The organism is Escherichia sp. MOD1-EC6842, assembly GCF_002965705.1.
GTDB classification, from domain to species: Bacteria; Pseudomonadota; Gammaproteobacteria; order Enterobacterales; family Enterobacteriaceae; genus Escherichia; species Escherichia ruysiae.
Map to the genome: position 1 here is coordinate 1 of NZ_PTRF01000012.1, position 57671 is coordinate 57671.

Genomic DNA, 57671 nt, shown 5'->3' on the forward strand with positions numbered 1-57671 from the left:
GATACAGTGACTAACCTTGGTGCCGACGCGCTGGCATGGGATGACGCCTCAGGTGCATTCACCGCCGCACACGGCACCGAAGCCACCAGCAAAATCACTAACGTTACGGCGGGTGAGCTGACGGAGACCAGTACCGATGCCGTTAACGGTTCTCAGTTAAAAACCACTAACGACAATGTGGCAACCAACACCACTAACATCGCTACTAACACCACCAACATCACCAATCTGACTGATACGGTGAACAACCTCGGTGAAGATGCGCTGAAATGGGATGACGCCGCAAGCGCATTCACCGCTGCACACGGCACCGAAACCACCAGCAAAATCACTAACGTCACCGCTGGAACAATCTCATCTACCAGCACCGATGCCGTTAACGGTGGGCAACTGTTTAGCTTAAGTGATTCACTGGCAGACTATTTTGGCGGTAACGCCTCGGTTGATGAAAACGGTGTATTTACTGGCCCGTCCTACACCATCGGTAGCAACAGCTACGATAACGTAGGTGATGCGCTGGCGGCGATTAACACCTCCTTTAGCACTTCACTGGGCGACGCTCTGCTGTGGGATGAAACGGCAAGTGCATTCAGCGCCGGCCACGGTGGCAATGCCAGCAAAATTACCAATGTCGCAAATGGTGCCGTTTCTGAAACCAGCACCGATGCCATCAATGGTGGGCAACTCTACGGTGTGAGCAACTCTGTTGTTGATGCCCTGGGCGGTGGCGCCGCAGTAAATGCTGACGGTAGCATCAGTGCGCCGACGTACTCCATTGCTGATACCGATTACAATAACGTCGGTGATGCTCTGGACGCGATCGACTCAACCCTGGATGATGCGCTGCTCTGGGACGCAACCGCCGGTGAAAATGGTGCGTTCAGCGCCAGCCGCGATGGCAAAGCCAGCGTAATCACTAATGTTGCTAATGGTGATATTTCTGAAACCAGTACTGATGCAATTAATGGTTCACAGTTGTTCGCCACCAACACGTTGATCAATCAGCAAAATGAGATCATCAACCAGATTGCCGGTAATACCAGCATAGACTACATCGAAGAGAACGGTGCGGGTCTGAACTATGCGCGTACTAATGACACCGGCTTAACCTTTATTGATGCGAGCGCATCAGGTACTGGCGCTACAGCGGTGGGTTATAACGCTGTCGCTTCCGGCGAAAGCAGTGTCGCAATTGGTCAGAATAGCAGCAGCAGCGTTGATACTGGTATCGCGCTGGGTAGCGAATCCGTCTCCAGCCGTGTGATTGTTAAAGGTTCTCGTAACACCAGCGTAACCGAAGAAGGCGTTGTGATTGGTTACGACACCACTGACGGCGAACTGCTTGGCGCATTGTCGATTGGCGATGATGGTAAGTACCGTCAGATCATCAACGTTGCCGATGGTACTGAATCCCATGACGCCGTGACTGTACGCCAGTTGCAAAACGCCATTGGTGCTGTCGCCACCACTCCGACCAAGTACTACCATGCCAACTCAACGGAAGAAGATTCACTGGCGGTAGGTACTGACTCGCTGGCGATGGGCGCGAAAACTATCGTTAATGGTAATGCGGGTATTGGTATCGGCCTGAATACTCTGGTTCTGGCAGATGCCATCAACGGTATTGCTATCGGTTCTAACGCACGCGCCAACCATGCAAACAGTATTGCAATGGGTAATGGTTCTCAGACCACTCGCGGCGCTCAGACTGGCTACACCGCCTACAACATGGACGCGCCGCAGAACTCTGTCGGTGAGTTCTCTGTCGGCAGTGAAGACGGTCAACGTCAGATCACTAATGTCGCGGCGGGTTCGGCAGATACCGATGCCGTTAACGTTGGTCAGTTGAAAGTGACGGACGCACAGGTTTCCCAGAACACCCAGAGCATTACTAACCTGAATACTCAGGTAACGAATCTGGATACCCGCGTCACCAATATCGAAAACGGTATTGGCGATATCGTAAGCACCGGTAGCACCAAGTACTTCAAGACCAACACCGATGGCGTAGATGCTAACGCGCAGGGTAAAGACAGTGTTGCGATTGGCTCTGGCTCTATTGCTGCCGCTGATAACAGCGTTGCGCTGGGTACTGGCTCTGTGGCAAACGAAGAAAATACGATCTCCGTAGGTTCTTCCACTAACCAACGCCGTATCACCAACGTTGCCGCTGGTAAAAATGCTACTGACGCGGTTAACGTTGCGCAGTTGAAGTCTTCCGAAGCAGGCGGCGTGCGCTATGACACCAAAGCTGACGGTTCTGTTGATTACAGCAATATCACTCTCGGCGGTGGTAATGGCGGAACGACTCGCATCAGCAACGTTTCCGCTGGCGTTAACAACAACGACGCGGTGAACTACGCGCAGTTGAAGCAAAGCGTGCAGGAAACTAAGCAATACACCGATCAGCGCATGGTTGAGATGGATAACAAACTGTCCAAAACCGAAAGCAAGTTGAGCGGTGGTATCGCTTCTGCAATGGCGATGACCGGTCTGCCGCAGGCTTACACGCCAGGTGCCAGCATGGCCTCCATTGGTGGCGGTACATACAACGGTGAATCGGCTGTTGCTTTAGGTGTGTCGATGGTGAGCGCCAACGGTCGTTGGGTCTACAAATTACAAGGTAGTACCAATAGCCAGGGTGAATACTCCGCCGCACTTGGTGCCGGTATTCAGTGGTAATGACCCATTAAGTTAGTGTGACTAAGGGCAATTCTCTGAGGAGGGTTGCCCTTTTTTTGTTTGAAAATTGCACAAATTGTGACTTCGGCTTTTTGACATTAGCTTGAGGCTACATGCGCGCTGATCCCCTCACCCCGACCCTCTCCCCAAAGGGGCGAGGGGGAAAACGTGCTGCATCTGATACCGTGCATAATGGTTTTCTTGCATCGCCGGGCTGATGTGGGGTCTCGTGCGCGCTGCCCCCTCACCCCGACCCTCTCCCCAAAGGGGCGAGGGGGAAAAACGTACTGCATCTGATACCGTGCATAATGGTTTTCTTGCATCTCCGGGCTGGTGTGGGGTCTCGTGCGCGCTGCCCCCCTCACCCCGACCCTCTCCCCAAAGGGGCGAGGGGAAAAACGTGCTGCATCTGATACCGTGCATAATGGTTTTCTTGCATTGCCGGGCTGATGTGGGGTCTCGTGCGCGCTGATCCCCTCACCCCGCCCCTCTCCCCAAAGGGGCGAGGGGGAAAACGTGCTGCACCTGATACCGTGCATAATGGTTTTCTTGCATTGCTGAAGGACGCGCTCCATCTAACACCGAGCACAATCAGTCCCCTCGCCCCTCCGGGGAGAGGGTTAGGGTGAGGGGCACAAGCCAGCTCCGCAGCAAATTTTTCTCCCCCACAATAATTGGCCCTACCAATTCTTCGCTTATCTGACCTCTGGTTCACAGTTCCCCAATTAAAACTCACATTAACGTTGCCAATGCATAACATTTAGTTAACCATTCATTGTCATTATCCCTACACAACAAAATTGGCAGTGCCACTTTTACACAACGTGTGACAAGGAGATGAGCAACAGACTCATTACACGATGTGCGTGGCCTCCAGGAGACCTGCAATGAATCTCTGGCAACAAAACTACGATCCCGCCGGGAATATCTGGCTTTCCAGCCTGATAGCATCGCTTCCCATCCTGTTTTTTTTCTTTGCGCTTATTAAGCTCAAACTAAAAGGCTATGTCGCCGCCACATGGACAGTCGTTATCGCTCTGACCGTCGCGCTATTGTTCTACAAAATGCCGGTCGCCAACGCGCTGGCCTCGGTCGTTTATGGATTCTTCTACGGCTTGTGGCCCATCGCGTGGATCATTATTGCGGCGGTGTTCGTCTATAAGATCTCGGTGAAAACCGGACAGTTTGACATCATCCGCTCGTCTATTCTTTCAATAACCCCTGACCAGCGCCTGCAAATGCTGATCGTCGGTTTCTGTTTCGGCGCATTTCTCGAAGGTGCCGCAGGCTTTGGCGCACCGGTAGCAATTACCGCCGCATTGCTGGTCGGGCTGGGCTTTAAACCGCTGTACGCCGCCGGGCTGTGCCTGATTGTTAACACCGCGCCGGTGGCATTTGGCGCGATGGGTATTCCGATTCTGGTTGCCGGACAGGTAACAGGCATCGACAGCTTTGAGATTGGCCAGATGGTGGGACGTCAGCTACCGTTTATGACCATTATCGTCCTGTTCTGGATCATGGCGATTATGGATGGCTGGCGCGGTATCAAAGAAACCTGGCCTGCGGTCGTGGTTGCGGGCGGCTCGTTTGCCATCGCACAGTACCTTAGCTCTAACTTTATTGGGCCGGAACTGCCGGACATTATCTCTTCGCTGGTATCGCTGCTCTGCCTGACGCTGTTCCTCAAACGTTGGCAGCCGGTGCGCGTCTTCCGCTTCGGCGATCTGGGTGCATCCCAGGTTGATATGACGCTGGCTCACACCGGTTACACCGCAGGTCAGGTGTTACGTGCCTGGACACCGTTCCTGTTCCTGACCGCCACCGTAACGCTGTGGAGTATTCCGCCGTTTAAAGCCCTGTTCGCTTCGGGTGGTGTGCTGTATGAGTGGGTGATCAACATTCCGGTGCCGTATCTCGACAAACTGGTTGCCCGTATGCCGCCAGTTGTCAGCGAAGCCACTGCCTATGCCGCCGTGTTTAAGTTTGACTGGTTCTCTGCCACCGGTACTGCCATTCTGTTTGCTGCGCTGCTCTCTATCGTCTGGCTGAAGATGAAACCCTCTGACGCCATCAGCACTTTCGGCAGCACACTGAAAGAACTGGCGCTCCCCATCTACTCCATCGGTATGGTGCTGGCTTTCGCCTTTATCTCGAACTATTCAGGGCTGTCGTCAACGCTGGCGCTGGCACTGGCGCATACCGGTCATGCATTCACCTTCTTCTCGCCGTTCCTCGGCTGGCTGGGGGTATTCCTGACCGGGTCGGATACGTCATCTAACGCCCTGTTTGCCGCGCTGCAAGCCACCGCAGCACAACAAATTGGCGTCTCTGATCTGTTGCTGGTTGCTGCCAACACCACCGGCGGCGTCACCGGCAAGATGATCTCTCCGCAGTCCATCGCCATTGCCTGTGCGGCGGTAGGCCTGGTGGGCAAAGAGTCAGATCTGTTCCGCTTTACTGTCAAACACAGCCTGATATTCACCTGTATGGTGGGCGTGATGACCACGCTTCAGGCCTACGTCTTAACGTGGATGATTCCGTAATGATGGTTATACCCAGACGCCTGTCAGACGAGGTAGCTTCCCGTGTGCGGGCGCTGATTGATGAACAAAATCTGGAACCGGGCATGAAGTTGCCCGCTGAACGCCAACTGGCGATGCAGCTCGGCGTGTCGCGCAATTCCCTGCGCGAGGCGCTGGCAAAACTGGTCAGTGAAGGTGTGCTGCTTAGTCGTCGCGGTGGCGGGACGTTTATCCGCTGGCGCCATGACGCGTGGTCGGAGCAAAACATCGTCCAGCCGCTGAAAACGCTGATGGCTGATGATCCGGATTACAGCTTCGATATTCTGGAAGCCCGCTACGCCATTGAGGCCAGCACCGCCTGGCACGCAGCAATGCGTGCCACACAAGCCGATAAAGAAAAGATTCAGCTTTGCTTTGAAGCAACGCTCAGCGAAGACCCGGATCTCGCCTCGCAAGCGGACGTTCGTTTTCACCTGGCAATTGCCGAAGCCTCACATAACATCGTGCTGCTGCAAACCATGCGCGGTTTCTTTGATGTCCTGCAATCTTCAGTGATGCAAAGTCGTCAGCGGATGTATCTGGTGCCGCCCGTTTTTTCGCAACTGACTGAACAGCATCAGGCGGTCATTAACGCCATTTTTGCCGGTGATGCCGACGGTGCGCGTAAAGCAATGATGTCGCACCTCAGCTTTGTCCACACCACCATGAAACGATTCGATGAAGATCAGGCTCGCCGTGCACGCATTACCCGCCTGCCCGGTGAGCATAATGAGCATTCGAGGGAGAAAAACGCATGATTATTTCCGCAGCCAGCGATTATCGCGCCGCAGCGCAACGCATTCTACCGCCGTTCCTGTTCCACTACATGGATGGCGGTGCATATTCTGAATACACGCTGCGCCGCAACGTGGAGGATTTGTCAGAAGTGGCGCTGCGCCAGCGTATTCTGAAAAACATGTCCGACTTAAGCCTGGAAACGACGCTGTTTAATGAGAAATTGTCGATGCCAGTGGCGCTGGCTCCGGTGGGTTTGTGCGGCATGTATGCGCGTCGCGGCGAAGTTCAGGCAGCCAAAGCGGCTGATGCGCATGGCATTCCGTTTACTCTCTCGACGGTTTCAGTTTGCCCGATTGAAGAAGTCGCTCCAGCTATCAAACGTCCGATGTGGTTCCAGCTTTATGTGCTGCGCGATCGCGGCTTTATGCGTAACGCACTGGAACGGGCAAAAGCGGCGGGCTGTTCGACACTGGTTTTCACCGTGGATATGCCGACGCCAGGCGCACGTTATCGTGACGCACACTCCGGTATGAGCGGCCCGAATGCCGCAATGCGCCGCTACTTGCAGGCGGTGACGCATCCGCAATGGGCGTGGGATGTCGGCCTGAACGGTCGTCCACATGATTTAGGTAATATTTCGGCTTACCTCGGCAAACCGACCGGACTGGAAGATTACATCGGCTGGCTGGGGAATAACTTCGATCCGTCCATCTCATGGAAAGACCTTGAGTGGATCCGCGATTTCTGGGATGGCCCGATGGTGATCAAAGGGATCCTCGACCCGGAAGATGCGCGTGATGCAGTACGTTTTGGTGCTGATGGGATTGTGGTTTCTAACCACGGTGGCCGCCAGCTGGACGGTGTACTCTCTTCCGCTCGTGCGCTGCCTGCTATCGCGGATGCGGTGAAAGGTGATATCGCCATTCTGGCAGATAGCGGGATTCGTAACGGACTTGATGTCGTGCGTATGATCGCGCTCGGTGCCGATACCGTACTGCTGGGTCGTGCGTTCCTGTATGCGCTGGCAACAGCGGGTCAGGCGGGCGTGGCGAACTTGCTGAATCTGATCGAGAAAGAGATGAAAGTGGCGATGACGCTGACTGGCGCGAAATCCATCAGTGAGATTACGGAAGATTCGCTGGTTCAGGGGCTGGGTAAAGAGTTGCCTGCGGCACTGGCTCCGATGGCGAAAGGGAATGCAGCATAGTCGTTTGCGCCCCCTCACCCTAACCCTCTCCCTCAGGGAGAGGGAACCGATCGGCGCTGTCTGTACTCCCTCAGGCTAAAAACAATTCCTCGCCCTATTTTCCTCCTGGCTTCTTTAAGGTGAGGAGAAAATACCTTACCTGCCCGACACTACATTGTCTCCCTCACCTTTTCTCCCTCGCCCCTCCGGGGAGAGGGGACCGTTCGGCGCTGTCTGTACTCCCTCAGGCTAAAAACAATTCCTCGCCCTATTTTCCTCCTGGCTTCTTTAAGGTGAGGAGAAAATACCTTACCTGCCCGACACTACATTGTCTCCCTCACCTTTTCTCCCTCGCCCCTCCGGGGAGAGGGGACCGTTCGGCGCTGTCTGTACTCCCTCAGGCTAAAAACAATTCCTCGCCCTATTTTCCTCCTGGCTTCTTTAAGGTGAGGAGAAAATACCTTACCTGCCCGACACTACATTGTCTCCCTCACCTTTTCTCCCTCGCCCCTCCGGGGAGAGGGGACCGTTCGGCGCTGTCTGTACTCCCTCAGGCTAAAAACAATTCCTCGCCCTATTTTCCTCCTGGCTTCTTTAAGGTGAGGAGAAAAGACCTTACCTGCCCGACACTACATTGTCTCCCTCACCTTTTCTCCCTCACCCCTCCGGGGAGAGGGAACCGATCGGCGCTGTCTGTACTCCCTCAGGCTGAAAACAATTCCTCGCCCTATTTTCCTCCTGGCTTCTTTAAGGTGAGGAGAAAAGACCTTACCTGCCCGACACTACATTGTCTCCCTCACCTTTTCTCCCTCACCCCTCCGGGGAGAGGGAACCGATCGGCGCTGTCTGTACTCCCTCAGGCTGAAAACAATTCCTCGCCCTATTTTCCTCCTGGCTTCTTTAAGGTGAGGAGAAAAGACCTTACCTGCCCGACACTACATTGTCTCCCTCACTCTGAAACGACACCGCACTCTTTTTTTCTCCCTCGCCCCTCCGGGGAGAGGGCCGGGGTGAGGGGAAAAGGCCGCACTAATCCCCGATTTTCTGCTATCCTGCCCCCGCACTAAGGGGGCAGTATGCTAAACATCGTACTTTACGAACCAGAAATTCCGCCAAACACTGGCAACATCATCCGTCTTTGCGCTAATACCGGCTTTCGTCTGCATATCATCGAACCGATGGGATTTGCCTGGGACGATAAGCGCCTGCGCCGCGCGGGGCTGGACTATCACGAGTTTACTGCCGTTACGCGTCATCATGACTATAGCGCGTTCCTTAGAGCAGAAAATCCCCAGCGTCTGTTTGCCCTCACCACTAAAGGCACACCCGCCCATAGCGCCGTAAGCTATCAGGATGGCGACTATCTGATGTTCGGCCCGGAAACACGCGGCCTGCCAGCAAGCATTCTTGATGTCCTGCCCGCTGAACAAAAAATTCGGATTCCGATGGTGCCGGACAGCCGCAGCATGAACCTGTCCAATGCAGTGTCGGTCGTGGTGTATGAAGCCTGGCGGCAGTTGGGATATCCGGGAGCGGTGTTGAGAGATTAGTTACGCCAGGCCGGATAAGATGCGGTTAGCATCGCATCCGGCACGAGCACAGGACGTCAGATCCCATCCCCATACTCAAACGTATGGTGAATGCCGTTGAAATGCTGATCCATATCCATTGACGGTTTATCGCTGTCTGGTTTACCGACGATACGCGCCGGAACGCCAGCAGCGGTGGTATGCGGCGGCACTGGTTGCAGCACGACAGAACCCGCGCCAATCTTCGCGCCGCGCCCAACTTCAATATTGCCGAGAATTTTCGCGCCCGCGCCAATCATCACGCCTTCACGAATTTTTGGGTGACGGTCGCCGCTGGTTTTGCCCGTACCGCCAAGGGTGACGGATTGCAGAATCGACACGTCGTTTTCAATCACCGCTGTTTCACCAACGACGATGCCTGTCGCGTGGTCGAGCATGATACCGCGACCAATTTTTGCCGCCGGGTGAATATCGACCTGAAAAGTCACCGACACCTGATTTTGCAGGAAAATAGCCAGTGCGCGACGCCCCTGATTCCACAACCAGTGACCGATGCGATACGCCTGCAAGGCATGAAAACCTTTCAGGTATAACAATGGGGTTGAGTATTTATCAACTGCCGGGTCACGGGTACGCACCGCCTGAATATCGCAGGCCGCAGAAGCGATCATTTCCGGGTCAGCGGCGTAGGCTTCTTCCACCACTTCACGGATAGCAATAGCAGGCATAATCGGCGATGACAGCTTGTTCGCCAGCATGTAGCTCAGTGCACTGCCAAGGTTTTCATGCTTGAGTAACGTTGCGTGGTAAAAACTGGCCAGCATTGGCTCACAGTCCGCCAGCGTTCTGGCTTCCGCTTTAATATTGTTCCAGACAATTTCCAGTTCTTCACACGACATTGCTTACTCCACACGATGAGATAATGACCGGCTCGTTCTGCGCGAGCCGGGTCATAGCGGTAACAAAGGTTCCCTGGGTTTAGTGGCTGCTTCGCTCGTCCTTGCGTGCACGACCTAATAAAGTCAATGCTGCCTCGCGCGCGTTTTTTCCGCAATATAATACTTGATAAATTTCCTCGGTTATTGGCATTTCAACGCCGAAGCGGTGCGCCAGTTCGCGGACTTCTTTCGTATTGCGGTAGCCTTCCACCACCTGACCAATCTTCTCTTGCGCGCTTTGTACATCCATGCCCTGACCGAGCATCATGCCAAAACGGCGGTTCCGCGACTGGTTGTCGGTGCAGGTAAGCACCAGATCGCCCAGACCGGCCATGCCCATAAAGGTGGCAGGATCGGCGCCCAGCGCCGTGCCCAGACGCGACATTTCAGCCAGACCACGGGTGATCAGCGCCGTTCGCGCATTCGCCCCGAAACCGATACCGTCGGACATGCCGGCACCGATCGCAATGACGTTTTTCACCGCGCCGCCAAGCTGCACGCCAATGAAATCCGGGTTGCTGTAAACGCGGAAACTTTTGCCGCAGTGCAGCAGTTGCTGGAGGTCATCAGCAAAGGTTTGATCGGTAGAGGCCAGCGAAATGGCCGTTGGTAAACCCGCCGCCAGTTCTTTCGCAAAAGTCGGGCCAGAGATAACCGCCAGTGGAATTTGATCGCCTAACGCCTCGCGCGCTACGTCCTGTAACAGACGCCCTGTTTCCGCTTCCAGTCCTTTTGTCGCCCACACCAGACGCGCATCAGGGCGCAGCAGCGGTTTAATCTGGCGCAGCACTTCACCAAAGACATGGCTGGGTACGACGACGAGAATATTGCGGCTGGCTGCCAGTGCGGTGGCGAGATCGCTTTCAAGGTGAAGCGTATCGGGAAAAGGCACATCGGGGAGAAACGCGGCGTTACAGCGGTCGCGTTCAAGCGTCGCGATATGTTCAGGGTCATGGCCCCAGAGGACAACCTCGTGGCCATTTCTTGCCAGGGTGATGGCAAGAGCGGTGCCGTACGAGCCGGCACCGATCACAGTCATTGAAGCATTACGTTGGTTCATCAGGCATCCTGATGTTCTTCAGTACCTTCGCCAGCCTGCTGCTGCAAATAGTTCATGAACAGCGCATCGAAGTTAACCGGCGCAAGGTTCAGTTGCGGGAACGTACCGCGAGATACCATGCTGGTGATGCATTCACGAGCATACGGGAACAGAATGTTCGGGCAGTATGCGCCCAGGCAATGTGCCATCTGGGTGCCTTCGATACCCGCGATGGAGAAAATACCGCCCTGCTGAACTTCGCACAGGAACGCGGTTTCTTCGCCCAGGGATGCCGTTACGGTAACACGCAGTACCACTTCGTAAACGTCATCTGCCAGTTGAGAAGATGCCGTATCCAGATCAAGTTTAACTTCTGGCTGCCAATCTTTCTGGAAAACGTGCGGCGCGTTCGGCGCTTCGAAAGAAATATCCTTGGTATAAATACGCTGGATCTGGAAGGTCATTTCGGTGTTGTTTTGTTCTGACATGTGTAGAAAACCCTTAAGTGTTGTCCTTAAATACTGCGCAGTGTAATGCCAACGTTAATACGTTATTTCAGCAGGGGATCCAGTCCACCACGTGCATCCAATGCATACAAGTCGTCACAGCCGCCAATGTGCTGTGCGTCAATAAAAATTTGCGGAACCGTGGTGCGACCACTGCGTTTGATCATCTCTTCACGCTTAGCGGCGTTGCCATCAATCGGTAGCTCCTGGAAACTTACGCCCTTGCTGCTCAGCAGTGCTTTTGCACGATGGCAATACGGGCAGGTTTCTTTGGTATAGATTTCAACATTGGCCATAACTTAGCTCCTGTTTTTTTACCCTGAAATTTCATATTGCAGGGCGGCTGCAAAATGGAGTGTCCCCAGAAGCTTATATCAATAAGTCGCTGGGGGTCTAATTGCAGCTAACGGCCTGCTGCATGAAAGATGGCGGGTAAATTATTTGCCGCGCACCAGAGGCAAGTTTTCGCCAGCCCAGCCAGCGACGCCTTCTTTCAGCACGAATACTTGCGCAAAACCCGCTTTCGTCAGCGCGTTTGCAGGCTCCTGGCACTGCATACCAGAACCGTCTACCACGATAACCGGTTTGTCTTTGTGCTTCTCAAGTTCACCAACATTGTTGGCTTTGATTTCGCTCGGCAACAAATTGATAGAACCTGCGATATGGCCTTTACGGAAGTCATCACGCTGGCGTAAATCCACAACCACTGCGTCTTCTTTGTTGATCAGACGCGTAGCTTCACCACGAGTAATTACCTTCACTTTTGAGGTCAAGCTCTTAAACGTAGTAACAAGAACCGCCACCAGTAACGCGATCCAGGCGATACTCAGTATGGGATGACGGCCAACAAATTGCATAATTTCTTGCATGGGGGGTAATAACTCCCGACGTAGTGATTAAAAACCAGGGAAGGAGTATACCTGCGCGTTGCGGCAAATACAGCCAGCGCGTGCACCGGAATGCAATTTTGCGGCACGCTACGAAAAAAAATCGCAAATCTGGCATCGGCTTGCCGCGAGCGGTCGTATATTTTGATCTTCAGAGGCTATTTTATCGATTCAGCTGTAGTAAAATTACGCAAATTTTGACTCTTGAGTATGAGGTTGTCGCAATGTCGGTTTCTAAAAAACCTATGGTACTGGTGATTCTGGATGGCTATGGCTATCGTGAAGAACAACAGGATAACGCCATTTTTAGTGCTAAAACCCCGGTAATGGATGCACTGTGGGCCAATCGTCCGCATACCCTGATCGACGCTTCCGGTCTGGAAGTCGGTCTGCCTGACCGTCAGATGGGTAACTCCGAAGTAGGCCACGTTAACCTGGGTGCCGGCCGCATCGTGTATCAGGACCTGACTCGTCTGGACGTTGAAATCAAAGATCGCGCTTTCTTCGCTAACCCGGTGCTGACTGGTGCGGTAGATAAAGCGAAAAATGCGGGCAAAGCGGTACACATTATGGGTCTGCTCTCCGCAGGCGGCGTACACAGCCACGAAGATCACATCATGGCGATGGTAGAGCTGGCGGCTGAACGTGGCGCAGAGAAAATCTACCTGCACGCATTCCTTGACGGTCGCGACACCCCGCCGCGCAGTGCTGAATCCTCACTGAAAAAATTCGAAGAGAAATTTGCCGCGCTGGGTAAAGGCCGCGTAGCGTCCATCATTGGTCGTTACTACGCGATGGATCGCGATAACCGTTGGGATCGCGTTGAAAAAGCTTATGACCTGCTGACTCTGGCGCAAGGTGAGTTCCAGGCTGATACCGCCGTTGCTGGTTTGCAGGCCGCTTATGCTCGCGACGAAAACGACGAGTTTGTGAAAGCGACCGTTATCCGTGCTGAAGGCCAGCCAGATGCAGCGATGGAAGACGGCGATGCGCTGATTTTCATGAACTTCCGCGCTGACCGCGCACGTGAAATCACTCGTGCATTCGTGAACGCTGATTTCGACGGCTTCGCGCGTAAGAAAGTGGTTAACATCGATTTCGTGATGCTGACCGAATACGCCGCTGACATCAAAACTGCCGTTGCTTACCCACCAGCCTCTCTGGTTAACACCTTCGGCGAGTGGATGGCGAAAAACGATAAAACTCAGCTGCGTATTTCCGAAACCGAAAAATATGCCCACGTCACTTTCTTCTTCAACGGTGGCGTAGAAGAGTCGTTCAAAGGCGAAGATCGCATTCTGATCAACTCGCCGAAAGTGGCTACCTACGATCTGCAGCCGGAAATGAGCTCCGCAGAGCTGACCGAAAAACTGGTTGCTGCCATCAAGAGCGGCAAATACGACACCATTATCTGTAACTATCCGAACGGCGACATGGTAGGTCACACCGGGGTGATGGAAGCAGCAGTTAAAGCAGTTGAAGCACTGGATCACTGCGTGGCAGAAGTGACCAAAGCTGTTGAGTCTGTGGGTGGACAACTGCTGATCACCGCTGACCACGGTAACGCTGAACAGATGCGCGATCCGGCTACGGGTCAGGCTCACACGGCGCATACCAACCTGCCAGTTCCGCTGATTTATGTTGGCGATAAGAACGTGAAAGCGGTTGAAGGCGGCAAACTTTCTGACATCGCGCCGACCATGCTCTCTTTAATGGGTATGGAAATCCCGCAAGAGATGACTGGTAAGCCGCTGTTCATCGTGGAATAATCCCTCCCCATGAGGGGAAAGGCGATTAATACCATGACACGGGCCACGAAACCGCGCAGGTTTGCAGTCAGGCCCATCATTTACGCCAGCGTTCTTTGCGCTGGCGTATTGTTGTGCACTTTTTCTGCCCACGCGGATGACCGCGACCAACTCAAGTCTATTCAGGCTGATATCGCTGCCAAAGAGCGTGCGGTACGCCAACAACAGCAACAACGCTCAAGCCTGCTGGCACAATTGAAAAAGCAGGAAGAGGCGATCTCCGAAGCCACTCGTAAACTGCGCGAAACGCAAAATACGCTCAATCAACTGAATAAACAGATTGATGAGATGAACGCCTCGATTGCCAAACTGGAACAGCAAAAAGCGGCTCAGGAACGCAGTCTCGCCGCGCAACTGGACGCCGCATTTCGCCAGGGTGAGCATACGGGTATACAGCTGATTCTCAGCGGTGAAGAAAGCCAGCGCGGTCAGCGTTTACAGGCTTATTTCGGCTATCTCAACCAGGCGCGACAAGAAACCATCGCCGAACTGAAGCAAACACGTGCAGAAGTCGCCATGCAGCGCGCCGAACTGGAAGAGAAACAGAGCGAGCAACAAACGCTGTTATACGAACAACGCGCCCAGCAGGCGAAGCTGACCCAGGCGCTGAACGAGCGTAAGAAGACGCTGGCAGGGCTGGAATCTTCCATTCAACAAGGTCAGCAGCAGCTAAGTGAACTGCGCGCTAACGAATCTCGTCTGCGCAATAGCATTGCTCGTGCAGAAGCGGCAGCGAAAGCGCGTGCTGAACGAGAAGCGCGTGAGGCTCAGGCTGTTCGCGACAGGCAAAAAGAAGCGACGCGCAAAGGCACCACCTACAAACCGACTGAAAGCGAAAAATCGCTGATGTCCCGAACCGGTGGTCTGGGTGCGCCGCGTGGTCAGGCATTCTGGCCGGTTCGCGGGCCGACGCTGCATCGCTATGGCGAGCAGCTACAGGGTGAATTACGCTGGAAAGGAATGGTTATCGGTGCCTCAGAAGGTACTGAAGTTAAAGCGATTGCCGACGGTCGGGTGATTCTGGCTGACTGGCTGCAAGGCTACGGTCTGGTGGTGGTGGTTGAGCACGGTAAAGGCGACATGAGCCTTTATGGCTATAATCAGAGCGCACTGGTGAGCGTTGGTTCGCAGGTTCGCGCGGGTCAGCCAATTGCACTGGTGGGCAGCAGTGGCGGTCAGGGTCGGCCCTCACTCTATTTCGAAATTCGCCGCCAGGGTCAGGCGGTCAATCCACAACCGTGGTTGGGAAGATAAGTTTTGTTTCCATTTCGTCGTAACGTTCTTGCATTTGCCGCTCTGTTGGCTCTCTCCTCCCCTGTATTTGCTGGCAAACTTGCCATCGTCATTGATGATTTTGGTTATCGCCCGCACAACGAAAACCAGGTGCTGGCGATGCCCTCCGCTATCTCTGTCGCCGTGTTACCTGACTCGCCACACGCCAGAGAGATGGCAACCAAAGCGCATAACAGCGGTCACGAAGTATTGATTCATCTACCGATGGCACCGTTGAGTAAGCAGCCGCTGGAGAAAAATACGCTGCGCCCGGAGATGAGCAGCGACGAGATTGAGCGCATTATTCGCAGTGCGGTCAATAACGTGCCCTATGCCGTGGGGATCAACAACCACATGGGCAGCAAGATGACCTCTAACCTTTTTGGTATGCAGAAAGTGATGCAGGCGCTGGCGCGTTACAATCTTTATTTCCTCGACAGTGTGACTATCGGTAATACCCAGGCGATGCGCGCCGCACAAGGTACTGGCGTAAAAGTCATCAAACGGAAAGTGTTTCTCGATGATTCCCAGAACGAAGCGGACATCCGTATGCAGTTCAATCGCGCAATTGACCTGGCGCGTCGCAACGGTTCAACCATCGCCATTGGTCATCCTCACCCTTCAACAGTTCGCGTATTGCAACAGATGGTTTATAACCTGCCGCCAGACATTACGCTGGTGAAAGCCAGCAGCTTGCTGAATGAACCGCAGGTCGATACGTCTACACCGCCGAAGAACACTGTGCCCGACGCACCGCGTAATCCGTTCCGTGGAGTGAAGCTGTGTAAACCGAAGAAACCGCTGGAACCGGTTTATGCTAATCGCTTCTTTGAAGTATTAAGCGAAAGCATCAGCCAGAGCACGCTGATCGTTTACTTCCAGCATCAGTGGCAGGGCTGGGGCAAACAGCCCGAAGCGGCGAAGTTTAACGCTAGCGCAAATTAAAGGCGCTGCGCGTAATGCGATGGTGCGACCGTGTTTTGTCGCGCCATTGCCATAAGCGGAAAGACCACAGTAATGCCTGATAACCCACCTTTACGCTGCGGACATTAGTAATCAGACGCTTATACATGCCGGAAGTAAATATCTCGGCAATCATCCGCTGGCGGGTAATAATATCCGGTTCTTTGCGCACCGCATGGCAAACGCGCAATGCTTCGTAAGTTATTTGTTGATGAAATTCCGGATAAATCATAATTTTGTCGGCATAATTTCTATTTAATTTCTCCAGCAGGCGGGTAATTTTAATATAGTGCCGTTGATAATTAAGATTTTTATTTCCTTGTCGATTCAACCGACTCACTGACGTATTATGCAGATAATATTTATATAACGATTGTTCGGTATATCGCGCACGCAGCGCGTTAAACATAAATTCTGTTGTCCAGACAATATCCTGATGATGCAATCCAGCAATAAATTTAATGTTATTTTTTACAATAACATCTCGGCGATAAACACCCATCCAGACAACGTGAGTCCAGCGGCGAGAAGAAAGTCCCATCCGCAGCCAGTCCGGGCCGGTTAATACGCCGGTTGAGCGAAGGCGATCGGTGGGGATGGATTGCCAGGTTTCCCCCGTTTCACGAAAACACCAGTCAGCATTGCACTGCGCCACATCGAGATCGTCCTCTAACGCCATTGTCATCAGCGTTTCGTACATGGTGGGATAGACTTCATCATCTGCATCGACAAAAGCAACATATTTGCCCGTCGCTGCCTCGATCCCGCGATTACGCGCCACCGATGCGCCAGCATTCGCCTGATGCAACAAACGAACGTGAGGAAAGTTTTCTGCGTAATGCTTTGCTATTTCAACAGAATTATCCGTTGAACCATCGTTAATAATAATGATTTCCAGAGCAGTCCAGGTTTGCGCAATTAAAGATTCCATACAAGTGCGGAAATCATCGCCCGCATTATATAACGGGATAATAACACTAAGTTTATTGGTGCTGTTCATCATAAATTACCGACGGCCTCTGAAGTTACCCTAACGTTGTACAGACTTTGTATTAAGAAACCATTAAGCCTGTGAGATATTATTTTTACAGGTGAGAGAGTCACTTCAGGCTAGAGAGATAATGAGAACAGCTATATAAGAGATCAGCGCAATTACGATATTTTTATTACACTGACAGGATTTTACATATTTAACAGATTATCCTCAGATAAAAGGGCTGGAATACCAGCCCTTATTCGTGTTAATCCCAGCTCAGGATAACTTTCCCGGACTGGCCTGAACGCATAGCGTCGAAGCCCTTCTGGAAATCATCGATGGAGAAACGATGGGTAATGATTGGCGAGAGATCGAGGCCAGACTGAATCAGCGCCGCCATCTTGTACCAGGTTTCAAACATCTCACGACCGTAAATGCCTTTAATGAACAAGCCTTTAAAGATCACTTTTGTCCAGTCGATCGACATGTCAGAAGGTGGAATACCTAGCATCGCAATACGGCCACCGTGGTTCATGGTGTCGAGCATGGTACGAAACGCTGGCGGCGCACCGGACATTTCCAGACCGACATCAAAACCTTCGGTCATGCCTAGCTCCGCCATCACGTCATTGAGATTTTCTTTCGCGACGTTAACTGCACGCGTAATACCCATTTTGCGCGCCAGTTCGAGACGATATTCATTAACGTCGGTGATAACCACATTACGCGCGCCGACATGTTTCGCCACCGCCGCCGCCATAATACCAATCGGGCCTGCACCAGAAACCAGAACATCTTCGCCCACTAAATCAAACGACAGTGCCGTGTGTACAGCATTTCCGAACGGATCGAAAATTGCGGCTAAGTCGTCGGAGATATTGTCGGGGATTTTGAAGGCGTTGAACGCCGGAATCACCAGATATTCGGCGAAGCAGCCCGGACGGTTAACGCCGACGCCGATCGTGTTGCGGCACAGATGGGTACGACCACCACGGCAGTTACGGCAATGACCGCAGGTGATATGACCTTCGCCAGACACGCGATCGCCAATCTGGAAGCCTTTCACTTCCTGACCAATGCCCACCACTTCACCAACATACTCATGGCCCACGACCATCGGCACCGGGATGGTTTTTTGCGACCACTCATCCCAGTTATAGATGTGAACGTCAGTCCCGCAGATGGCTGTTTTACGGATTTTAATCAGCAGATCGTTATGCCCGAGTTCCGGTACAGGAACGTCAGTCATCCAGATGCCCTCTTCCGCTTTCAGTTTGGATAACGCTTTCATCTCACATCCTCACTCAGGCAATTACGCCCAGTTGTTTACCAATACGCGTGAACGCTTCTACCGCACGCGTAATTTGCTCAGGAGTATGCGCCGCAGACATCTGGGTACGAATACGCGCCTGACCTTTCGGTACGACCGGATAGAAGAACCCGGTGACGTAAATACCCTCTTTTTGCAGCTCGCGGGCAAATTTCTGCGCCACTACTGCATCACCAAGCATGACCGGAATAATGGCGTGATCGGCACCCGCCAGGGTAAAGCCCGCCGCCGACATTTGCTCACGGAACTGACGCGCGTTAGCCCACAGGCGGTCACGCAGTTCGCTGCCCGCTTCGACCATCTCCAGCACTTTAATGGAAGCGGCGACAATCGCTGGTGCCAGCGAGTTGGAGAACAGGTACGGACGAGAACGCTGGCGCAGCCACTCAACCACTTCTTTGCGCGCAGCAGTGTAACCACCAGAAGCACCGCCTAAGGCTTTACCCAACGTGCCGGTGATAATATCGACACGCCCCATCACATCGCAGTATTCATGGGAACCACGACCGTTTTCACCGACAAAACCAACCGCATGGGAGTCATCCACCATCACCAGCGCATCGTAAATATCTGCCAAATCGCAAACGCCTTTCAGGTTGGCAATCACGCCGTCCATCGAGAACACGCCGTCGGTGGCAATCAGCACATGTCGCGCTCCGGCTTCACGCGCTTCTTTTAAACGCGCTTCCAGCTCCTGCATATTGTTGTTGGCATAGCGATAACGTTTGGCTTTGCACAGACGCACACCATCAATAATAGACGCGTGGTTCAGTGCGTCGGAGATAATGGCGTCTTCCGCGCCCAGCAGCGTTTCAAACAGGCCGCCGTTGGCATCAAAACAGGAAGAGTAGAGAATCGCATCTTCCATACCCAGGAATGCCGCCAGTTTCTGCTCAAGCTCTTTATGGCTATCCTGAGTGCCGCAGATAAAACGTACTGAAGCCATGCCGAAACCATGAGAATCCATTCCCGCTTTTGCCGCCGCAATCAGCTCTGGATGGTTCGCCAGCCCAAGATAGTTGTTGGCACAAAAGTTGATGACGTGGCTTCCATCAGCCACAGTGATGTCTGCTTGCTGCGCAGACGTGATAATGCGCTCTTCTTTAAACAACCCTTCCGCCCGTGCGGTTTCCAGGTCGTTGGTTAACTGCTGATAAAATTCTCCACGCATTGCGATTCTCCAGACAGGGCAAATTCCAGCACATATTACCCAAACTTATAGGTCGCGACGAGATGACGCGTTAACACTTCTGCAAAATTTAGAATAAATAACGCCCATTACTCTCACTTTCGGCGAATGGCTGAAGCCAACGTCGTGTAGTGATATGATAGAAGTATTCGTGTCTGAGATTGTCTCTGACTCCATAATTCGAAGGTTACAGTTATGATCATCGTTACCGGCGGCGCGGGCTTTATCGGCAGCAACATCGTTAAGGCCCTGAATGATAAAGGCATCACCGATATTCTGGTGGTGGACAACCTGAAAGACGGCACCAAGTTTGTGAACCTGGTGGATCTGAATATCGCGGACTATATGGATAAGGAAGACTTCCTGATCCAGATTATGGCTGGCGAAGAGTTCGGCGATGTCGAAGCGATTTTCCACGAAGGCGCGTGCTCATCCACCACCGAGTGGGATGGCAAGTATATGATGGATAACAACTATCAATACTCCAAAGAGCTGCTGCACTACTGCCTGGAGCGCGAAATTCCGTTCCTGTATGCATCTTCCGCAGCGACCTATGGCGGACGCACCTCCGACTTTATTGAATCCCGCGAATACGAAAAACCACTTAACGTCTACGGTTACTCAAAATTCCTGTTTGATGAATATGTTCGTCAGATTCTGCCAGAAGCGAACTCGCAGATTGTTGGCTTCCGTTATTTCAACGTTTATGGGCCGCGTGAAGGTCATAAAGGCAGCATGGCGAGCGTCGCTTTCCATCTCAACACTCAACTTAACAACGGTGAATCACCGAAGCTGTTCGAAGGTAGCGAGAACTTCAAACGCGACTTCGTCTACGTGGGCGACGTGGCAGATGTGAATCTGTGGTTCCTGGAAAATGGCGTTTCCGGCATCTTCAACCTCGGCACTGGTCGTGCTGAATCCTTCCAGGCAGTAGCAGATGCAACACTGGCTTATCACAAGAAGGGTCAGATCGAATACATTCCGTTCCCGGATAAACTGAAAGGCCGCTATCAAGCGTTTACTCAGGCGGATCTGACTAATCTGCGCGCGGCGGGTTACGACAAACCGTTCAAAACCGTTGCTGAAGGTGTAACGGAATATATGGCCTGGCTGAATCGCGACGCGTAACTATGAAGATTTTGGTGATAGGCCCGTCTTGGGTTGGCGACATGATGATGTCGCAAAGTCTCTATCGCACGCTCCAGGCGCGCTATCCCCAGGCGATAATCGACGTGATGGCACCGGCATGGTGCCGTCCGTTATTATCGCGGATGCCGGAAGTTAACGAAGCTATCCCTATGCCTCTCGGTCACGGTTCGCTGGAAATCGGCGAACGCCGCAAGCTGGGACATAGCCTGCGCGATAAACGTTACGACCGCGCCTACGTCTTACCCAACTCCTTTAAATCCGCATTAGTGCCTTTCTTCGCGGGAATTCCTCATCGCACCGGCTGGCGTGGTGAAATGCGCTACGGTTTGCTCAACGATGTGCGCGTGCTTGATAAAGAAGACTGGCCGCTAATGGTGGAACGCTATGTCGCGCTGGCCTATGACAAAGGCGTAATGCGTACCGCACAAGATCTACCAAAACCGTTGTTATGGCCGCAATTGCAGGTGAGCGAAGGTGAAAAATCGTATACCTGTAACCAATTTTCCCTCTCATCAGAACGTCCGATGATTGGCTTTTGCCCAGGAGCGGAGTTTGGCCCAGCAAAACGCTGGCCGCACTACCACTACGCAGAGCTGGCAAAGCAGCTAATTGATGAAGGTTATCAGGTGGTTCTGTTTGGTTCGGCGAAAGATCATGAGGCGGGCAATGAGATACTCGCCGCACTGAATACTGAGCAGCAGGCATGGTGTCGTAATCTGGCGGGAGAAACGCAGCTTGATCAAGCCGTTATTCTGATTGCGGCCTGTAAAGCCATTGTCACCAACGATTCTGGTCTGATGCACGTCGCAGCGGCACTGAATCGTCCGCTGGTCGCACTGTATGGGCCAAGCAGCCCGGACTTTACGCCGCCGCTTTCTCATAAAGCGCGAGTCATTCGTCTGATTACTGGCTACCACAAAGTGCGTAAAGGCGATGCCGCAGAAGGGTATCACCAGAGTCTGATCGACATTACTCCCCAGCGCGTACTGGAAGAACTCAACGCACTGTTGTTACAAGAGGAAGCCTGACGGATGCGGGTTCTTATCGTCAAAACATCGTCGATGGGCGATGTCCTCCATACGCTGCCCGCGCTAACCGATGCGCAGCAGGCAATCCCTGGAATAACGTTTGATTGGGTGGTGGAAGAAGGTTTTGCGCAGATCCCTTCCTGGCACGCCGCCGTTGAACGGGTTATTCCGGTAGCGATACGCCGCTGGCGTAAAGCGTGGTTTTCTGCCCCTATTAAAGCGGAGCGGAAAGCGTTTCGTGAAACGCTACAGGCAGAAAACTATGATGCGATTATTGATGCGCAAGGGCTGGTAAAAAGCGCAGCACTGGTGACGCGTCTGGCGCATGGCATTAAGCATGGAATGGACTGGCAAACCGCTCGCGAACCACTGGCAAGCCTGTTTTACAATCGCAAACATCATATTGCCAAACAGCAGCACGCCGTAGAGCGCACCCGTGAGCTGTTCGCCAAAAGCCTGGGTTACAGCAAACCACAGACTCAGGGCGACTATGCCATTGCGCAGCATTTCCTGGCTAACCCGCCGGCGGATGCAGGCGAATACGCCGTATTTCTTCATGCGACGACCCGTGATGATAAACACTGGCCGGAAGAACACTGGCGAGAATTAATTGGCTTACTGGCAGGTTCAGGGATTCGCATTAAACTTCCCTGGGGCGCACCACATGAAGAAGCGCGAGCGAAAAGGCTGGCGGAAGGATTTGATTATGTCGACGTATTGCCGAAGATGAGTCTGGAAGGTGTTGCCAGCGTGCTGGCTGGGGCGAAATTCGTGGTTTCGGTGGATACGGGATTAAGCCATTTAACTGCGGCTCTGGATAAACCTAATATCACTGTATATGGACCGACCGATCCGGGATTAATTGGCGGGTATGGGAAGAATCAGGTGGTTTGTAGGGCGCCGGGGAAAAGTTTAATTAATCTCAACGGTCAAGCAGTTTTGGAAAAATTATCATCATTATAAAGGTAAAACATGCCAACCTTCATTAAACTCCAATCATGGAAACCTTACGCTCTAAAATCATCTATAATTTTAGAGATTATGACTTATGTTTTATGTTTTTTCTTATTAATTATCGCTCTCGTCAATAATACTCTTAGTATAAAATTATTTAACGTTACAGCTATGGTAGGTTTATTGGCCCTCATTCTTAGAGGTAAACAACTAAGTATCAACCGAAACGTCCTTATTCTCCCATTATCTATATTTATTATAGGATTAGTTGATTTAGTTTGGTATTCATTATTTAAATTCGATAATTCACTTTTTCGAGCAACTTATCATAATTATTTAAACACAGCTAAAATATTTCTATTTGGTACGATTTTAGTTTTCTTAGCTCTGAATACTAGAATAAAACTAAAAAAAGACAGTGTATTATATATTTTTTATACTTTATCATTTATTATAGCTACTTATGCAGTTTATATAAAAATGAAAACAAACTGGGAGAGAATATATTTTGAAATCGGAACGCCTACTGGTGCATCGTATTCTATAATGTTTATTGGAATACTAAGTTCAGTCGCGGTATTCTATACAAGAAACAAAAATCCTTATTTGTTCATTTTAAATAGCTTAGCTATCTTCTATGCCTTATTGCTAACGCAGACAAGAGTAACATTAGTAGTTTATCCACTCATTTGTGTAATAACATTTGTTTTGTTTTATATTAAATATCCCAAAAAGATATTAACATCTGCAATAGTATTCATTGTACTTCTAACAGGCCTGATATATTCATTTTCTCAAACATTACAAAATAGATACGCAGAGGGTGTGAATGATTTAGTACAGTATACTAATAATAGTAATTCATCACTTGGTGCCAGAATAGCAATGTATGAAATGGGTATAGACATTTTCAAAGAATCTACACTTACATTGAGATCAGCAGAAGCGCGTGCGCAAAAGATGCATTTATTTGTTTCTGAGCAAAGTCGCTTAGCTGGGGCATTAGAATTTACTAATATACATTTACATAATGAAATAATCGAGGCCGCGTCGTTAAAAGGGATTTTAGGAATAGTCTCTGTGTTATTCTTTTATATTGCATTGTGCTTCACCGCTTATACTGAGAGAAATATAGGTCTTTTTGCATTAACATTAGGTATTATTGGCGTCGGTGTTAGTGATGTAATCATTTGGGCTAGAAGTATCCCAATTATAATAATTTCAGCATTGACGCTATTAGTTATGATTAGAAAAGTAAAAGCCAACAGCATTAGATAATAGAATAAGTAAAAAGTGGGAATCCCCACTTTTTATTTATCGGTGATTAACTTATTCAAGGATAAGAATAATATCTTTGAATCGATATCTTGTACCGTAAAAGTTGGAGAAATTATTTGTATCGCATTAGGATTATTTGGCCCCCAAATTAAGTGTGAGGGATAACTTTGACGACGCGCATTTGGATAAAGAGCAAGTGTAGGACGTTTATACGCTGATGCTATATGTACAAGAGCAGTATCAACTGATATAACATAATTACTAAACTTAGTAAGTGCCACTGTATAAATAAAATCTTTATATGGCAAAATATCAATATCAGGTATAGATATTGTTTTTAGATCTTGATGTAAACCGGTAAATATAACTCTGTAGTTCGGTAATTTACTTTTGATCAGTTGATATATAAAACATATCTGCTCTGATGTTAATCTACATATTTTCTTTGCCCCCAATGGATTTATAATTACGATTTTAGAGTCGCCAATAAAATCTTTTATTTTATTTTCAACATCTACAGGTAAATGCAAGTCGTAGTCGGTGGAAAATTCACCCTCACCATAAATATGCTTCAGTATTTCTGTTGCTCGTGTACTCATATGTTCTTTTAAACATTCATCGTGGGGATGGTAAAATGAATAGTAACGCTTATACCATTGATCAAACCCCAGAATGTAAGAATCTTTCAAACTTGATAATATTAAACTATGCTTAAATGAAGGCATTGTCTCAAAGGGGTCTAATACAATATCGAACTGTAAATTCCGCAGATGCTTACATAAACTAAGCATTTTAAGGGAACCAGTTGATTCTTTAACACACAACTCAAATATATTTTTATTATTAGAGAGAAACTCCCTACCCTTTCTATTTGTGAGGATTGTTATTTGAACTCCTTTACTGTAAAGTTCACGATAAATCGAACTTAATACAATTAGATCACCGAGTTTATTATTATCATGAATGATAAGGCATGATTTAACTTGCGCTGGTTCTGTAACTTGATTATTGATTTTCTTACGAAATAAAAAAGCAAGAAAATTAATCTTGATTTTGTTTATATAAAATCTTTTCTTTTTGTGAAAAGTACCTAAACGCATTTTTATACCATATTATTTTAGTTTCAGGGTGATTAATTAGCATAAGAATCAGTTGGAGCTTTATATTGTATTTTTTTTCTTGTCCTATCCTTTGATTCTTCTGTACTGATATCTTGAAGTTTAATAAATGGAATTACATCGTAAGAAATAGCCGTATCATCAGACAAATTATAAATATTAATATCTTTTACATTATCATGCATAAAACGGAAAAATGGCAAGATTTTAAATAAATCCCTACTCAATTCCGAGGGCATAGGATTCTTATTTTCATCATAGAAACGCGAACAGCTACCCGTTAAATCCAGACCTGAACAAATAATCCGAGCATACTTAAGTGAATATGCTATTTGAATTGCAGCAAAGGCAATAGTATGGCATGAGCAATAACCAAGACTAATGTCTTTGCAAAATCCAACCAGACGACCTTTTTTAGACCACGGTACAGAGATCAGCAGTTCTTTGTGAATCTGGCTCAAAATATTAAATTTAATCTTCTTTATAAAACCACCTTTTTCCCGGCGGTAAAAAGACCGTAATATAAGGCAGTTCTGGAGGATATAAAGTTTATCTTCTTCGGAGGCGTGTTCATAAACGTCAACGTTTACGATAGTATAACGGCTTCTTTGGCTAAAATTGTAAAAATCATCACGACGCTGATGTAAAAAGCGAACATCTGTAAGTACATAAATAAAGGGAATAATATTATGACTTAACAGATATTGTGCTGAACCATTGACAGCAATAATATCCCTTGTCCGTAATACCGACAAAGGTGTCTTTTGCGATGTGGGGCCAGATAGAAAAATAATAACATCATTAGATGTTTTATTTTCAATCAGGTTTTCAACATCTTTTTTGTCAATGTATCGAATATTCTTCATGATAAACCTGTGAAATAAATAACTCCGTATAAAAATGCCTAACGAAGACGCGTAATGGTGGGATATTTCTGCTTTAGCGTGCTGGTTTTCCTTTCAAACGCCGCATAATATTGCGCATTTTTTTACGATAAACTAAAAGATAATAACCTAGATCCTTAATCTCATTTTTAATACCGTAATGACGCTCTAAATCTATACGGTCTTTCGCTTTCCGTTGCGCTGAAGCACGTTTCCCAGAGAGATCAATAATTCGAACTTCACCATTTTTAATAATGAAGTTACCACGATGAGGATCACCAGAGACCATACCATGTTGATGCAAAGAATGAATTGATTGCTGAATTTTATTTTTTAACTCGTTATCAATATTGGGTATATCACATAACTCTACACCATCAATATACTCGATCAGCATGATATATGTATGGACAAATCGTAAAGTTTTTCGCTCTGCTAATAAATAAAAATCATTGAGAGTATGTAATCCTTCATTTCGCACTTTTTGGGTTTGTTCAAAAAGGCGTTCGTAATAATCTCCTTTTAATAGAGATTTAAAAAAACGCTCGTTGCGTTTAATTTTGGGAGAAAAGACCTTAAGCACCAACTTACCGTAATCGGTGTCAATAAGCATGACTTTTGTATCATCAATAGAACGAAACACTTTGATGATCTTAATATTATAAGACAAAAAGTCATTTAATACATTGAGGTACTTTGAATTGTTGTCATCAGTAAAAACAACAAAATCTTTAACCTTATTTTTCTGAATCATGATAAGCCAATTAAAAGTTATTTACTGTAATATTTTCGGTAAAGATAACGAACCCCTGCTATAATACCAGTTACGTAATGATGCTGAACTAACAAATGCTTATATCTTTTCTTAAATTCGATAACTGATTTTGCATCTCTGGGGGAATCATTTTTCCATGGCGAGTTATCTAACGCTATTTTAAAGTATTTTACAGATGGATAAATTGCCCATTTATGCCACGGTTTAGTTGCCCCTGTATAATGGATGAGAAGCGTGTTTTCTGTAATCAACTTTTTATAGTTCTGATGTGTTTTATCTTTTAATTCGCTTTTAATGGTATAAATAGTATTGAATTCACGAGGCAAAAATATTGTCATCCCTTTCAATAAAACATTCATAACATCTTGATCGGGATATTTATAAACATTATCTTTACTCATAAGAATAGATAACGCTTTTTCTGTTAGTTTTGCATTGGCCCATTTTTTTAAGTCTAAATAAACCACTCCTGAATTAAAGTAGCGCCCCCTTAGTTCAGGATCAGACAACCTGGATACCGCCTTTTCCTGCATTGGCTCAACATCTTTAACAACAGCAGCCACCGCTCCGTTTAAATCCAGATGAAGTAATTGGCTAATATCACCCTTACAAACAACATCCGCATCAAGATAAAGTAAACGATCAAGCGTCAGACCCAATAATTGAAACGCAAACAAACGAAAGTACATTGCTCTTGACCAGACCTGTGTACAAGGCAAGCACTGAAGCTTATCAGTATTAATTCTATAAAGCGTGATTCTTAATTGGTATTGCCTTGCAAGTTTTTCGACCTTTTGAAAAAAATCATCATTATAAACATCAGCAATAATATAAAAATCAAGATTAATATGTCGATTATTTAGGACAATTGATGTGATAGAAATACCTACACCATCAAGATAATTAGCATCGACACCATAGGCAACATTTAAACATTCAGAAGTATTTTTATTAGTTAGCCTAAAATCCCAGGCTTTAACTTTATCTATCTCTATGGCAGGAAATGAGTCCACAAGGCTACCCTTATATCATTACTTTATAGATTCCCAGTTTAATGCTTTATCTTTTCAATAAAATACAAAAGATAATTGCTAAATCCTTTTATATATCTATGCTTTTTCAGCATATGTTTTGCGCTATACCTTAATTGATTGCTATTGTTTGGTTTCAGCAACGCCGTATTCTTCCATGGCGAAGCATTTTTTGCCTCCATAAAGGCTTGTGATACAGGATAATCCCAGGCCCAATCATGCCAGGGCTTGGTCGGACCAATATAATGGATAAAAATAGTATCGCTGGTTACTGGATTTTTAAAACTTTCTTTGAGTTGGTAATTTAAGCTAAACTGGGTATTGTATTTTATATCAGAAAAAATAAGTTTATCTGCCAGTAGCATATTTAATACATCCTGATCAGGATGTGTTATTTTTTTTACTATCTCCGGATCATTTAACATTGCAATGGCTCGTGCAGAAACCTGCTCAACTGCCCATTGGTGAGTATTGATCAATAAAAAACCAGAGTTAAAATAACCTTTAGCAATCCCCACAACACCTAACGAATGTGCACGTTTTTCCCACCAGTCATTTTGTCCTTCGGTAACAACCATTGCGACTGTATGATCAGGAAACGTAAAATTAATAAGTGGTTCTATAGTTCCCTGACAAATGATATCTGCATCCAGATATAGAACTTTAGGTGTTTTATTAATAAAGTAATCTGCAATAATAAAGCGAAAATAGATTGCATGAGTCCAGTTCTTGGTACTTGGCAATGAACGGAGCCGATCGCCATTAATTAAATATACCTTAATCCTGGTTTTGTATTGCTGAGCCAGAGCATCAAAATATTTTCGATCATCTTCACAAAAATAGTCTGTGAAAATATGGAAACATAAGCGATTTCCTTCATTATATTTTAATATTGAAGCAATCGAAATTCCGCAACCAAAAAGAAAATTCTTGTCAGTTCCATAAGCAATATCCAGACAAAGACTTTCTGTTTCTACTTTATAATTGTAATCAATAACTGAATTGAGAAACTCAGTCTCCTGGAAAAAAACCTGCTGCATCATTTCCTCCGGGAAATAACAGAAATAATAATCTTGTGTAATCTGTCATAATATTTCTGCTGGTAAAATTTATCGATCGACGCAGGAATTTTTTCATGTTCGATGAGAATTTCACCGGCTATGTATTTATTGAGAAGAGAAACAAAACTGGTCATATCACCCGGTTGATATAAATGACCATTAACATCAGGCTGGATGATGTCAGCAGGCCCGGAGACACAATCTGCACTGATACAAGGAATCCCCCACGATAAGGCTTCAAGCAGAGTCATCGGGAAACCTTCAAAAGATGACGTGAGTAATAACGCACTCACTTTTTTAATATCCTGCTGAACTAATTCCCAGGGATGTTGTTGCCAACCATACCAGACAATTCGATCATCAATATTTAACTCTCTACCATAAGCCTGGCATTTTTCGAAATCAGAACCATCACCCAATACATGAAGTTTCCAGTCACCTTGCACTTGTGATAAGCCATCAAGAAGATCTTTTACTCGTTTCTGACCTTCGAATTTCATGCGTCCGACATAAATGAAGGTTGCCGTTTCGCCTTCTTCGGGTGCTGGAATGACTGAATCTTTCGCTTCGACAGGGTTAAAAATAACATTTATCGTCGATTCTGGTACACCCCGGTTAATCATTTGTTGTTTAATACCGGAGCTGATTGCTAAATGATAGTCGGCACAGGTGATATATTCAGCATGTTTTTTATGATCTAAAGAAAAATGCGGCCATGAAAATACAGGTACATCAACTCCAGATTTTTTACGCGCTTTTTCCGCATACAAACATGAGATCACATCAATACAAATAACAACATCTGGCTGATAATTCTGAAGCCATTTGCTTAAAGCATGAATATGCTTCGCGCGACGTAAAAAACCTAAGCGAATGTTGGAAAATGAACACGAGTACTTAATACCTTCCAGCCATCCCTTATCCATTTTGTCATTACGGCAAAAGAAAAACATTTCACTTTGGATATGTTGTTGTCTGAAGGTGGTAATAACATCTCGAATGACTGTTTCCATACCACCAAACCCTGAAACAGCTTCGCCGATAAACGCTATTTTCATAGGAACTCTCATTAATTGAGTAAAACTCACTGTTTTAACGGTTTTATTTGTCTATAAAATCAGAAACAATTGTTGACATCATTTTATCAGGACTGAATTTATATAAACTATCATAATCCATTGGTTTAACAGATGAGTTAATAAAATACTCTAACTTATCCCAATCATCATGACCTATTATAAAAAAGCGAGACTCACTATAGATTTCTGAATCAAGTATATTTATATTATTAGTAATTAATTTTTTATTAAAAAATATTGCCTCAAGTATCCGAAGAGTCCAGCCACATTGATTTTCTTTAGTTATATCAACAATTATATTAGAATTTAATGTTCTTCTAATATTCTCTTCATAAGGTATTTGTTTTTCAATCAAATACTTTGAAGTAGGAGAGGATGTCTTATCTTTGACAACATTAAAATCTAGCTTACATCCTAGTGTTGTTAATCTATCAGCTAATTCATCAATTATTTGAAGACGCCCTTTATCACGACCAAGGAAAAAACATATTGGCTGGCTGTTATTTTTGTCAAACAAACTATAATTTGTAATCTCTTCCATTCCGATAGGAAAAAATTGTTCTATTGCTTTGGTCTTCTCATTCCCTATAAATCTATTTTCAAAATCATAGATAATATCGAAATAATTTGCACTATCAAAAATAAAATCTTCGCTAACAGTATTTCTTAGCAGCAAAACCTTATGGCAATTAATATTTTTTAATATTTGTTTATTAATTCCTTTATTAATCACACTGTCATTAAAGATAATTATATCATCCTTTTTAACAGCATTGAGATTATGTTTGATGAATAATCGTCCCAACCATGCATTATCCATCCCTAACTTCGAAAGTTTCTTATTAATCCAGTTGTATTTTTTTGGAGTTGTTATATTTTTTATCTTATACTTTTTTTTCAAGTACTGGATCATTTTTAATTCATAATCTGCAACCCAGTTTATAAAATAAATAGTCATAATGAAGTTAGTTCCAGTACATACTGATAAATATTTTTATAATCCTTTGCGTTGTGTTCGCTCTTTAATACGCTCGGCCTTAATGCTTGCCATGTTCAATAAATTCCGTTCAAGAGATAATATTTTTCGTAAAGGCATCCCAAAATAAACCTTCATAAATCGCCATATATCTCTCTGCGTCAGGCCAATATTCATCGATGAAAAATATAGACCAATCAAATCTTTATCCCGCCAACGACGTGGGACTTTTTCCCGTATCTGCGCGCGATGCAGGTCTATTACCGAAATTTTTAATTCATCTTCCCGGCCAGTGAACGGTAAATGAAGCAAAAAGTGGCAGATATAACAATCACGATGATTTATTCCTGCTGCGTGCATTTTACGCACCATAGTTGCCACTCGTGTAATCAGCATACGCTTAACACATATATCAGGCGGATTAACTGTCCAATCTGCACAATAATCTTCAAGGCTAATCGTAGGAGTAAGATCTTCGGTAATAATAAATGATGTACGGGTTAATGGATTTAACCCTTTTTCACCAAACCCTATACCGTGCATCGTATCAACACCGACATCATGCAGTCGATGAATAGCGTGCCACTCTCTGTCTGCGCCTAAAACGGGCATACGCAATGAGAGCAGGTTTTTTATAATTTCTTTTAAGGTCGTACCTTTGTGCCATTTAAGGAAATAGCTTTTCCCAGCCAATTCAAAGCGTAATGTTCGACGTGTCTCTAGTTCGCGAAAGACTTCGCCATTCAGTTTTTTAACTTCTGTAAAAGCATCTTTACCACGCCAAAGTGTGGCAAGCGGCTCTTTTAATTCAACCATCTAAACCACCTGTAATAATATCTGCGGCTTTCTCTGGCAGGCTGTATAAATCCTGAGTATCTGCATAATGGCGAGCATTCTCCGCCCAGGCCATTCGTAGCGAATACTGTGTTAATGCTTTGCGTAAGATCGCATTTAATTCTTCCTGACGGAATGGTTCCGCGATAACCGCTCCACAATTAGCATCTGCAATATAATGCGCGTATCCACATACTGCGGTTGTCAAAACAGGTAATCCAGCGGTGATCGCCTCAAGGAGAACAATACCGGCAGCTTCCTGGTAAGCGGGATGCAGTAAGAGATCTGCCGCAGCCATTAATTCAGACACGTCATTCCTCCCGGAAAAGAAATGCACGTTGCTACGTACCCCAAGTTTTTCTGCCAGCACTTCAAATTTGCGTGGTTTATCCTGACCAACGACAAACAAAAGCGTATTGTGGCGTAATGATTCTGGTAACGATGCCAAAGCCTTAATTGAGCGATCCACACCTTTACGACCGAAATCTGACCCAACCTGTAGCAATAAGTTTTGTTGTTCGGTTATGCCATTTTTCTGACGATATATTTCACGACTGTTTGGGATTTGCTCGCTGTATTTCCTGTCCGGATAGATGCCGGGGGGAAGAATTTGAAAACGTTCTGGTTCAGTCTGGTAATGCTTCTGGAAATCGGCGATTTGCTTATCGGTCAGCATCATGAGTTTCGTCGATTTACCATGTTCGAAAGTCGCTCGCTCAAACGCAGCATAATGGCGATAGCGTGATGTTAAACGATAGAAAAATCCCTTTTCTTGCGCCACTTTCTCGGCATAACAGACATCGGCGGCAAAATAGACATCCAGCCCAGGCATCTTATTAAACCCAACGACACGATCAGCAGGATGCGCTTTGAGATGATTTTGTACCCAGGCATAATATTCTGTATTACGTCCATGGTTAGTATGGGATTTAACCGGTACGCGAATAAGCTCAAATGCTTCCGGACAATCGCCTTCCCACGACTGTGTATATACCCGAACATGGTGGCCCCGTGCGGCAACTGTTGACGCAATACGCATAAAGTCACGCTGTAGACCACCAAATGGAAAATATTTATATAAACAAAACGCCACGATCATAATTATGCATTCCTGTTAGCTGAAGGAGCATCTTCTGGCAACAGCTTTTCCGTAGCGGCAATGACATCTTCCGCTGGAATAACAGAAAGATATTTTTTGTTGCGGTCAAGTTCGTGCCGGGTGGGCATTTGTTGATAATTACCCGCCCAGAACTGAATAATATTATCGGTCCATGGACGCCAGAATACATGATCAGTGGCCCCAAATAGGCTAATAACTGGCGTCTTCACCGCCGCCGCAATATGCCCTGGCGCAGAATCCACACCAATAAAGAGTACGGCATGATCAATTAACGCACCCAGTTCAGGAAACCGTGTTTTACCTGCAAGGCCAGTGATAGGTTTTGTTTGGCAGCCTTGTGCTATTTCATCTACACAGGCGAGATCATCTGCCGAAGGCCCACAGGTCAGCACAACCTGATAACCACGCCGTTGCAAAGCATCGATAACCATAGAAAACTTATCATTATCCCAGCACTTAAATATCTGACGAGCTGTCGGTTGGATGACGACATAATGATCTTTCACGCCCAGAGCATCTAATTCCTGCCGCATTTTCTTCCAGCAATCATCGGCGTAACTCATTGTTGTGTCGGTGTAGAAATCGGTAATACCTAATGGCTCAAGGACCGATAAATTACGCTCAACAATATGTGTACCGTGTATTGGCGCTAAGTGTGTAAAGCTTTTTTTCCAAATACTATACTGCCGATGACCATAAAGTTGCGATATTTTCATACGTGCCGGTAAACAACGCACCAGCAGTGCTACCATCCATTGATCCGTAAGATTAATGACCAGGTCATAATTATTCGCACGCAGAGTTTTTATCAACGAAAGCACATTTTTAATTTTATCGAATGTTCCCGCACCTTTATTGCTTATGCCATAGAGCGTATTAATTTCCGGGTTTTCAGACAAAATAGGAATTGTATCCTGATAAAGCAGCATATCGATTTTTGCATCGGGATAATTCTGCTTGAGCGTACTGATGACAGGAGTAGTTAATAACATATCTCCGTGATATCGCATCTTTATGACCAGGATATTTCGAAATGGCTTTTCCACTAGCGACTCTTTTGTATGATTGTCTGGTTAAGTTAAGCAGAAAAAAGCACGCTACCGCCCCAGGCTCAACAGCTACCTGAATACTGATAACGCACTTACTTTGGCGTGCTAGTGTATCATTTCTTTCGCAGCAATCCGACCCGAATGTTTTTTATACACAAAATGGTTTTTAATCATAAAAATCATGCAGATAAAAAACCACATGCAGATAATTCTGGTACGGACGATGCCTATATAGAGTTGCAAATTGGTTCGGGCTTCAATGAATCGCATAAAAATACAAAAAAACTGGAGATGTCGTGGTAGTTCAGACCAAACAGAAGCTATTTAAGTCAAAAACGGGAAAAGTAATGGTAAAGCCCCAGCTAAATACATAGAATCCCCAGCACATCCATAAGTCAGCTATTTATTATGCTCGAATTGCTTTACACCGCCCTTCTCTACCTTATTCAGCCGTTGATCTGGATACGGCTCTGGGTGCGCGGACGTAAGGCTCCGGCCTATCGAAAACGCTGGGGTGAACGTTACGGTTTTTACCGCCATCCGCTGAAACCAGGCGGCATTATGCTGCACTCCGTCTCCGTCGGTGAAACTCTGGCGGCGATCCCGTTGGTGCGCGCGCTGCGTCATCGCTACCCTGATTTGCCGATTACCGTTACAACCATGACGCCAACCGGTTCGGAGCGCGTACAATCAGCGTTTGGGAAGGATGTTCAACACGTTTATCTGCCTTACGATCTGCCCGATGCGCTCAACCGTTTCCTTAATAAAGTAGACCCTAAACTGGTGTTGATTATGGAAACCGAGTTGTGGCCAAACCTGATTGCGGCGCTACATAAACGTAAAATTCCGCTGGTTATCGCCAACGCGCGACTTTCTGCGCGCTCTGCGGCAGGTTACGCCAAACTGGGCAAATTCGTTCGTCGCTTACTGCGTCGTATTACGCTGATTGCCGCCCAAAATGAAGAAGATGGTGCACGTTTTGTGGCGCTGGGCGCAAAAAATAATCAGGTGACCGTTACCGGTAGCCTGAAATTCGATATTTCTGTAACACCACAACTGGCTGCTAAAGCAGTGACGCTGCGCCGCCAGTGGGCGCCACATCGCCCGGTATGGATTGCCACCAGTACTCATGATGGTGAAGAGAGCGTGGTAATTGCCGCGCATCAGGCGCTGTTAAAGCAGTTCCCTAATTTATTGCTCATTCTTGTTCCACGTCATCCGGAACGCTTCCCGGATGCGATTAACCTGGTCCGCCAGGCTGGACTAAGCTATATCACACGCTCTTCCGGAGAAATCCCTTCCGCCAGTACACAAGTGGTAGTTGGCGATACGATGGGCGAGCTGATGTTGCTATACGGCATTGCCGATCTCGCGTTTGTTGGCGGTTCACTGGTTGAACGAGGTGGGCATAACCCACTGGAGGCTGCTGCACACGCTATTCCGGTACTGATGGGGCCGCATACCTTTAACTTTAAAGACATTTGCGCACGGCTGGAGCAGGCAAGCGGGCTGATTACCGTCACTGATGCCGCGTCGCTGGCAAAAGAGATATCCTCTTTACTCACCGACGCCGATTACCGTAGTTTTTATGGCCGTCATGCCGTTGAAGTGCTGTATCAAAACCAGGGCGCGCTGCAGCGTCTGCTTCAACTGCTGGAACCTTACCTGCCACCGAAAACGCATTGAGGTTGTTATGCAAAAACGGGCGATTTATCCGGGTACTTTCGATCCCATTACCAATGGTCATATCGATATCGTGACGCGCGCCACGCAGATGTTCGATCACGTTATTCTGGCGATTGCCGCCAGCCCCAGTAAAAAACCGATGTTTACCCTGGAAGAGCGCGTGGTACTGGCACAGCAGGCAACCGCGCATCTGGGAAACGTGGAAGTGGTCGGGTTTAGTGATTTGATGGCAAACTTCGCGCGTAATCAACACGCTACGGTGCTGATTCGTGGTCTGCGTGCGGTGGCGGATTTTGAATATGAAATGCAGCTGGCGCATATGAATCGCCACTTAATGCCGGAACTGGAAAGTGTCTTTTTGATGCCTTCAAAAGAGTGGTCGTTTATCTCTTCATCGCTGGTCAAAGAGGTGGCTCGCCATCAGGGTGATGTCACCCATTTCCTGCCGGAGAATGTCCATCAGGCGCTGATGGCGAAGTTAGCGTAGCGTTTATGCCGGATGGTATGCCATCCGGCGCGCATGAATTACTTCTGGCACCGCCTGCAATAAAACGTCGCCCGCTGCGCATGTTTAGTCGCCACAATCGGCGTACCGCACACCCGACACGGCTCGCCTTTACGCCCGTAAACCTGCAATTCCTGAGCGAAATAACCCGGTTTACCGTCACTTTGTAGAAAATCTTTCAGCGTCGTGCCGCCCTGTTCAATAGAACGGAGTAGCACTGCCTTAATCACTCGCGCCAACAATTCACACTCAGCCAGCGACAGAGACGATGCCAGCCGATCAGGATGGATCCCCGCAGCAAACAGTGATTCGCTGGCGTAGATATTTCCCACACCCACCACCAGCTTGTTATCCATCAGCCAGGGTTTAATCGCCGTTTTTTTCTTCGCGCACTTCTGATGTAGGTATTCGCCATTGAAATCGTCGCTAAGCGGCTCCGGCCCAAGATGGGCCAGCACATTGTGCCCTTCCAGTTCTTTGGCCCACAGCCAGGCGCCAAAGCGGCGCGGATCGGTATAGCGCAGCACTTTGCCGTTGCTCATCACCAAATCAACATGGTCATGCTTTTCAGGGGGAAGTTCTTCTGGAAGGATGCGCAGGCTGCCAGACATACCCAGATGAATGATAATCCAGCCCTCTGGCAACTCCAGCAGCAGATATTTAGCCCGGCGCTGCACGCTAAGCACTGGTTGGTCGCTTAAACGGTAGATTTCTTCCGAAACCGGCCAGCGCAAGCGTCCATTGCGCACCACCGCATGAAGAATAGTTGCACCAACGAGATGCGGTTCTATCCCGCGACGGCTGGTTTCAACTTCGGGTAATTCAGGCATAGCATCTCCAGGAATGAACAGATGCAGTCAATATGGGGGCAAACAGATAACAAAAAACCCCGCCGGAGCGAGGTTTTTCGTTACATTAAAGCGAGAATTATTTAATTTTCGCTTCTTTGTAGATCACGTGCTGGCGAACAACTGGATCGAATTTTTTCAGTTCCAGTTTTTCCGGCTTAGTACGTTTGTTCTTCGTAGTGGTATAGAAGTGACCAGTACCAGCAGAAGAAACCAGCTTGATTTTCTCACGAATACCTTTAGCCATGATTTATTTCCTCTAAGTACTTAGTACTTTTCGCCACGGGCACGCAGTTCAGCCAGAACTGTATCGATGCCTTTTTTATCGATTACACGCATACCTTTAGCAGATACGCGCAGGGTGACAAAACGCTTCTCGCTCTCAACCCAGAAACGGTGAGAGTGCAGGTTCGGCAGGAAACGGCGTTTAGTCGCGTTCAGTGCGTGGGAACGGTTGTTACCGGTCACCGGACGCTTGCCAGTAACTTGGCAGACTCGGGACATGTCTATTCTCCAAAAATCAAATTAGCTCGAGCTTCGTATGGGGTATTGGCGCCTCGTCAGGCTTTACAGCCCGGTCATCGCAGTTCTATGTGAACTCTCGATTGCCAGGCCCAAATGCCAAACCCGAGATTCTCAAAGGTGGCGTAGTATACGCTGACTCGGCGATGTGCTCAAGTCCCGAACAGACAAAGATCCCGAAGGATCGCGCATAGCGGGTTAAATCCAGCCGCGTTCGGCAAAAGAAACATATTCTCCACGCCCAATCACGATATGGTCGAGCACGCGTAATTCCATGAACTGACAACTTTTTATTATCCGTTCGGTGATGAGTTTATCCGCTTTACTGGGTTCAGCACAACCCGAAGGGTGATTATGCGCAAGGATCAGCGCCGAGGCGTTTATTTTTATCGCTTCGCGGATAATTTCCCGAGGATGGACTTCAACATGGTTTAGCGTGCCGGAAAAAAGACGGCTATGCGTTATAACCCGGTGTTGTGAGTCGAGAAAGATCACCATAAAGATCTCCCGCTCTTCGCCCGTGAGCTGGCTTTGTAAAAATTCCCTCGTCATCTCCGGGCTGAGTAACGGGCTTTCTTCACGCATCCGCACGTTGTAGTAACGCCGCGCCAGTTCGGCAATCCCCTTTAACTGGGCAAATTTCGCCACGCCAATTCCATGAACCCCACTAAATTGTTCATATTCAGAGGTTAACAAGCCGTAAAGAGAGCCGAAATTCTCCAGCATCTCTTTTGCCAGGGTTAACACATCTTTACCGCGCGTTCCTGTACGCAGAAATAACGCCAGAAGCTCGACATCCGTTAACGCACCAATGCCAAACTTCAACATTTTTTCGCGTGGCATCAACAGCTGTGCATTGTTTTTCACCTTCACCTCCTTTGTGATGCTCGCATCCTGTCATAGCCGTTCCGTTAAATCGACGGCCAGTTTTCAATCCTGGAAAGCGCCTCGCAAAGTGATTCTCAGGTGAAGGCACGACAACAAAAGTATTGTGATAAAATCGCCAACTTCTGGTGTCACCCTACAGGAAAAATCATCATGAGCCTGGCCGGTAAAAAAATCGTTCTCGGCGTCAGCGGCGGTATTGCTGCCTATAAAACCCCTGAACTGGTGCGTCGTTTGCGCGATCGCGGGGCCGACGTCCGTGTGGTAATGACCGAAGCGGCAAAAGCCTTTATCACTCCACTTAGTTTGCAGGCGGTTTCTGGTTATCCCGTTTCCGACAGTCTGCTGGATCCGGCAGCCGAAGCGGCAATGGGCCACATTGAGCTGGGTAAATGGGCTGATTTAATGATTCTTGCCCCAGCCACGGCGGATTTGATTGCCCGCGTTGCTGCCGGTATGGCGAATGATTTGGTATCGACGATTTGCCTTGCGACTCCTGCGCCTGTTGCCGTGCTGCCAGCGATGAACCAACAGATGTATCGTGCTGCTGCCACCCAGCATAATTTAGAGGTGCTTGCCTCGCGCGGTTTGCTGATCTGGGGGCCCGATAGCGGCAGCCAGGCCTGTGGTGATGTCGGCCCTGGGCGAATGCTCGATCCGTTAACCATTGTTGATATGGCGGTCGCCCATTTTTCGCCCGTCAACGACCTGAAACATCTGAACATTATGATTACCGCAGGCCCGACACGTGAACCGCTCGATCCGGTGCGTTATATCTCTAATCACAGCTCCGGCAAGATGGGATTCGCCATTGCCGCAGCCGCTGCACGTCGTGGCGCGAACGTCACGCTGATTTCTGGCCCGGTTTCACTACCGACGCCACCGTTTGTTAAACGTGTTGATGTGGTAACCGCACTGGAGATGGAAGCCGCCGTGAAGGCATCCGTGCAACAGCAAAATATCTTTATCGGTTGTGCCGCCGTCGCGGATTACCGTGCAGCCACCGTTGCCAGCGAAAAAATCAAAAAGCAGGCCACACCGGGTGATGAATTAACAATAAAAATGGTTAAAAACCCCGATATCGTCGCCGGTGTTGCCGCATTAAAAGACCATAGGCCTTATGTTGTTGGATTTGCCGCCGAAACAAATAATGTGGAAGAATACGCCCGGCAAAAACGTATCCGCAAAAACCTTGATCTGATCTGCGCTAACGATGTTTCCAGAAAAAATCAGGGATTTAATAGCGACAAAAACGCATTACACCTTTTCTGGCAGGATGGCGATAAAATCTTACCGCTTGAGCGAAAAGAGCTCCTTGGCCAATTATTACTCGACGAGATTGTGACCCGTTATGATGAAGAAAATCGACGTTAAGATTCTGGACCCGCGCGTTGGGAAGGAATTTCCACTCCCGACTTATGCCACTTCTGGTTCTGCCGGACTTGACCTGCGCGCCTGTCTCGACGACGCCGTAGAACTGGCACCGGGCGACACTACACTAGTGCCGACCGGACTGGCGATTCATATTGCCGACCCTTCACTGGCGGCGATGATGCTGCCGCGCTCCGGGTTGGGACATAAGCACGGTATCGTGCTCGGTAACCTGGTGGGATTGATCGATTCCGACTATCAGGGTCAGCTGATGATCTCCGTGTGGAACCGTGGTCAGGACAGTTTCACCATTCAACCTGGCGAACGTATCGCGCAGATGATTTTTGTTCCGGTGGTACAGGCCGAATTTAATCTGGTGGAAGATTTTGACGCCACTGATCGGGGTGAAGGCGGCTTTGGTCACTCTGGTCGTCAGTAACGCATACGCATCCAAATAACGTCATAACATCGCCGCAAACATTTCGTTTGCGGTCATAGCGTGGGTGCCGCCTGGCAAGTGCTTATTTTCAGGGGTATTTTGTAACATGGCAGAAAAACAAACTGCGAAAAGGAACCGTCGCGAAGAAATACTTCAGTCTCTGGCGTTGATGTTAGAATCCAGCGATGGAAGCCAGCGTATCACGACGGCGAAACTGGCCGCCTCTGTCGGCGTTTCCGAAGCGGCTCTGTATCGCCACTTCCCCAGTAAAACCCGCATGTTCGATAGCCTGATTGAGTTTATCGAAGATAGCCTGATTACTCGTATTAACCTGATTCTGAAAGATGAAAAGGACACTACTGCGCGCCTGCGCCTGATTGTGTTGCTGCTTCTCGGTTTCGGCGAACGTAATCCAGGCCTGACCCGCATCCTCACTGGTCATGCGCTAATGTTCGAACAGGATCGCCTGCAAGGGCGCATCAACCAACTGTTCGAGCGTATCGAAGCGCAGCTGCGTCAGGTATTGCGTGAAAAGAGAATGCGTGAGGGTGAAGGTTACACCACCGATGAAACGTTGCTGGCAAGCCAACTTCTGGCGTTTTGCGAAGGTATGCTGTCTCGTTTTGTTCGTAGCGAGTTTAAATATCGCCCGACGGATGACTTTGACGCCCGCTGGCCGCTGATTGCCGCGCAGTTGCAGTAATATAACGCCGGATGACTTACCATCCGGCGTTTCTTATCAAACCCCGTACTCTTCGCGATAAGCCTTAACCGCCGCCAGATGCTCCGCCATTTCCGGCTTCTCTTCGAGGTAAGCAATCAGGTCTTTCAGAGTGATGATAGAAATCACTTTGCAGTTGTAATCACGCTCAACTTCCTGAATCGCGGAAATTTCACCGCGACCACGTTCCTGACGATCGAGCGAAATCAACACGCCAGCAAGCGTAGCGCCATTGGCCTGAATAATTTCCATCGATTCGCGAATCGCCGTTCCGGCGGTGATCACATCATCCACCAGCATTACGCGTCCTTGTAACGCGCTACCAACCAGATTGCCGCCTTCACCGTGGTCTTTTGCTTCTTTGCGGTTAAAGCAGTACGGCAGGTCCAGGTCATGATGCTCCGCCAGTGCCACAGCGGTTGTGGTGGCAATCGGGATCCCTTTGTAAGCAGGGCCAAACAGCAGATCGAACTCAATGCCGGAATCCACCAATGCTTCAGCGTAAAAACGGCCTAACAGTGCCAGATCGCGCCCGGTATTAAACAGCCCGGCGTTGAAGAAATAGGGGCTTTTGCGCCCGGATTTCAGCGTAAACTCGCCAAACTTTAATACCTGTTTGCCAAGCGCAAATTCAATAAACTGGCGCTGATATGGTTTCATGCCTTCGCTCCTCATCTTACTTTTCTACAGACAAAAAAAAGGCGACTCATCAGTCGCCTTAAAAATCAGTTTGCCAGCGCCGCTTTCTGCGTCGCTACAATGGATTCGATTCCCCCTCGGGCCAACGCCAACAAGGTGAGGAGTTCTTCGTGAGTGAACGGCTCGCCTTCCGCCGTACCCTGAACCTCAATGATGCGCCCATCTTCGGTCATCACTACGTTCATATCCGTTTCTGCGGCAGAGTCTTCGACGTATTCCAGATCGCAAATCGCTTCGCCGTTAACGATACCCACCGAAACCGCTGCCACCATGCCTTTCATCGGATTGGTTTTCAGTTTGCCATTCTCAACCAGCTTATTCAGTGCATCTGCCAGCGCCACGCAGGCACCAGTGATTGAAGCAGTGCGCGTGCCGCCATCGGCCTGAAGTACGTCGCAATCCAGCGTAATGGTGAACTCACCCAACGCTTTCAAATCAACCGCCGCACGCAATGCACGGGCGATCAGACGCTGAATTTCCATTGTGCGTCCACCCTGCTTCCCCTTCGCTGCTTCACGAGCGTTACGGGTATGCGTGGAGCGCGGCAGCATACCGTATTCTGCGGTGATCCAGCCTTGCCCCTGACCTTTCAGGAAACGAGGCACGCCTTCTTCAATAGAGGCGGTACACAACACTTTGGTATCGCCAAATTCGACCAGCACCGAGCCTTCTGCATGTTTTGTATAGTTACGAGTCAGGGTAACGGGGCGCACCTGATTATTGCTACGGCCTGCTGGACGCATATTGAAATCTCCGGCTTGAAACAAATGTGGCTGCGCATTATACGGACTTCCGGCGGTTATTCCTATCCTGACAAGGCATCGATGGCTATAATCCTTCCACCTCTCCTTTTATAAACAGGAACGTCTATGATCCGCAGTATGACCGCCTACGCCCGGCGTGAAATCAAGGGTGAATGGGGGAGCGCAACCTGGGAAATGCGCTCGGTAAACCAGCGTTATCTGGAAACTTACTTTCGTCTGCCGGAGCAGTTCCGTAGCCTGGAACCTGTCGTTCGTGAGCGTATTCGTTCTCGCCTGACGCGCGGTAAAGTGGAATGTACCCTGCGCTATGAGCCAGATGTCAGCGCACAAGGAGAACTGATTCTCAACGAAAAACTGGCTAAACAGCTGGTAACTGCTGCGAACTGGGTAAAAATGCAGAGCGACGAAGGGGAAATAAACCCGGTTGATATTCTGCGCTGGCCGGGCGTAATGGCAGCCCAGGAACAGGATCTCGACGCTATTGCCGCTGAAATTCTTGCTGCTCTTGATGGTACGCTGGACGACTTTATCGTCGCGCGCGAAACCGAAGGTCAGGCGCTGAAAGCGTTGATCGAGCAGCGTCTGGAAGGCGTCACCGCCGAAGTAGCTAAAGTGCGCGCCCATATGCCGGAAATTCTGCAATGGCAGCGTGAACGTCTGGTCGCGAAGCTGGAAGATGCTCAGGTTCAGCTGGAGAACAATCGTCTGGAGCAAGAGCTGGTGCTGCTGGCGCAACGAATTGATGTTGCCGAAGAACTGGATCGCCTCGAAGCGCATGTCAAAGAGACCTACAACATTCTCAAGAAAAAAGAAGCCGTTGGTCGTCGTCTGGACTTTATGATGCAAGAGTTCAACCGCGAGTCGAACACTCTTGCTTCGAAATCTATCAATGCCGAAGTGACGAACTCCGCGATTGAGTTGAAGGTGTTGATTGAGCAGATGCGCGAACAGATCCAGAATATTGAGTAAGCGACACAGCATTGTAGGCCGTTGTTAATTTCAGCGGCTCTGCATACATCTACCTAAAAAACGTCAAAAATCCCATACTTTTTCTAATGCATTTTTCTTAACACAACATCAGAAAAATGCATTAGCTTTGCAGAAAGCACCAATTTCACATAACTATAAATTATCAATCAAAACTCACCTTAAAAAATCTCAATCGTGACGATGCACACAAATCGCTACCCTGCCAGACAGATTTTTAGGGAGAGAACCATGCTGTTACACATTTTGTATTTGGTTGGTATTACCGCCGAAGCCATGACGGGGGCGCTGGCGGCTGGGCGACGCCGAATGGATACATTTGGCGTAATTATCATTGCGACCGCCACCGCAATCGGTGGTGGCTCAGTGCGTGATATTCTGCTGGGCCACTATCCGCTCGGCTGGGTCAAGCATCCGGAATATGTGATTATTGTCGCCACAGCCGCCGTACTGACGACTATTGTTGCCCCGGTGATGCCTTATCTGCGCAAAGTCTTTCTGGTGCTTGATGCGCTCGGGCTGGTAGTTTTTTCTATTATTGGTGCACAAGTCGCGCTGGATATGGGGCACGGTCCGATCATTGCCGTTGTCGCAGCGGTGACGACCGGCGTGTTTGGCGGCGTTTTGCGAGACATGTTCTGTAAACGCATCCCGCTGGTCTTTCAGAAAGAGCTGTATGCTGGGGTTTCATTTGCCTCCGCTGTACTCTATATCGCGTTGCAACACTACGTCTCTAACCATGATGTGGTGATTATTTCCACTCTGGTGTTTGGCTTTTTCGCTCGCTTGCTGGCGCTGCGTCTTAAGCTGGGTTTACCCGTCTTTTACTACAGCCACGAAGGTCACTAAGGCACAAAACCTGTGACCTGCTGGGCAGCCAGCCAGTTGCCCAGCATCTTGATTTGCCCATTATCTTTCCATTCAATAACCTGGCTGGCACGACGAGGTCCTGTCTCTGGCAGTTGCCGCCAATGCTGTTCGCTTCTCTGCAAAACTTGCTCCCAGGTGCTGGAATCGCAGGCGTTAAGCGCCGCCTGGGTTAAGGGTATTCCCATTGCCATCACCCAGCGGGTAAAAGGCTGCTTACGTGCCAGATTAAACTGATGCCATAACTGCTCGCTTTTGCTTTTCGCTATCCCCGGCGTGTTCTGCAATTGCTCTGGCGTTAACTGAAGCCAGGAAAAGATATGCTCAAGGTGATGAGTCTGATGCAGCGCACGCCAGCCAGCTTCACCAATGCCGTCCAGCCCCAAAACCTGTTTTGACCCCAGCCAGACTAGCCGTGAAATGAATTGCTCCTGACAAACATCAGAAGCAAAGTAGCAGGTCAACGAATTAAAGCGGTTTTCTGGCGGAATTGGTTTAGTACGTTCCGTTCCGCGCCAGACCACATCGTCAATGCGTGGAATACCCTGACCGGCAAGACTAACGAGAATTTGATCGCCAGGCGCAATATCCCATTCCTGCCAGCGCCTGACGGAACCAATATTCACCCGCTGAACTTTTTTATCATCCAGCATGACAGGCGCGAGTGACGCCACCACCGATATTTTGCCGCTCTTACCCACCGCAAACTGAATCGCATTCACTTCGGCAACCTGTGCCACGGGTTGATATTTCCACGCCACCAACCAATTCGCCTGACCCGGTAGCCAATGGATGGATTCGGGTTCTTTCGCCGCTCGTACAACGACACCATCGGTAACAAAGGGTAACGCTGTTTTCCACCACTCATTACGTATCCGCTCAATCTCATCAGCATTTTTGACTGCGCGAGTGTACATCTGCGTCAGACTAAACCCTGCGGTTGCAAGCTGTTGCAATCGCTCGGTCATTAACTGCGGTCCATCCGGCCACGCCCAGATAAACACGCCAAGTGAATTTAGCGCGTCAGTATTGTTCTGCCGCATCATCATGCCCGCGACTTTCGAGCGCGCATTCATTCCCCCCATTTGTTGTTGGATATGCCCCTCACGCTGGAGAAATATTTCGCCCTGCAGCGTACTGTTGGCTAAAGGTCCGCTGACGGATTGTGGTACAGAAGGAATCGAGCGAACTTTCTGCGTCCAGTCTTCGCCCTTCAGGCCATTACCACGACTGATCGCTTTAATCAGTTTTCCCTCACGGTAGACCAGAGTTACCGCAACGCCATCAACTTTTGGTTGCACCCAAAGATCGCTGCGTTCACGCATCCACAGTCTTAACGCATTTTTATCCGCCATTTTACGTACGCCCGTATGCGCAACCGGATGGATAACCGTGCCGTTTAAAAGCGGCATCATGGCGTCACGATGCGTCTCTTCACCAAAACAACGTTGCCACTGCGTAAGACGGGCACTTATCTGATCGTAAACACTGTCTTCCACATCACTTTTTCCTACTCTCCAGTAATCATCGTCCCACTGTTTTATTTGTTGTTGCAGGCGGGAAATTTCTTCATGCGCTCTGGCGGGCGACCAGGCTGGGCAGACCGCCTGCGCCGATGATTGCCAGCACAAAATCCCCATTAATACCGCTATCCATACTTTCATCATCACCTCCGCTGTAGTCAGGCGGGCAGGTATACAACGTGGTGAATGTAAATCCGAGTGGCAAAAACGAAGTGTGCGAGAACGCTTCCAGAGAATCGTTCTGATTGCAGTAAATGACAGGGAATTGCGGAAACAGCTACGCAAAACGCAACAACTTTGCGCAAAAAGTATGAGCGAGGGCTACGTCACGTGACCGCGCCGTGTATAATAAGCTCGTATGTAGGCTTTATTTCGCTAATCACATACGAAAGATACTCATGGCTCAAGGCACGCTTTATATTGTTTCTGCCCCCAGTGGCGCGGGTAAATCCAGCCTGATTCAGGCTTTATTAAAAACCCAACCGTTGTATGACACCCAGGTTTCTGTTTCACACACCACGCGCGCACCGCGTCCAGGTGAAGTACACGGTGAGCATTACTTCTTTGTTAATCATGATGAATTTAAAGAGATGATTAGCAGAGATGCATTCCTTGAGCACGCGGAAGTGTTCGGTAATTACTATGGCACTTCGCGCGAAGCCATTGAGCAAGTACTGGCAAGTGGCGTAGATGTTTTTCTGGATATCGACTGGCAGGGCGCGCAACAAATTCGCCAGAAGATGCCACATGCGCGTAGTATCTTTATTTTACCGCCGTCCAAAATCGAGCTGGATCGCCGTCTACGCGGTCGCGGTCAGGACAGCGAAGAGGTCATTGCAAAGCGTATGGCGCAAGCAGTTGCAGAAATGAGCCATTACGCCGAATATGATTATTTGATTGTGAATGATGATTTTGACACCGCACTGGGTGATCTGAAGACCATTATTCGCGCCGAACGCTTGCGCATGAGTCGCCAAAAGCAACGTCATGACGCTTTAATCAGCAAATTGTTGGCAGACTGAACCTTCTTTCAGTATCATGCCCAGTCATTTCTTCACCTGTGGAGCTTTTTAAGTATGGCACGCGTAACTGTTCAGGACGCTGTAGAGAAAATTGGTAACCGTTTTGACCTGGTACTGGTCGCCGCGCGTCGCGCTCGTCAGATGCAGGTAGGCGGAAAGGATCCGCTAGTACCGGAAGAAAACGATAAAACCACAGTAATCGCGCTGCGCGAAATCGAAGAAGGTCTGATCAACAACCAGATCCTCGACGTTCGCGAACGCCAGGAACAGCAAGAGCAGGAAGCCGCTGAAATTCAAGCCGTTACCGCTATTGCTGAAGGTCGTCGTTAATCACAAAGCGGGTCGCCCTTGTATCTGTTTGAAAGCCTGAATCAACTGATTCAAAACTACCTGCCAGAAGACCAAATTAAGCGTCTGCGGCAGGCGTATCTCGTTGCACGTGATGCTCACGAGGGGCAAACACGTTCAAGCGGTGAACCCTATATCACGCACCCGGTAGCGGTTGCCTGCATTCTGGCCGAGATGAAACTCGACTATGAAACGCTAATGGCGGCGCTACTTCATGACGTGATTGAAGATACTCCCGCCACCTACCAGGACATGGAACAGCTTTTTGGTAAAAGCGTCGCCGAGCTGGTAGAGGGGGTGTCGAAACTTGATAAGCTCAAGTTCCGCGATAAGAAAGAGGCGCAGGCCGAAAACTTTCGCAAGATGATTATGGCGATGGTGCAGGATATCCGCGTCATCCTCATCAAACTTGCCGACCGTACCCACAACATGCGCACGCTGGGCTCACTTCGCCCGGACAAACGTCGCCGCATCGCCCGTGAAACACTCGAAATTTACAGCCCGCTGGCGCACCGTTTAGGTATCCACCACATTAAAACCGAACTCGAAGAGCTGGGTTTTGAGGCGCTGTATCCCAACCGTTACCGCGTAATCAAAGAAGTGGTGAAAGCCGCGCGCGGCAACCGTAAAGAGATGATCCAAAAAATCCTCTCTGAAATCGAAGGGCGTTTGCAGGAAGCGGGAATACCGTGCCGCGTCAGTGGTCGCGAGAAGCATCTTTATTCGATTTACTGCAAAATGGTGCTCAAAGAGCAGCGTTTTCACTCGATTATGGACATCTACGCCTTCCGCGTGATCGTCAATGATTCCGATACCTGTTATCGCGTGCTCGGCCAGATGCACAGCCTGTATAAGCCGCGTCCAGGTCGCGTGAAAGACTATATCGCCATTCCAAAAGCGAACGGCTATCAGTCTTTGCACACCTCGATGATTGGCCCCCACGGCGTGCCGGTTGAAGTCCAGATCCGTACCGAAGATATGGATCAAATGGCGGAGATGGGTGTTGCCGCACACTGGGCTTATAAAGAGCACGGCGAGACCAGCACCACTGCGCAAATCCGCGCCCAGCGTTGGATGCAGAGCTTGCTGGAGCTTCAACAGAGCGCCGGTAGCTCATTTGAATTTATCGAGAGCGTTAAATCCGATCTCTTCCCGGATGAGATTTACGTTTTCACACCGGAAGGGCGCATTGTCGAACTGCCTGCCGGTGCCACGCCTGTCGATTTCGCGTACGCGGTGCATACCGATATCGGTCATGCCTGCGTGGGTGCGCGAGTTGATCGTCAGCCTTACCCGCTGTCGCAGCCACTCTCCAGCGGACAAACCGTTGAAATCATTACCGCGCCGGGCGCTCGCCCGAATGCCGCCTGGCTGAACTTTGTCGTCAGCTCGAAAGCACGCGCCAAAATCCGCCAGTTGCTGAAAAACCTCAAGCGTGATGATTCCGTTAGCCTGGGGCGTCGCCTGCTCAACCACGCGTTGGGTGGCAGCCGTAAGCTGAATGAAATCCCGCAGGAAAATATTCAGCGCGAACTGGATCGCATGAAACTGGCGACACTTGACGATTTGCTGGCAGAAATCGGTCTTGGCAATGCAATGAGCGTAGTGGTAGCGAAGAATCTCCAGCAGGGAGACGGTTCCATTCCACCAGCAACCCAAAGCCACGGGCATCTGCCGATTAAAGGCGCTGATGGCGTGTTGATCACTTTTGCGAAATGCTGCCGCCCTATTCCCGGCGACCCGATCATCGCCCACGTTAGCCCCGGTAAAGGTCTGGTGATCCACCATGAGTCCTGCCGTAACATCCGTGGCTACCAGAAAGAGCCAGAGAAGTTTATGGCTGTAGAATGGGATAAAGAAACGGCGCAGGAGTTCATTACTGAAATCAAGGTGGAAATGTTCAACCATCAGGGTGCGCTGGCAAACCTGACTGCGGCGATCAACACAACCAATTCCAATATTCAAAGTTTGAATACGGAAGAGAAAGATGGTCGCGTCTATAGTGCCTTTATTCGCCTGACCGCCCGGGATCGCGTACATCTGGCAAATATCATGCGCAAAATCCGTGTGATGCCAGACGTGATTAAAGTCACCCGAAACAGAAATTAATGTTTTATGAACCCAACACGTTATGCACGCATCTGTGAAATGCTCGCCAGGCGGCAGCCTGACCTGACCGTCTGCATGGAACAGGTTCACAAACCCCATAACGTTTCTGCGATTATTCGTACCGCAGATGCCGTTGGCGTACATGAAGTTCATGCCGTCTGGCCTGGCAGCCGGATGCGCACTATGGCTTCGGCTGCGGCTGGCAGCAACAGTTGGGTACAGGTGAAAACGCACCGCACCATTGGCGATGCCGTCGCCCATCTGAAAGGCCAGGGAATGCAGATTCTGGCTACACATCTTTCTGATAACGCCGTCGATTTTCGCGAAATTGATTACACCCGCCCGACCTGTATTTTGATGGGTCAGGAGAAAACGGGCATCACGCAGGAAGCGTTAGCACTGGCGGATCAGGACATCATTATCCCGATGATCGGCATGGTACAGTCGCTGAACGTTTCCGTCGCATCGGCACTCATTCTTTACGAAGCCCAGCGTCAGCGGCAAAACGCAGGCATGTACCTTCGTGAAAACAGCATGTTACCGGAATCAGAACAACAACGCCTGCTGTTTGAAGGCGGCTATCCGGTGCTGGCGAAAGTCGCAAAACGCAAAGGCCTGCCTTACCCCCACGTCAATCAGCAAGGCGAGATCGAAGCTGATGCCGACTGGTGGGCCACCATGCAGGCTGCAGGGTAAGTGCGATGAAAGGTCGCCTGTTAGATGCTGTCCCGCTCAGTTCCCTAACGGGCGTTGGCGCGGCACAAAGTAACAAGCTGGCGAAAATCAACCTGCATACCGTGCAGGATTTACTCTTACACCTTCCCCTGCGCTACGAAGATCGCACCCATCTTTATCCCATTGGCGAGCTGCTACCCGGCGTTTATGCCACGGTTGAAGGCGAAGTGCTGAACTGTAATATCTCCTTCGGCGGTCGACGGATGATGACCTGCCAGATTAGCGACGGTTCCGGCATTCTCACCATGCGCTTTTTCAACTTCAGTGCGGCGATGAAAAATAGCCTGGCGACGGGACGACGTGTGCTGGCCTACGGCGAAGCAAAGCGCGGCAAATATGGCGCGGAGATGATCCATCCGGAATATCGCGTACAGGGTGATCTCAGTACTCCGGAGCTACAGGAAACGCTCACGCCGGTTTACCCAACGACTGAAGGCGTTAAACAGGCAACGCTACGTAAATTAACCGACCAGGCGCTGGATCTGCTGGATACCTGCGCTATTGAAGAACTGTTGCCGCCGGAACTGTCACAGGGGATGATGACGCTGCCGGAAGCCTTGAGAACTCTGCATCGCCCGCCGCCGACGCTGCAACTTAGCGATCTGGAAAGCGGGCAGCATCCGGCACAACGTCGTCTGATTCTGGAAGAACTGCTGGCGCACAACCTCAGTATGTTGGCGTTACGCGCTGGAGCACAACGTTTTCATGCCCAACCGCTTAGCGCCAATGACTCGCTGAAAAATAAACTCCTTGCCACCTTACCGTTCAAACCAACGGGTGCTCAGGCACGTGTGGTGGCGGAAATCGAGCGCGATATGGCGCTCGATGTTCCGATGATGCGTCTGGTGCAAGGCGATGTAGGTTCCGGTAAAACGCTGGTTGCTGCCCTTGCCGCGCTGCGTGCAATTGCTCACGGGAAACAGGTGGCGCTGATGGCACCAACCGAGTTGCTCGCCGAACAGCACGCCAATAACTTTCGCAACTGGTTTGAGCCGCTCGGTATCGAAGTGGGCTGGCTCGCCGGTAAACAGAAAGGTAAAGCACGACTGGCTCAGCAAGAAGCCATCGCCAGCGGTCAGGTGCAGATGATTGTTGGTACGCACGCCATCTTCCAGGAACAGGTGCAATTTAACGGTCTGGCGCTGGTGATTATCGACGAACAGCATCGTTTTGGTGTGCATCAACGCCTGGCGTTATGGGAGAAAGGCCAGCAGCAAGGGTTCCATCCGCATCAGTTAATCATGACCGCCACGCCGATCCCCCGCACGCTGGCAATGACCGCCTATGCCGATCTCGATACCTCGGTCATTGATGAACTGCCGCCAGGGCGTACCCCGGTGACGACAGTGGCAATCCCGGATACGCGTCGTAACGACATCATTGACCGCGTGCGTCACGCCTGCATGACTGAAGGTCGTCAGGCGTACTGGGTGTGCACACTCATTGAAGAGTCAGAGTTACTGGAAGCGCAGGCAGCGGAAGCTACCTGGGAAGAGTTGAAACTGGCGCTACCAGAGTTGAATGTTGGCCTGGTACACGGACGGATGAAACCAGCCGAGAAGCAGGCGGTGATGGCGTCGTTTAAACAAGGTGAGCTACACCTGCTCGTTGCCACAACCGTTATTGAAGTCGGCGTTGATGTGCCTAACGCCAGTCTGATGATTATCGAAAACCCGGAGCGTCTGGGTCTGGCGCAGTTACACCAGCTGCGCGGGCGCGTGGGACGTGGCGCGGTGGCTTCCCACTGCGTGCTGCTCTACAAAACGCCACTCTCCAAAACGGCGCAAATTCGCCTGCAAGTGCTGCGTGACAGCAGCGACGGATTTGTGATTGCACAGAAAGATTTAGAGATTCGCGGTCCTGGCGAACTGTTAGGTACGCGTCAGACGGGTAATGCCGAATTTAAAGTGGCAGATTTACTGCGTGAACAGGCCATGATCCCGGAAGTTCAGCGCCTGGCACGGCATATTCACGAACGTTACCCACAACAGGCAAAAGCCCTGATAGAACGCTGGATGCCAGAAACAGAACGTTACTCGAATGCGTAAAAGGCGGCGGTGAGAAGACCGCCGTTTCAGATTGATCTACCTTCCTGCCGGATGCGGCGTGAACGCCTTATCCGGCCTACAAAAAAACTCACAAAATCAATAAATTGAGAATTATTACGTAGGCCAGATAAGCGAAGCGTATCAGGCATTTGTTTTGTTGCGGCGGCACTTATACCGCCGCTTCATCGGTTACCCCGCAAAAATCGGCAACATCAAATACAGCTTAATCACCAGCGCGTTAACGATATCGATAAAGAACGCACCGACCATCGGCACCACCAGGAAGGCCATGTGCGACGGGCCAAAGCGTTCGGTAATCGCCTGCATGTTGGCAATTGCCGTGGGCGTTGCACCAAGGCCAAAACCACAGTGACCCGCAGCCAGCACCGCCGCATCGTAGTTTTTGCCCATCATGCGCCAGGTGACAAAGATGGCGTACAACGCCATGAAGATGGTCTGTGCGACCAGAATCGCCAGCATCGGCAGCGCCAGCGAAGCCAGCTCCCAAAGTTTCAGCCCCATCAACGCCATCGCCAGGAACAACGACAGACTTACGTTACCCAACACCGATACCGCACGCTCAAAGACGCGGTAAAAGCCCATCATTGACAGACCGTTACTCAGAATCACACCCACAAACAGCACGCAAACGAAGGTCGGCAATTCAAAAGCTGTGCCAGCCAAAAGTTGCGCAACAATTTTCCCCACCGTCAGACAAATCGCGATAAGAGCGATGGTTTCAATCAGCACCAGCGAGGTGATCATGCGCCCAACGTCCGGCTTTTCAAATGCGGTGGGGACTTCCTGGTCATCCGGAATACCGTTTGGCGTGGTGGAGTGCTTCACCAGATACCGCGCCACCGGCCCCCCAATCAAGCCGCCCAACACCAGACCAAACGTTGCACAAGCCATCGCCACTTCCGTCGCGTTGGTGAAGCCATAACGTTCAATGAACAATTTACTCCACGCAGCACCTGTACCGTGGCCGCCGGAAAGCGTAATAGAACCGGCCAGCAGCCCCATCAGCGGATCAAGCCCTAACAGGCTAGCCATCCCAATGCCGATGGCATTTTGCATCACCAGTAAGCCAACAACCACGATGAGGAAAATCCCCACCACACGCCCACCGGCACGCAGGCTGGCAATATTGGCATTCAGACCAATGGTTGCGAAGAATGCCAGCATCAACGGATCGCGCAGGGACATATCAAAATTGACTTCCCAGCCCATACTTTTTTTCAGCACCAGCAGCGCCAGTGCCACCAGCAACCCTCCGGCAACCGGTTCAGGTATGGTGTATTTCTTCAGAAAGGAGACGGAATGGACCAACTTGCGCCCGAGCAGCAACGTCAGGGTTGCTGCAACAAGCGTTGCTAAAGTATCGAGATGAAACATAGTTACTCCTTTGTGTCCGCACCACTCTTTCACACTCGTCATACTTCATCGCGCATGTGCATTAGGGCGAAATATGACGAGTATCGAGTCATGCTATCCCGGTTCGAATTCTCAGCTGAAAATAAAAAAATGGCATGGATTTTAAGCAGAAAACAACCAAAAGTTATATAAAAAAGTGCATTTATCGCATTTAAATATTTAGAAGAATGCATGGCAAACGTTTGCTTTTGCCTTTCGGTCAGCTAAAATGCCCGCTTTGCCACCACGGGATTGTTTTCGATGTCTGTTTCCACCCTAGAGTCAGAAAATGCGCAACCGGTTGCGCAGGCTCAAAACAGCGAACTGATTTATCGTCTTGAAGATCGTCCGCCGCTTGCTCAAACTCTGTTTGCCGCCTGTCAGCATCTGCTGGCGATGTTTGTCGCGGTAATCACGCCAGCACTGTTAATTTGCCAGGCGCTGGGTTTACCAGCACAGGACACGCAACACATTATTAGTATGTCGCTGTTTGCTTCCGGTGTGGCGTCGATTATTCAGATTAAAGCCTGGGGGCCGGTTGGTTCCGGGTTATTGTCTATTCAGGGCACCAGCTTTAACTTCGTTGCTCCGCTAATTATGGGCGGAACGGCACTGAAGACCGGTGGCGCCGATGTTCCTACCATGATGGCGGCGCTCTTCGGCACACTGATGCTGGCAAGTTGCACCGAAATGGTAATCTCCCGCGTTTTACATCTGGCGCGCCGCATTATTACGCCTCTGGTTTCTGGCGTCGTAGTAATGATTATCGGCCTGTCGCTAATACAGGTTGGGTTAACGTCCATTGGCGGCGGTTATGCGGCCATGAACGATAACACCTTTGGCGCGCCGAAAAATTTGCTGCTGGCGGGCGTGGTCTTAGCTTTAATCATTCTGCTTAACCGTCAACGTAACCCTTACTTACGCGTGGCCTCGCTGGTGATTGCGATGGCAGCCGGATATGCGCTGGCGTGGTTTATGGGCATGTTGCCAGAAAGCAACGAGCCGATGACGCAAGAACTGATTATGGTGCCAACACCGCTCTATTACGGGCTTGGTATTGAATGGAGTTTGCTGTTGCCGCTGATGCTGGTCTTTATGATCACCTCGCTGGAAACTATTGGCGATATCACCGCCACCTCCGACGTTTCCGAACAACCGGTTTCCGGTTCGCTGTACATGAAACGCCTGAAAGGCGGCGTACTGGCAAACGGCCTGAACTCGTTTGTATCGGCGGTGTTTAACACCTTCCCGAACTCCTGCTTCGGGCAGAACAACGGTGTGATCCAGTTGACCGGTGTTGCCAGCCGTTATGTCGGTTTTGTCGTCGCACTGATGCTGATTGTGCTCGGCCTGTTCCCGGCTGTGAGCGGTTTTGTGCAGCATATTCCGGAACCGGTACTTGGCGGCGCTACGCTGGTGATGTTTGGTACTATCGCCGCATCAGGTGTGCGTATCGTTTCTCGTGAACCGCTGAATCGTCGGGCCATTCTGATTATCGCGCTGTCGCTGGCGGTCGGTCTGGGCGTTTCTCAGCAGCCGCTGATTTTGCAGTTTGCCCCTGACTGGCTGAAAAACCTGCTCTCCTCCGGGATCGCCGCTGGCGGTATCACTGCCATTGTGCTGAACCTGATTTTCCCGCCAGAAAAACAGTAATCCACTCACGGCGGTAAAATTCTTTACCGTCGTAGCCACTCGCTTTCTCCATTCCCGCCTTGAGGAATGCGCGTAAATCGTGCATAACTCCCTTATGTGCATTTCACGGGATGGAAGACCATGAAATTTATTGGGAAGCTGCTTCTCTACATTTTCATCGCGCTATTCGTGGCGATCGCTGGCCTCTATTTCCTGCTGCAAACCCGCTGGGGAGCAGAGCATATCAGCGCATGGATTTCCAGGAATAGCGACTATCATTTGACCTTCGGAGCGATGGATCACCGGTTTTCCGCACCATCTCATATCGTGCTGGAGAACGTCACATTCGGTCGCGATGGTCAACCCGCCACTCTGGTGGCGAAAAGTGTCGATATTGCGCTAAGTAGTCGGCAACTGAGCGAACCACGCCATGTCGATACTATCCTGCTGGAAAACGGGACGTTGAATCTCACCGACCAGACCGCGCCGTTACCGTTCAAAGCGGATCGGCTGCAACTGCGTGATATGGCGTTTAACAGTCCCAATAGCGAGTGGAATCTCAGCGCACAGCGAGTAAATGGCGGCGTCGTTCCGTGGTCGCCGGAAGCCGGTAAAGTCCTGGGCACGAAGGCTCAAATTCAGTTCAGTGCCGGCTCTCTGTCGCTCAACGATGTTGCTGCTACCAATGTACTGATTGAAGGCACTATTGATAACGATCGCGTCACGCTTACGAATCTGGGCGCCGATATCGCTCGTGGTTCATTAACTGGTAATGCGCAGCGTAATGCCGATGGTAGCTGGCAGGTAGAAAATCTGCGCATGGCCGATATCCGTCTGCAAAGCGAAAAATCTCTGACCGATTTCTTTGCACCTTTGCGCTCTGTCCCGTCGTTGCAGATTGGCCGCCTTGAAGTGATCGACGCTCGCCTGCAAGGTCCGGACTGGGCGGTGACCGACCTCGATCTCAGCTTGCGCAACATGACCTTCATTAAAGATGACTGGCAGACGCAGGAAGGCAAGCTGTCAATGAACGCCAGCGAGTTTATTTATGGTTCGCTGCATTTATTTGACCCGATTATGAACGCGGAGTTTTCCCCTCAGGGCGTCGCGCTGCGCCAGTTTACCAGCCGTTGGGAAGGCGGAATGGTACGAACGTCAGGGAACTGGCAACGCGATGGAAAAACGCTGCTCCTCGACGACGCAGCGATTGTCGGGCTGGAATTTACCTTGCCGAAAAACTGGCAACAGTTGTGGATGCAGCAAACTCCCGCCTGGTTAAACACTCTGCAACTGAAGAGATTTAGCGCCAGCCGCAACCTGATCATTGATATCGACCCTGACTTTCCGTGGCAGCTCACCGCGCTGGATGGTTATGGCGCGAATCTGACGCTGGTTGCCGAGCATAAGTGGGGGGTGTGGAGTGGCACGGCGAACCTGAATGCCGCCGCCGCAACGTTCAATCGTGTCGACGTTCGTCGTCCGTCGCTGGCGCTAACCGCCAATAGCAGCACGGTGAATATCAGCGAACTTAGCGCATTTACCGAGAAAGGCATTCTTGAAGCCACTGCCAGTGTCTCACAAACGCCGCAGCGCCAGACCCATATCAGCCTGAACGGACGCGGTGTGCCGATGAACATTTTGCAACAGTGGGGATGGCCAGAGTTACCTATTACGGGCGATGGTAATATTCAGCTCACCGCCAGCGGCGATATCCAGACCGATGTACCGCTAAAACCCACGGTTAACGGACAACTCCATGCTGTGAACGCTGAAAAGCAGCAGGTAACCCAAACCATGAATGCTGGCGTAGTTTCCAGTGGCGAAGTCACGTCAACGGAGCCAGTGCAGTAAAAATCAATCTCGCCGGGCACGACATAGCCGTACCCGGCATTCCTTCAATAAATTACAACGTAATTGTCAGCGCATTCCCTTGAGGCGTCACCACCACGCCCAAGTCACTTTCAGCCTGCGAACCGCCTTGCAAACCATTTACTTTCGCAATATTACGCAAGCACAGTGTCCAGTTCTTCGCCTCGCCCGCGCCTGTCACGGTAATCGTATTGCCAGTACGCGCCGCTTTCAGGGTGAAGATCACCGAACCATCGGCGGCGGGCACTTCACAGACAGCTTCATGCCCGTCTTGCAGATTAAAAAGCTGGAAAGCCGTGCCTTCATGCCACGCGTAGTCGGGGCGTTGGTCATTGTTCCCCAGCGCCAGTAAGGTGTTGTCACGCACGTAAACCGGCAAACTAAGAAAATCATGCTGCTGTTTATGCCAACGGCTGCCTTCTGTTTCATCGTTATGCCACAGATGCGTCCAGCGACCTTCTGGCAGATAAAACTGTACATCGCCCACTTCAGAGAACACTGGCGCAACCATCACGCTGTCGCCCAACATGTATTGACGGTCAAGATAATCACAGGCCGGATCGTCCGGGAACTCCATCACCATTGCGCGCATCATCGGCGTACCCAGCGCGTTAGCACGAGCGGCTTCGCGGTACAGATACGGCATCATACGGCATTTAAGCTGAGTGAAATGGCGCACGACATCGCAGGATTCATCATCATAAGCCCACGGCACACGATAAGATTTGCTGCCATGTA

General features: G+C 49.3%; 53 protein-coding genes and 1 pseudogene (1 of these 54 running past the window's edge). 26 read left to right on the plus strand and 28 right to left on the minus strand.

Annotated features, from left to right (window positions below; all coding sequences use genetic code 11):
* The 5 genes from A7Z29_RS15015 to trmL form a co-directional block, all read left to right on the plus strand.
* A partial coding sequence (locus tag A7Z29_RS15015) for a YadA family autotransporter adhesin (RefSeq protein WP_105290417.1) occupies window positions 1–2682 on the plus strand: 2682 nt, incomplete at its 5' end.
* An 887-nt stretch (window positions 2683–3569) separates the two neighbouring features.
* Window positions 3570–5225: an L-lactate permease gene (gene lldP, locus A7Z29_RS15025; protein ID WP_032226809.1), complete on the plus strand. Its 1656-nt coding sequence runs from the start codon at window positions 3570–3572 to the stop codon at window positions 5223–5225.
* Window positions 5225–6001 (plus strand): transcriptional regulator LldR, encoded by a 777-nt coding sequence (lldR, locus tag A7Z29_RS15030; protein WP_032226810.1) that lies wholly within the window; start codon window positions 5225–5227, stop codon window positions 5999–6001. The genes lldP and lldR overlap by 1 nt, the downstream gene beginning before the upstream one ends.
* Entirely contained in the window at window positions 5998–7188 is a 1191-nt protein-coding gene (gene lldD, locus A7Z29_RS15035) for a quinone-dependent L-lactate dehydrogenase (RefSeq protein WP_000586957.1), read from the plus strand. The genes lldR and lldD overlap by 4 nt, the downstream gene beginning before the upstream one ends.
* A gap of 1055 nt (window positions 7189–8243) precedes the next feature.
* Window positions 8244–8717 carry a tRNA (uridine(34)/cytosine(34)/5-carboxymethylaminomethyluridine(34)-2'-O)-methyltransferase TrmL gene (trmL, locus tag A7Z29_RS15040; RefSeq protein ID WP_000932360.1) on the plus strand — a complete coding sequence of 158 codons (474 nt, stop codon included), beginning with the start codon at window positions 8244–8246 and terminating at the stop codon, window positions 8715–8717.
* Between the two features lie 56 nt (window positions 8718–8773).
* On the opposite strand, the gene cysE is transcribed toward trmL, so the two are convergent.
* The 5 genes from cysE to A7Z29_RS15065 form a co-directional block, all read right to left on the minus strand.
* Window positions 8774–9595: a serine O-acetyltransferase gene (gene cysE, locus A7Z29_RS15045; protein ID WP_001277564.1), complete on the minus strand. Its 822-nt coding sequence runs from the start codon at window positions 9593–9595 to the stop codon at window positions 8774–8776.
* A 79-nt stretch (window positions 9596–9674) separates the two neighbouring features.
* Entirely contained in the window at window positions 9675–10694 is a 1020-nt protein-coding gene (gene gpsA / locus A7Z29_RS15050) for an NAD(P)H-dependent glycerol-3-phosphate dehydrogenase (protein WP_001076187.1), read from the minus strand.
* Complete coding sequence (gene secB, locus A7Z29_RS15055) at window positions 10694–11161, minus strand: protein-export chaperone SecB (protein WP_000003377.1); 468 nt, start codon at window positions 11159–11161, stop codon at window positions 10694–10696. Before secB ends, gpsA begins: the two co-directional genes overlap by 1 nt.
* 62 nt (window positions 11162–11223) lie before the next feature.
* Complete coding sequence (gene grxC, locus A7Z29_RS15060; RefSeq protein WP_000024392.1) at window positions 11224–11475, minus strand: glutaredoxin 3; 252 nt, start codon at window positions 11473–11475, stop codon at window positions 11224–11226.
* A 141-nt stretch (window positions 11476–11616) separates the two neighbouring features.
* A complete protein-coding gene (locus A7Z29_RS15065) occupies window positions 11617–12048 on the minus strand; it encodes a rhodanese-like domain-containing protein (RefSeq protein ID WP_001156181.1) in 432 nt (143 codons plus the stop codon).
* A 242-nt stretch (window positions 12049–12290) separates the two neighbouring features.
* Between A7Z29_RS15065 and gpmM the strand changes: the two genes are divergently transcribed.
* From gpmM to A7Z29_RS15085, 3 genes are read left to right on the plus strand one after another with little or no spacing between them, the layout of a single operon-like run.
* Complete coding sequence (gene gpmM, locus A7Z29_RS15075; protein WP_010344487.1) at window positions 12291–13835, plus strand: 2,3-bisphosphoglycerate-independent phosphoglycerate mutase; 1545 nt, start codon at window positions 12291–12293, stop codon at window positions 13833–13835.
* A gap of 33 nt (window positions 13836–13868) precedes the next feature.
* On the plus strand, window positions 13869–15128 hold the full coding sequence (gene envC / locus A7Z29_RS15080) for a murein hydrolase activator EnvC (RefSeq protein WP_016159958.1): 1260 nt from the start codon (window positions 13869–13871) through the stop codon (window positions 15126–15128).
* Window positions 15129–15131: 3 nt separating this feature from the next.
* Entirely contained in the window at window positions 15132–16091 is a 960-nt protein-coding gene (locus A7Z29_RS15085) for a divergent polysaccharide deacetylase family protein (RefSeq protein ID WP_000483819.1), read from the plus strand.
* Here A7Z29_RS15085 and waaH read toward each other — a convergent pair.
* The 3 genes from waaH to kbl all read right to left on the minus strand — a co-directional run bounded on the left by waaH (window position 16078) and on the right by kbl (window position 19586).
* Window positions 16078–17112 carry a UDP-glucuronate:LPS(HepIII) glycosyltransferase gene (waaH, locus tag A7Z29_RS15090; protein WP_000982070.1) on the minus strand — a complete coding sequence of 345 codons (1035 nt, stop codon included), beginning with the start codon at window positions 17110–17112 and terminating at the stop codon, window positions 16078–16080. The two genes, A7Z29_RS15085 and waaH, sit on opposite strands and share 14 nt — an antisense overlap.
* 238 nt (window positions 17113–17350) lie before the next feature.
* Window positions 17351–18376 carry an L-threonine 3-dehydrogenase gene (gene tdh / locus A7Z29_RS15095; protein WP_000646026.1) on the minus strand — a complete coding sequence of 342 codons (1026 nt, stop codon included), beginning with the start codon at window positions 18374–18376 and terminating at the stop codon, window positions 17351–17353.
* 13 nt (window positions 18377–18389) lie between these two features.
* Window positions 18390–19586 carry a glycine C-acetyltransferase gene (gene kbl / locus A7Z29_RS15100; RefSeq protein ID WP_001213853.1) on the minus strand — a complete coding sequence of 399 codons (1197 nt, stop codon included), beginning with the start codon at window positions 19584–19586 and terminating at the stop codon, window positions 18390–18392.
* A gap of 213 nt (window positions 19587–19799) precedes the next feature.
* Here kbl and rfaD point away from each other — a divergent pair, with 213 nt between their 5' ends.
* The 4 genes and pseudogenes from rfaD to A7Z29_RS24060 all read left to right on the plus strand — a co-directional run.
* Entirely contained in the window at window positions 19800–20732 is a 933-nt protein-coding gene (rfaD, locus tag A7Z29_RS15105; protein ID WP_000587764.1) for an ADP-glyceromanno-heptose 6-epimerase, read from the plus strand.
* Between the two features lie 2 nt (window positions 20733–20734).
* Window positions 20735–21781, plus strand: coding sequence for an ADP-heptose--LPS heptosyltransferase RfaF (gene rfaF, locus A7Z29_RS15110; protein ID WP_000699258.1), 1047 nt, complete (start codon window positions 20735–20737; stop codon window positions 21779–21781).
* Window positions 21782–21784: 3 nt separating this feature from the next.
* Complete coding sequence (gene rfaC, locus A7Z29_RS15115; protein WP_001264627.1) at window positions 21785–22744, plus strand: lipopolysaccharide heptosyltransferase RfaC; 960 nt, start codon at window positions 21785–21787, stop codon at window positions 22742–22744.
* 537 nt (window positions 22745–23281) lie between these two features.
* Window positions 23282–23806 (plus strand): annotated as a pseudogene (locus A7Z29_RS24060) (O-antigen ligase family protein); the annotation flags it as partial.
* Between the two features lie 44 nt (window positions 23807–23850).
* Here the strand turns inward: A7Z29_RS24060 and A7Z29_RS24065 are convergent.
* From A7Z29_RS24065 to rfaQ, 11 genes are all read right to left on the minus strand, one after another.
* Window positions 23851–24006: a hypothetical protein gene (locus tag A7Z29_RS24065; protein ID WP_434061639.1), complete on the minus strand. Its 156-nt coding sequence runs from the start codon at window positions 24004–24006 to the stop codon at window positions 23851–23853.
* Window positions 24007–24045: 39 nt separating this feature from the next.
* Window positions 24046–25113, minus strand: coding sequence for a glycosyltransferase family 9 protein (locus A7Z29_RS15125; protein ID WP_001236428.1), 1068 nt, complete (start codon window positions 25111–25113; stop codon window positions 24046–24048).
* A 32-nt stretch (window positions 25114–25145) separates the two neighbouring features.
* The gene (gene waaZ / locus A7Z29_RS15130) at window positions 25146–25997 is read right to left on the minus strand and encodes a 3-deoxy-D-manno-oct-2-ulosonate III transferase WaaZ (protein ID WP_000790290.1); all 852 of its coding nucleotides are present in this window, start codon (window positions 25995–25997) and stop codon (window positions 25146–25148) included.
* Window positions 25998–26070: 73 nt separating this feature from the next.
* Window positions 26071–26769 (minus strand): lipopolysaccharide core heptose(II) kinase RfaY, encoded by a 699-nt coding sequence (rfaY, locus tag A7Z29_RS15135; protein ID WP_000615184.1) that lies wholly within the window; start codon window positions 26767–26769, stop codon window positions 26071–26073.
* 17 nt (window positions 26770–26786) lie between these two features.
* On the minus strand, window positions 26787–27803 hold the full coding sequence (rfaJ, locus tag A7Z29_RS15140) for a lipopolysaccharide 1,2-glucosyltransferase RfaJ (RefSeq protein ID WP_000376847.1): 1017 nt from the start codon (window positions 27801–27803) through the stop codon (window positions 26787–26789).
* 38 nt (window positions 27804–27841) lie between these two features.
* Complete coding sequence (gene waaO, locus A7Z29_RS15145) at window positions 27842–28861, minus strand: lipopolysaccharide 3-alpha-galactosyltransferase (protein ID WP_001188024.1); 1020 nt, start codon at window positions 28859–28861, stop codon at window positions 27842–27844.
* On the minus strand, window positions 28861–29940 hold the full coding sequence (waaB, locus tag A7Z29_RS15150) for a lipopolysaccharide 1,6-galactosyltransferase (protein ID WP_000683966.1): 1080 nt from the start codon (window positions 29938–29940) through the stop codon (window positions 28861–28863). The genes waaO and waaB overlap by 1 nt, the downstream gene beginning before the upstream one ends.
* Window positions 29941–29983: 43 nt before the next feature.
* The gene (rfaS, locus tag A7Z29_RS15155) at window positions 29984–30919 is read right to left on the minus strand and encodes an LPS core biosynthesis protein RfaS (RefSeq protein WP_000158228.1); all 936 of its coding nucleotides are present in this window, start codon (window positions 30917–30919) and stop codon (window positions 29984–29986) included.
* A 36-nt stretch (window positions 30920–30955) separates the two neighbouring features.
* The gene (gene rfaP / locus A7Z29_RS15160) at window positions 30956–31753 is read right to left on the minus strand and encodes a lipopolysaccharide core heptose(I) kinase RfaP (protein ID WP_000229845.1); all 798 of its coding nucleotides are present in this window, start codon (window positions 31751–31753) and stop codon (window positions 30956–30958) included.
* Window positions 31746–32870 carry a lipopolysaccharide glucosyltransferase I gene (rfaG, locus tag A7Z29_RS15165; RefSeq protein WP_000634282.1) on the minus strand — a complete coding sequence of 375 codons (1125 nt, stop codon included), beginning with the start codon at window positions 32868–32870 and terminating at the stop codon, window positions 31746–31748. Before rfaG ends, rfaP begins: the two co-directional genes overlap by 8 nt.
* A 2-nt stretch (window positions 32871–32872) precedes the next feature.
* Window positions 32873–33937 (minus strand): lipopolysaccharide core heptosyltransferase RfaQ, encoded by a 1065-nt coding sequence (gene rfaQ, locus A7Z29_RS15170; RefSeq protein ID WP_010344498.1) that lies wholly within the window; start codon window positions 33935–33937, stop codon window positions 32873–32875.
* A 411-nt stretch (window positions 33938–34348) separates the two neighbouring features.
* Here rfaQ and waaA point away from each other — a divergent pair, with 411 nt between their 5' ends.
* Complete coding sequence (gene waaA / locus A7Z29_RS15175; RefSeq protein WP_000891554.1) at window positions 34349–35626, plus strand: lipid IV(A) 3-deoxy-D-manno-octulosonic acid transferase; 1278 nt, start codon at window positions 34349–34351, stop codon at window positions 35624–35626.
* Window positions 35627–35633: 7 nt separating this feature from the next.
* The gene (gene coaD, locus A7Z29_RS15180; RefSeq protein ID WP_001171876.1) at window positions 35634–36113 is read left to right on the plus strand and encodes a pantetheine-phosphate adenylyltransferase; all 480 of its coding nucleotides are present in this window, start codon (window positions 35634–35636) and stop codon (window positions 36111–36113) included.
* Between the two features lie 38 nt (window positions 36114–36151).
* On the opposite strand, the gene mutM is transcribed toward coaD, so the two are convergent.
* From mutM to radC, 4 genes are all read right to left on the minus strand, one after another.
* A complete protein-coding gene (gene mutM, locus A7Z29_RS15185; protein ID WP_001114530.1) occupies window positions 36152–36961 on the minus strand; it encodes a bifunctional DNA-formamidopyrimidine glycosylase/DNA-(apurinic or apyrimidinic site) lyase in 810 nt (269 codons plus the stop codon).
* 97 nt (window positions 36962–37058) lie between these two features.
* The gene (gene rpmG / locus A7Z29_RS15190; protein ID WP_001051798.1) at window positions 37059–37226 is read right to left on the minus strand and encodes a 50S ribosomal protein L33; all 168 of its coding nucleotides are present in this window, start codon (window positions 37224–37226) and stop codon (window positions 37059–37061) included.
* Window positions 37227–37246: 20 nt separating this feature from the next.
* Window positions 37247–37483 carry a 50S ribosomal protein L28 gene (gene rpmB / locus A7Z29_RS15195; protein WP_000091955.1) on the minus strand — a complete coding sequence of 79 codons (237 nt, stop codon included), beginning with the start codon at window positions 37481–37483 and terminating at the stop codon, window positions 37247–37249.
* Window positions 37484–37699: 216 nt separating this feature from the next.
* A complete protein-coding gene (gene radC / locus A7Z29_RS15200; RefSeq protein WP_010344500.1) occupies window positions 37700–38368 on the minus strand; it encodes a RadC family protein in 669 nt (222 codons plus the stop codon).
* Between the two features lie 171 nt (window positions 38369–38539).
* On the opposite strand from radC, the gene coaBC reads away from it, so the two are divergent.
* The 3 genes from coaBC (at window position 38540) to slmA (ending at window position 40899) form a co-directional block, all read left to right on the plus strand.
* Window positions 38540–39760, plus strand: a complete 1221-nt coding sequence (coaBC, locus tag A7Z29_RS15205; protein WP_105290419.1) for a bifunctional phosphopantothenoylcysteine decarboxylase/phosphopantothenate--cysteine ligase CoaBC — start codon at window positions 38540–38542, stop codon at window positions 39758–39760.
* Entirely contained in the window at window positions 39738–40196 is a 459-nt protein-coding gene (gene dut, locus A7Z29_RS15210; protein WP_000976070.1) for a dUTP diphosphatase, read from the plus strand. The genes coaBC and dut overlap by 23 nt, the downstream gene beginning before the upstream one ends.
* A 106-nt stretch (window positions 40197–40302) precedes the next feature.
* Window positions 40303–40899 (plus strand): nucleoid occlusion factor SlmA, encoded by a 597-nt coding sequence (gene slmA, locus A7Z29_RS15215; RefSeq protein WP_000818603.1) that lies wholly within the window; start codon window positions 40303–40305, stop codon window positions 40897–40899.
* A 36-nt stretch (window positions 40900–40935) separates the two neighbouring features.
* Here the strand turns inward: slmA and pyrE are convergent, their stop codons facing one another.
* Together pyrE and rph are read right to left on the minus strand one after the other, a co-directional pair.
* Window positions 40936–41577, minus strand: a complete 642-nt coding sequence (gene pyrE / locus A7Z29_RS15220; protein ID WP_000806155.1) for an orotate phosphoribosyltransferase — start codon at window positions 41575–41577, stop codon at window positions 40936–40938.
* A gap of 65 nt (window positions 41578–41642) precedes the next feature.
* On the minus strand, window positions 41643–42359 hold the full coding sequence (gene rph, locus A7Z29_RS15225; protein WP_001247086.1) for a ribonuclease PH: 717 nt from the start codon (window positions 42357–42359) through the stop codon (window positions 41643–41645).
* Window positions 42360–42485: 126 nt separating this feature from the next.
* Between rph and A7Z29_RS15235 the strand changes: the two genes are divergently transcribed.
* Both A7Z29_RS15235 and A7Z29_RS15240 read left to right on the plus strand, forming a co-directional pair.
* Window positions 42486–43349 carry a YicC/YloC family endoribonuclease gene (locus tag A7Z29_RS15235; RefSeq protein WP_000621334.1) on the plus strand — a complete coding sequence of 288 codons (864 nt, stop codon included), beginning with the start codon at window positions 42486–42488 and terminating at the stop codon, window positions 43347–43349.
* 249 nt (window positions 43350–43598) lie between these two features.
* Window positions 43599–44216, plus strand: a complete 618-nt coding sequence (locus tag A7Z29_RS15240) for a trimeric intracellular cation channel family protein (RefSeq protein ID WP_000924289.1) — start codon at window positions 43599–43601, stop codon at window positions 44214–44216.
* Here the strand turns inward: A7Z29_RS15240 and ligB are convergent.
* Window positions 44213–45898 (minus strand): NAD-dependent DNA ligase LigB, encoded by a 1686-nt coding sequence (ligB, locus tag A7Z29_RS15245; RefSeq protein WP_105290420.1) that lies wholly within the window; start codon window positions 45896–45898, stop codon window positions 44213–44215. The genes A7Z29_RS15240 and ligB overlap by 4 nt on opposite strands.
* Window positions 45899–46155: 257 nt before the next feature.
* Between ligB and gmk the strand changes: the two genes are divergently transcribed.
* Genes gmk through recG form a run of 5 tightly spaced genes read left to right on the plus strand, consistent with a single transcriptional unit; the run spans window position 46156 to window position 52019 of the window.
* Window positions 46156–46779, plus strand: a complete 624-nt coding sequence (gene gmk / locus A7Z29_RS15255) for a guanylate kinase (protein WP_010344504.1) — start codon at window positions 46156–46158, stop codon at window positions 46777–46779.
* Between the two features lie 54 nt (window positions 46780–46833).
* Complete coding sequence (gene rpoZ / locus A7Z29_RS15260; protein ID WP_000135057.1) at window positions 46834–47109, plus strand: DNA-directed RNA polymerase subunit omega; 276 nt, start codon at window positions 46834–46836, stop codon at window positions 47107–47109.
* Between the two features lie 18 nt (window positions 47110–47127).
* Window positions 47128–49236 (plus strand): bifunctional GTP diphosphokinase/guanosine-3',5'-bis pyrophosphate 3'-pyrophosphohydrolase, encoded by a 2109-nt coding sequence (spoT, locus tag A7Z29_RS15265; protein WP_000280472.1) that lies wholly within the window; start codon window positions 47128–47130, stop codon window positions 49234–49236.
* Window positions 49237–49242: 6 nt separating this feature from the next.
* On the plus strand, window positions 49243–49932 hold the full coding sequence (trmH, locus tag A7Z29_RS15270) for a tRNA (guanosine(18)-2'-O)-methyltransferase TrmH (RefSeq protein WP_001070182.1): 690 nt from the start codon (window positions 49243–49245) through the stop codon (window positions 49930–49932).
* A gap of 5 nt (window positions 49933–49937) precedes the next feature.
* Entirely contained in the window at window positions 49938–52019 is a 2082-nt protein-coding gene (recG, locus tag A7Z29_RS15275; RefSeq protein ID WP_105290422.1) for an ATP-dependent DNA helicase RecG, read from the plus strand.
* A gap of 189 nt (window positions 52020–52208) precedes the next feature.
* On the opposite strand, the gene gltS is transcribed toward recG, so the two are convergent.
* Window positions 52209–53414 carry a sodium/glutamate symporter gene (gene gltS / locus A7Z29_RS15280; RefSeq protein WP_000468835.1) on the minus strand — a complete coding sequence of 402 codons (1206 nt, stop codon included), beginning with the start codon at window positions 53412–53414 and terminating at the stop codon, window positions 52209–52211.
* A 279-nt stretch (window positions 53415–53693) separates the two neighbouring features.
* On the opposite strand from gltS, the gene xanP reads away from it, so the two are divergent.
* Window positions 53694–55085, plus strand: a complete 1392-nt coding sequence (gene xanP, locus A7Z29_RS15285; RefSeq protein ID WP_105290423.1) for a xanthine/proton symporter XanP — start codon at window positions 53694–53696, stop codon at window positions 55083–55085.
* A gap of 120 nt (window positions 55086–55205) precedes the next feature.
* Window positions 55206–56915: an AsmA family protein gene (locus A7Z29_RS15290; RefSeq protein WP_105290424.1), complete on the plus strand. Its 1710-nt coding sequence runs from the start codon at window positions 55206–55208 to the stop codon at window positions 56913–56915.
* A gap of 52 nt (window positions 56916–56967) precedes the next feature.
* Here the strand turns inward: A7Z29_RS15290 and yicI are convergent, their stop codons facing one another.
* A protein-coding gene (gene yicI, locus A7Z29_RS15295) for an alpha-xylosidase (RefSeq protein ID WP_105290425.1) crosses the window boundary here: on the minus strand, window positions 56968–57671 show its 3' portion. It continues 1615 nt past the right edge of the window; 704 of the gene's 2319 nt are visible here — the last part of the coding sequence; its start codon lies off the right edge, out of view — the gene reads right to left on this strand; the stop codon is at window positions 56968–56970.

Coding starts and splice junctions, on each gene's coding strand:
- lldP (WP_032226809.1), top strand. CDS start 3,570: ATGAATCTCTGGCAACAAAACTACGATCCCGCCGGGAATATCTGGCTT.
- lldR (WP_032226810.1), top strand. CDS start 5,225: ATGATGGTTATACCCAGACGCCTGTCAGACGAGGTAGCTTCCCGTGTG.
- lldD (WP_000586957.1), top strand. CDS start 5,998: ATGATTATTTCCGCAGCCAGCGATTATCGCGCCGCAGCGCAACGCATT.
- trmL (WP_000932360.1), top strand. CDS start 8,244: ATGCTAAACATCGTACTTTACGAACCAGAAATTCCGCCAAACACTGGC.
- cysE (WP_001277564.1), bottom strand. CDS start 9,595: ATGTCGTGTGAAGAACTGGAAATTGTCTGGAACAATATTAAAGCGGAA.
- gpsA (WP_001076187.1), bottom strand. CDS start 10,694: ATGAACCAACGTAATGCTTCAATGACTGTGATCGGTGCCGGCTCGTAC.
- secB (WP_000003377.1), bottom strand. CDS start 11,161: ATGTCAGAACAAAACAACACCGAAATGACCTTCCAGATCCAGCGTATT.
- grxC (WP_000024392.1), bottom strand. CDS start 11,475: ATGGCCAATGTTGAAATCTATACCAAAGAAACCTGCCCGTATTGCCAT.
- A7Z29_RS15065 (WP_001156181.1), bottom strand. CDS start 12,048: ATGCAAGAAATTATGCAATTTGTTGGCCGTCATCCCATACTGAGTATC.
- gpmM (WP_010344487.1), top strand. CDS start 12,291: ATGTCGGTTTCTAAAAAACCTATGGTACTGGTGATTCTGGATGGCTAT.
- envC (WP_016159958.1), top strand. CDS start 13,869: ATGACACGGGCCACGAAACCGCGCAGGTTTGCAGTCAGGCCCATCATT.
- waaH (WP_000982070.1), bottom strand. CDS start 17,112: ATGATGAACAGCACCAATAAACTTAGTGTTATTATCCCGTTATATAAT.
- tdh (WP_000646026.1), bottom strand. CDS start 18,376: ATGAAAGCGTTATCCAAACTGAAAGCGGAAGAGGGCATCTGGATGACT.
- kbl (WP_001213853.1), bottom strand. CDS start 19,586: ATGCGTGGAGAATTTTATCAGCAGTTAACCAACGACCTGGAAACCGCA.
- rfaD (WP_000587764.1), top strand. CDS start 19,800: ATGATCATCGTTACCGGCGGCGCGGGCTTTATCGGCAGCAACATCGTT.
- rfaF (WP_000699258.1), top strand. CDS start 20,735: ATGAAGATTTTGGTGATAGGCCCGTCTTGGGTTGGCGACATGATGATG.
- rfaC (WP_001264627.1), top strand. CDS start 21,785: ATGCGGGTTCTTATCGTCAAAACATCGTCGATGGGCGATGTCCTCCAT.
- A7Z29_RS24065 (WP_434061639.1), bottom strand. CDS start 24,006: ATGCTGTTGGCTTTTACTTTTCTAATCATAACTAATAGCGTCAATGCT.
- A7Z29_RS15125 (WP_001236428.1), bottom strand. CDS start 25,113: ATGCGTTTAGGTACTTTTCACAAAAAGAAAAGATTTTATATAAACAAA.
- waaZ (WP_000790290.1), bottom strand. CDS start 25,997: ATGAAGAATATTCGATACATTGACAAAAAAGATGTTGAAAACCTGATT.
- rfaY (WP_000615184.1), bottom strand. CDS start 26,769: ATGATTCAGAAAAATAAGGTTAAAGATTTTGTTGTTTTTACTGATGAC.
- waaO (WP_001188024.1), bottom strand. CDS start 28,861: ATGCAGCAGGTTTTTTTCCAGGAGACTGAGTTTCTCAATTCAGTTATT.
- waaB (WP_000683966.1), bottom strand. CDS start 29,940: ATGAAAATAGCGTTTATCGGCGAAGCTGTTTCAGGGTTTGGTGGTATG.
- rfaS (WP_000158228.1), bottom strand. CDS start 30,919: ATGACTATTTATTTTATAAACTGGGTTGCAGATTATGAATTAAAAATG.
- rfaP (WP_000229845.1), bottom strand. CDS start 31,753: ATGGTTGAATTAAAAGAGCCGCTTGCCACACTTTGGCGTGGTAAAGAT.
- rfaG (WP_000634282.1), bottom strand. CDS start 32,870: ATGATCGTGGCGTTTTGTTTATATAAATATTTTCCATTTGGTGGTCTA.
- waaA (WP_000891554.1), top strand. CDS start 34,349: ATGCTCGAATTGCTTTACACCGCCCTTCTCTACCTTATTCAGCCGTTG.
- coaD (WP_001171876.1), top strand. CDS start 35,634: ATGCAAAAACGGGCGATTTATCCGGGTACTTTCGATCCCATTACCAAT.
- mutM (WP_001114530.1), bottom strand. CDS start 36,961: ATGCCTGAATTACCCGAAGTTGAAACCAGCCGTCGCGGGATAGAACCG.
- rpmG (WP_001051798.1), bottom strand. CDS start 37,226: ATGGCTAAAGGTATTCGTGAGAAAATCAAGCTGGTTTCTTCTGCTGGT.
- rpmB (WP_000091955.1), bottom strand. CDS start 37,483: ATGTCCCGAGTCTGCCAAGTTACTGGCAAGCGTCCGGTGACCGGTAAC.
- coaBC (WP_105290419.1), top strand. CDS start 38,540: ATGAGCCTGGCCGGTAAAAAAATCGTTCTCGGCGTCAGCGGCGGTATT.
- dut (WP_000976070.1), top strand. CDS start 39,738: ATGATGAAGAAAATCGACGTTAAGATTCTGGACCCGCGCGTTGGGAAG.
- slmA (WP_000818603.1), top strand. CDS start 40,303: ATGGCAGAAAAACAAACTGCGAAAAGGAACCGTCGCGAAGAAATACTT.
- pyrE (WP_000806155.1), bottom strand. CDS start 41,577: ATGAAACCATATCAGCGCCAGTTTATTGAATTTGCGCTTGGCAAACAG.
- rph (WP_001247086.1), bottom strand. CDS start 42,359: ATGCGTCCAGCAGGCCGTAGCAATAATCAGGTGCGCCCCGTTACCCTG.
- A7Z29_RS15235 (WP_000621334.1), top strand. CDS start 42,486: ATGATCCGCAGTATGACCGCCTACGCCCGGCGTGAAATCAAGGGTGAA.
- A7Z29_RS15240 (WP_000924289.1), top strand. CDS start 43,599: ATGCTGTTACACATTTTGTATTTGGTTGGTATTACCGCCGAAGCCATG.
- ligB (WP_105290420.1), bottom strand. CDS start 45,898: ATGAAAGTATGGATAGCGGTATTAATGGGGATTTTGTGCTGGCAATCA.
- gmk (WP_010344504.1), top strand. CDS start 46,156: ATGGCTCAAGGCACGCTTTATATTGTTTCTGCCCCCAGTGGCGCGGGT.
- rpoZ (WP_000135057.1), top strand. CDS start 46,834: ATGGCACGCGTAACTGTTCAGGACGCTGTAGAGAAAATTGGTAACCGT.
- trmH (WP_001070182.1), top strand. CDS start 49,243: ATGAACCCAACACGTTATGCACGCATCTGTGAAATGCTCGCCAGGCGG.
- recG (WP_105290422.1), top strand. CDS start 49,938: ATGAAAGGTCGCCTGTTAGATGCTGTCCCGCTCAGTTCCCTAACGGGC.
- gltS (WP_000468835.1), bottom strand. CDS start 53,414: ATGTTTCATCTCGATACTTTAGCAACGCTTGTTGCAGCAACCCTGACG.
- xanP (WP_105290423.1), top strand. CDS start 53,694: ATGTCTGTTTCCACCCTAGAGTCAGAAAATGCGCAACCGGTTGCGCAG.
- A7Z29_RS15290 (WP_105290424.1), top strand. CDS start 55,206: ATGAAATTTATTGGGAAGCTGCTTCTCTACATTTTCATCGCGCTATTC.